This window comes from Burkholderia metallica, assembly GCF_902832845.1.
GTDB classification, from domain to species: Bacteria; Pseudomonadota; Gammaproteobacteria; order Burkholderiales; family Burkholderiaceae; genus Burkholderia; species Burkholderia metallica.
This window is the reverse complement of sequence record NZ_CADFDB010000008.1, coordinates 55,879-113,549: the sequence shown is the minus strand read 5'-3', so window position 1 is coordinate 113,549 and position 57,671 is coordinate 55,879. Positions and strand designations below refer to the sequence as shown.

General features: G+C 65.2%; 47 protein-coding genes and 1 pseudogene (1 of these 48 running past the window's edge). 31 read left to right on the top strand and 17 right to left on the bottom strand.

What is annotated here, in order from left to right; all coding sequences use genetic code 11:
* A protein-coding gene (locus HWX08_RS22115; RefSeq protein WP_069259139.1) for a hypothetical protein crosses the window boundary here: on the bottom strand, positions 1–569 show its 5' portion. It extends 400 nt beyond the left edge of the window; the window shows 569 of its 969 coding nt (coding positions 1–569); the start codon lies at positions 567–569; the stop codon falls past the left edge of the window.
* A gap of 270 nt (positions 570–839) precedes the next feature.
* Positions 840–3,140 (bottom strand): NADP-dependent malic enzyme, encoded by a 2,301-nt coding sequence (locus HWX08_RS22110; RefSeq protein WP_069259138.1) that lies wholly within the window; start codon positions 3,138–3,140, stop codon positions 840–842.
* Between the two features lie 136 nt (positions 3,141–3,276).
* Here HWX08_RS22110 and HWX08_RS22105 point away from each other — a divergent pair, with 136 nt between their 5' ends.
* The 3 genes from HWX08_RS22105 to HWX08_RS22095 all read left to right on the top strand — a co-directional run bounded on the left by HWX08_RS22105 (position 3,277) and on the right by HWX08_RS22095 (position 5,182).
* Positions 3,277–4,248 carry a LysR substrate-binding domain-containing protein gene (locus tag HWX08_RS22105; protein ID WP_107311142.1) on the top strand — a complete coding sequence of 324 codons (972 nt, stop codon included), beginning with the start codon at positions 3,277–3,279 and terminating at the stop codon, positions 4,246–4,248.
* A gap of 272 nt (positions 4,249–4,520) precedes the next feature.
* A complete protein-coding gene (locus HWX08_RS22100; RefSeq protein WP_174921569.1) occupies positions 4,521–4,757 on the top strand; it encodes a hypothetical protein in 237 nt (78 codons plus the stop codon).
* Positions 4,758–4,798: 41 nt separating this feature from the next.
* Positions 4,799–5,182, top strand: a complete 384-nt coding sequence (locus tag HWX08_RS22095) for an ATP-dependent protease (RefSeq protein WP_069259135.1) — start codon at positions 4,799–4,801, stop codon at positions 5,180–5,182.
* 273 nt (positions 5,183–5,455) lie between these two features.
* On the opposite strand, the gene HWX08_RS22090 is transcribed toward HWX08_RS22095, so the two are convergent.
* Complete coding sequence (locus HWX08_RS22090) at positions 5,456–6,583, bottom strand: aminotransferase class V-fold PLP-dependent enzyme (RefSeq protein ID WP_107311138.1); 1,128 nt, start codon at positions 6,581–6,583, stop codon at positions 5,456–5,458.
* A 326-nt stretch (positions 6,584–6,909) separates the two neighbouring features.
* Between HWX08_RS22090 and HWX08_RS22085 the strand changes: the two genes are divergently transcribed.
* Positions 6,910–8,091, top strand: a complete 1,182-nt coding sequence (locus HWX08_RS22085; protein ID WP_069259133.1) for a serine hydrolase domain-containing protein — start codon at positions 6,910–6,912, stop codon at positions 8,089–8,091.
* A gap of 108 nt (positions 8,092–8,199) precedes the next feature.
* Here the strand turns inward: HWX08_RS22085 and HWX08_RS22080 are convergent, their stop codons facing one another.
* The 4 genes from HWX08_RS22080 to HWX08_RS22065 form a co-directional block, all read right to left on the bottom strand.
* Positions 8,200–9,372 (bottom strand): NAD(P)/FAD-dependent oxidoreductase, encoded by a 1,173-nt coding sequence (locus HWX08_RS22080; protein ID WP_174921568.1) that lies wholly within the window; start codon positions 9,370–9,372, stop codon positions 8,200–8,202.
* Positions 9,373–9,566: 194 nt separating this feature from the next.
* Positions 9,567–10,718, bottom strand: a complete 1,152-nt coding sequence (locus HWX08_RS22075; protein WP_174921567.1) for a branched-chain amino acid ABC transporter substrate-binding protein — start codon at positions 10,716–10,718, stop codon at positions 9,567–9,569.
* A gap of 418 nt (positions 10,719–11,136) precedes the next feature.
* Positions 11,137–11,328: a CsbD family protein gene (locus HWX08_RS22070; RefSeq protein WP_107311134.1), complete on the bottom strand. Its 192-nt coding sequence runs from the start codon at positions 11,326–11,328 to the stop codon at positions 11,137–11,139.
* A 143-nt stretch (positions 11,329–11,471) separates the two neighbouring features.
* Complete coding sequence (locus HWX08_RS22065) at positions 11,472–13,004, bottom strand: helix-turn-helix transcriptional regulator (RefSeq protein ID WP_174921566.1); 1,533 nt, start codon at positions 13,002–13,004, stop codon at positions 11,472–11,474.
* A 400-nt stretch (positions 13,005–13,404) separates the two neighbouring features.
* On the opposite strand from HWX08_RS22065, the gene HWX08_RS22060 reads away from it, so the two are divergent.
* The 3 genes from HWX08_RS22060 (at position 13,405) to HWX08_RS22050 (ending at position 14,238) form a co-directional block, all read left to right on the top strand.
* Positions 13,405–13,569, top strand: a complete 165-nt coding sequence (locus tag HWX08_RS22060; RefSeq protein WP_167375392.1) for a hypothetical protein — start codon at positions 13,405–13,407, stop codon at positions 13,567–13,569.
* A gap of 64 nt (positions 13,570–13,633) precedes the next feature.
* Positions 13,634–13,984, top strand: coding sequence for a BON domain-containing protein (locus HWX08_RS22055; protein ID WP_069259128.1), 351 nt, complete (start codon positions 13,634–13,636; stop codon positions 13,982–13,984).
* Positions 13,985–14,040: 56 nt separating this feature from the next.
* On the top strand, positions 14,041–14,238 hold the full coding sequence (locus HWX08_RS22050) for a CsbD family protein (protein ID WP_034205539.1): 198 nt from the start codon (positions 14,041–14,043) through the stop codon (positions 14,236–14,238).
* 394 nt (positions 14,239–14,632) lie between these two features.
* Here HWX08_RS22050 and HWX08_RS22045 read toward each other — a convergent pair whose 3' ends face one another.
* Complete coding sequence (locus HWX08_RS22045) at positions 14,633–15,661, bottom strand: DUF1338 domain-containing protein (RefSeq protein WP_069259127.1); 1,029 nt, start codon at positions 15,659–15,661, stop codon at positions 14,633–14,635.
* Positions 15,662–15,888: 227 nt separating this feature from the next.
* Here HWX08_RS22045 and HWX08_RS22040 point away from each other — a divergent pair, with 227 nt between their 5' ends.
* Entirely contained in the window at positions 15,889–16,836 is a 948-nt protein-coding gene (locus tag HWX08_RS22040) for a LysR family transcriptional regulator (RefSeq protein ID WP_069259126.1), read from the top strand.
* A gap of 290 nt (positions 16,837–17,126) precedes the next feature.
* Here the strand turns inward: HWX08_RS22040 and HWX08_RS22035 are convergent, their stop codons facing one another.
* Positions 17,127–19,256 carry a TonB-dependent receptor gene (locus HWX08_RS22035; protein ID WP_174921565.1) on the bottom strand — a complete coding sequence of 710 codons (2,130 nt, stop codon included), beginning with the start codon at positions 19,254–19,256 and terminating at the stop codon, positions 17,127–17,129.
* A gap of 904 nt (positions 19,257–20,160) precedes the next feature.
* On the opposite strand from HWX08_RS22035, the gene HWX08_RS22030 reads away from it, so the two are divergent.
* The gene (locus HWX08_RS22030) at positions 20,161–21,789 is read left to right on the top strand and encodes an NADP-dependent glyceraldehyde-3-phosphate dehydrogenase (protein WP_174921564.1); all 1,629 of its coding nucleotides are present in this window, start codon (positions 20,161–20,163) and stop codon (positions 21,787–21,789) included.
* A 65-nt stretch (positions 21,790–21,854) separates the two neighbouring features.
* Here HWX08_RS22030 and HWX08_RS22025 read toward each other — a convergent pair whose 3' ends face one another.
* Positions 21,855–23,021: a M24 family metallopeptidase gene (locus tag HWX08_RS22025; RefSeq protein WP_174921563.1), complete on the bottom strand. Its 1,167-nt coding sequence runs from the start codon at positions 23,019–23,021 to the stop codon at positions 21,855–21,857.
* Between the two features lie 129 nt (positions 23,022–23,150).
* A complete protein-coding gene (locus HWX08_RS22020; RefSeq protein WP_174921562.1) occupies positions 23,151–24,479 on the bottom strand; it encodes an MFS transporter in 1,329 nt (442 codons plus the stop codon).
* 171 nt (positions 24,480–24,650) lie between these two features.
* Between HWX08_RS22020 and HWX08_RS22015 the strand changes: the two genes are divergently transcribed.
* The gene (locus HWX08_RS22015) at positions 24,651–25,619 is read left to right on the top strand and encodes a LysR family transcriptional regulator (protein ID WP_069259121.1); all 969 of its coding nucleotides are present in this window, start codon (positions 24,651–24,653) and stop codon (positions 25,617–25,619) included.
* An 18-nt stretch (positions 25,620–25,637) separates the two neighbouring features.
* On the opposite strand, the gene HWX08_RS22010 is transcribed toward HWX08_RS22015, so the two are convergent.
* Entirely contained in the window at positions 25,638–26,270 is a 633-nt protein-coding gene (locus tag HWX08_RS22010) for a LysE family translocator (protein ID WP_107311126.1), read from the bottom strand.
* 591 nt (positions 26,271–26,861) lie between these two features.
* Between HWX08_RS22010 and HWX08_RS22005 the strand changes: the two genes are divergently transcribed.
* From HWX08_RS22005 to HWX08_RS21980, 6 genes are all read left to right on the top strand, one after another.
* Entirely contained in the window at positions 26,862–27,185 is a 324-nt protein-coding gene (locus HWX08_RS22005; RefSeq protein WP_069259119.1) for a DNA-binding protein, read from the top strand.
* Between the two features lie 163 nt (positions 27,186–27,348).
* Positions 27,349–27,834 carry a hypothetical protein gene (locus HWX08_RS22000; protein WP_174921585.1) on the top strand — a complete coding sequence of 162 codons (486 nt, stop codon included), beginning with the start codon at positions 27,349–27,351 and terminating at the stop codon, positions 27,832–27,834.
* A gap of 242 nt (positions 27,835–28,076) precedes the next feature.
* A complete protein-coding gene (locus HWX08_RS21995; RefSeq protein ID WP_174921561.1) occupies positions 28,077–29,552 on the top strand; it encodes a PepSY-associated TM helix domain-containing protein in 1,476 nt (491 codons plus the stop codon).
* On the top strand, positions 29,530–29,949 hold the full coding sequence (locus HWX08_RS21990; RefSeq protein WP_174921560.1) for a DUF2946 family protein: 420 nt from the start codon (positions 29,530–29,532) through the stop codon (positions 29,947–29,949). Before HWX08_RS21995 ends, HWX08_RS21990 begins: the two co-directional genes overlap by 23 nt.
* Before the next feature lie 174 nt (positions 29,950–30,123).
* The gene (locus tag HWX08_RS21985) at positions 30,124–32,238 is read left to right on the top strand and encodes a TonB-dependent receptor family protein (protein WP_174921559.1); all 2,115 of its coding nucleotides are present in this window, start codon (positions 30,124–30,126) and stop codon (positions 32,236–32,238) included.
* Positions 32,239–32,291: 53 nt separating this feature from the next.
* A complete protein-coding gene (locus HWX08_RS21980) occupies positions 32,292–34,409 on the top strand; it encodes a TonB-dependent receptor (protein ID WP_174921558.1) in 2,118 nt (705 codons plus the stop codon).
* 156 nt (positions 34,410–34,565) lie between these two features.
* On the opposite strand, the gene HWX08_RS21975 is transcribed toward HWX08_RS21980, so the two are convergent.
* Positions 34,566–35,810 carry an NADH:flavin oxidoreductase/NADH oxidase family protein gene (locus tag HWX08_RS21975; protein WP_174921557.1) on the bottom strand — a complete coding sequence of 415 codons (1,245 nt, stop codon included), beginning with the start codon at positions 35,808–35,810 and terminating at the stop codon, positions 34,566–34,568.
* A gap of 77 nt (positions 35,811–35,887) precedes the next feature.
* Here HWX08_RS21975 and HWX08_RS21970 point away from each other — a divergent pair, with 77 nt between their 5' ends.
* From HWX08_RS21970 to HWX08_RS21960, 3 genes are all read left to right on the top strand, one after another.
* On the top strand, positions 35,888–36,346 hold the full coding sequence (locus tag HWX08_RS21970) for a MerR family transcriptional regulator (RefSeq protein ID WP_174921556.1): 459 nt from the start codon (positions 35,888–35,890) through the stop codon (positions 36,344–36,346).
* Between the two features lie 106 nt (positions 36,347–36,452).
* Positions 36,453–37,151: a hypothetical protein gene (locus HWX08_RS21965; protein WP_069261073.1), complete on the top strand. Its 699-nt coding sequence runs from the start codon at positions 36,453–36,455 to the stop codon at positions 37,149–37,151.
* Between the two features lie 219 nt (positions 37,152–37,370).
* The gene (locus tag HWX08_RS21960; protein WP_069259112.1) at positions 37,371–37,691 is read left to right on the top strand and encodes a DUF1330 domain-containing protein; all 321 of its coding nucleotides are present in this window, start codon (positions 37,371–37,373) and stop codon (positions 37,689–37,691) included.
* A gap of 28 nt (positions 37,692–37,719) precedes the next feature.
* On the opposite strand, the gene HWX08_RS21955 is transcribed toward HWX08_RS21960, so the two are convergent.
* Positions 37,720–38,556, bottom strand: a complete 837-nt coding sequence (locus HWX08_RS21955; RefSeq protein WP_069259111.1) for an NAD-dependent epimerase/dehydratase family protein — start codon at positions 38,554–38,556, stop codon at positions 37,720–37,722.
* 82 nt (positions 38,557–38,638) lie between these two features.
* Between HWX08_RS21955 and HWX08_RS21950 the strand changes: the two genes are divergently transcribed.
* Positions 38,639–39,742 carry a LacI family DNA-binding transcriptional regulator gene (locus HWX08_RS21950; RefSeq protein ID WP_069259110.1) on the top strand — a complete coding sequence of 368 codons (1,104 nt, stop codon included), beginning with the start codon at positions 38,639–38,641 and terminating at the stop codon, positions 39,740–39,742.
* A gap of 77 nt (positions 39,743–39,819) precedes the next feature.
* Here HWX08_RS21950 and HWX08_RS21945 read toward each other — a convergent pair whose 3' ends face one another.
* Positions 39,820–41,112, bottom strand: coding sequence for an MFS transporter (locus tag HWX08_RS21945; RefSeq protein WP_107311788.1), 1,293 nt, complete (start codon positions 41,110–41,112; stop codon positions 39,820–39,822).
* A gap of 340 nt (positions 41,113–41,452) precedes the next feature.
* Between HWX08_RS21945 and HWX08_RS21940 the strand changes: the two genes are divergently transcribed.
* Both HWX08_RS21940 and HWX08_RS21935 read left to right on the top strand, forming a co-directional pair.
* Positions 41,453–42,913: a DNA-3-methyladenine glycosylase 2 family protein gene (locus HWX08_RS21940; RefSeq protein WP_174921555.1), complete on the top strand. Its 1,461-nt coding sequence runs from the start codon at positions 41,453–41,455 to the stop codon at positions 42,911–42,913.
* Positions 42,910–43,443 carry a methylated-DNA--[protein]-cysteine S-methyltransferase gene (locus HWX08_RS21935; RefSeq protein ID WP_174921554.1) on the top strand — a complete coding sequence of 178 codons (534 nt, stop codon included), beginning with the start codon at positions 42,910–42,912 and terminating at the stop codon, positions 43,441–43,443. The genes HWX08_RS21940 and HWX08_RS21935 overlap by 4 nt, the downstream gene beginning before the upstream one ends.
* A gap of 22 nt (positions 43,444–43,465) precedes the next feature.
* Here HWX08_RS21935 and HWX08_RS21930 read toward each other — a convergent pair whose 3' ends face one another.
* Positions 43,466–44,284 carry an AraC family transcriptional regulator gene (locus tag HWX08_RS21930; RefSeq protein ID WP_174921553.1) on the bottom strand — a complete coding sequence of 273 codons (819 nt, stop codon included), beginning with the start codon at positions 44,282–44,284 and terminating at the stop codon, positions 43,466–43,468.
* A gap of 77 nt (positions 44,285–44,361) precedes the next feature.
* On the opposite strand from HWX08_RS21930, the gene panB reads away from it, so the two are divergent.
* Positions 44,362–45,240, top strand: a complete 879-nt coding sequence (gene panB, locus HWX08_RS21925) for a 3-methyl-2-oxobutanoate hydroxymethyltransferase (RefSeq protein WP_174921552.1) — start codon at positions 44,362–44,364, stop codon at positions 45,238–45,240.
* A gap of 37 nt (positions 45,241–45,277) precedes the next feature.
* Here the strand turns inward: panB and HWX08_RS21920 are convergent, their stop codons facing one another.
* A complete protein-coding gene (locus HWX08_RS21920) occupies positions 45,278–45,769 on the bottom strand; it encodes an Lrp/AsnC family transcriptional regulator (protein WP_021160045.1) in 492 nt (163 codons plus the stop codon).
* Positions 45,770–45,925: 156 nt separating this feature from the next.
* On the opposite strand from HWX08_RS21920, the gene glmS reads away from it, so the two are divergent.
* The 8 genes and pseudogenes from glmS (at position 45,926) to HWX08_RS21880 (ending at position 57,101) form a co-directional block, all read left to right on the top strand.
* Positions 45,926–47,755, top strand: coding sequence for a glutamine--fructose-6-phosphate transaminase (isomerizing) (glmS, locus tag HWX08_RS21915; RefSeq protein ID WP_174921551.1), 1,830 nt, complete (start codon positions 45,926–45,928; stop codon positions 47,753–47,755).
* A 182-nt stretch (positions 47,756–47,937) separates the two neighbouring features.
* Positions 47,938–48,714: pseudogene (locus HWX08_RS21910) on the top strand (IS5 family transposase).
* Entirely contained in the window at positions 48,698–49,735 is a 1,038-nt protein-coding gene (locus tag HWX08_RS21905) for a sce7726 family protein (RefSeq protein ID WP_244122761.1), read from the top strand. Before HWX08_RS21910 ends, HWX08_RS21905 begins: the two are co-directional and overlap by 17 nt.
* Before the next feature lie 24 nt (positions 49,736–49,759).
* Positions 49,760–50,725, top strand: a complete 966-nt coding sequence (locus HWX08_RS21900; RefSeq protein WP_174921550.1) for a sce7725 family protein — start codon at positions 49,760–49,762, stop codon at positions 50,723–50,725.
* Between the two features lie 361 nt (positions 50,726–51,086).
* Entirely contained in the window at positions 51,087–53,072 is a 1,986-nt protein-coding gene (locus tag HWX08_RS21895) for an ATP-dependent nuclease (RefSeq protein ID WP_174921549.1), read from the top strand.
* Positions 53,069–54,958: a UvrD-helicase domain-containing protein gene (locus HWX08_RS21890; protein WP_174921548.1), complete on the top strand. Its 1,890-nt coding sequence runs from the start codon at positions 53,069–53,071 to the stop codon at positions 54,956–54,958. Before HWX08_RS21895 ends, HWX08_RS21890 begins: the two co-directional genes overlap by 4 nt.
* Positions 54,959–55,329: 371 nt before the next feature.
* Positions 55,330–55,569 (top strand): hypothetical protein, encoded by a 240-nt coding sequence (locus tag HWX08_RS21885; RefSeq protein WP_174921547.1) that lies wholly within the window; start codon positions 55,330–55,332, stop codon positions 55,567–55,569.
* Positions 55,570–55,631: 62 nt separating this feature from the next.
* The gene (locus tag HWX08_RS21880) at positions 55,632–57,101 is read left to right on the top strand and encodes a hypothetical protein (protein ID WP_174921546.1); all 1,470 of its coding nucleotides are present in this window, start codon (positions 55,632–55,634) and stop codon (positions 57,099–57,101) included.
* The last annotated feature ends 570 nt before the right edge of the window (positions 57,102–57,671 follow it).

Below are 57,671 nucleotides of genomic sequence, written 5' to 3'. Positions count from 1 at the left end.
CAGTTGTTGCCCTTGCTGTCGTCGTTGTAGTACAGCGTGATGGCCGTCTTGCCGCCGTTCGATTTGACGATCTGGTTGGCCGCCGCAACCATCTGGCCGATCTGCTGCTCTTGCGCGTTGACCACGGCGTTCGTGCCGCTCGGGTTCTTGCGCAGCCATTCGCCGTTGATTTCGTTCGCGATCTCCCAGACGTCGACGGTGTTCTTCAACTGCGACACCAGTTCCTGCGTTCTGGCCTGATACGTCGCGAGATCCGTCGGGAAATAGTAAGAATCGTAGACTTCGCCCATCACGTAGGCGACGGCGTGGAGGCGCAGCAGCGGTGCGTAGTAGTCGGCGGCCGACGTACCCGGATCGAACACGACGCGCACGGTGGGCTTGTACGGCAGGTTCTGCAGCGACGCGACGATCGCGTCCAGCTTCGTCAGATCGTCGAGGGTCACACCGTAGACGGGATTCTTCAGCGGTTCGACCTGGGCTTCGGCGGGCCGGGATAAAGGCAGGAGCCCGGCATAAGCAACGCATGCGGCGATCGCCGTGCGCGAGAGTTTTTTCGTCAGCTTAATCAAAACAAATATCGTCCAAAAGTAAGAAGAAGCGCGATTTTAGACGAAAATAAAAGCTAATTATCTGACGATAGCGAAAGTGGCGAGCCCTAAAAGATGGTTGGGATTGTTGCCGGGTACGACGCGCCGGGCGCCATACATCGGCCATTGTTACGCGATACTGATTAAATGCACGGCAGCATCGGATCGAGCGACCGCGCAGCGGAACCTGCCCTACGGGGATACCACTACGCGGTGCATGACTGGGAGGCGTCACCCCCTCCCGGTGCCTGCTCAGGCAGACGCGTTGCGATTCGCCTCGATCACCGTCAACGCGGTCATGTTCACGATCCGCCGCACCGTCGCGCTCGACGTGAGGATGTTCACCGGCGCATTCACGCCCAGCAGGAACGGCCCCACCGCCACGTTGCTGCCGGCCTCGGTCTTGAGCAGGTTGTACGCGATGTTCCCCGCATCCACGTTCGGGCAAACGAGCAGGTTCGCCGCGCCCTTGAGCGGCGACATCGGCAGAAGCCGCAACCGCAGGCCCTCGTCGAGCGCGCAGTCGCCGTGCATTTCGCCGTCCGCCTCGATATCCGGCGCCTGCTCCCGGATGATCTCCAGCGCCCGGCGCATCTTCACGCCCGACGCCGCACTCCCCGAGCCGAAGTTCGACCGCGACAGCAGGGCCGCCTTCGGCGTCAGGTTCAGCCATTCCATCTGGCGCGCGGCGGCAATCGTGAATTCCGCGATCTGCTCCGCATCGGGATTGTCGTTGACGTGCGTATCGACCAGCGCGACCGTGCGCTGATCGAGCAGCAGGATGTTCATCGCCGCATAGGTCGACGCACCCGGCTTCTTGCCGATCACCTCGTCGACGAACCGCAGGTGGTTGTGGTACTCGCCCACCGTCCCGCAAATCATCCCGTCCGCGTCGCCGAGCCGCACCATCATCGCGCCGATCAGCGTCAGCCGGCGCCGCATCTCGACCCGCGCCATCTCCTTCGAGATGCCGTCGCGGCAACGCAGCTCCCAGTACGTCGCCCAGTATTGCGGGAACCGCTCGTCATATTCGGGATTGGTCACTTCGACATCCTGACCGAGCCGGATCCGCAGGCCGAACCGCTCGATGCGCGCGAGCAGCACCTCCGGGCGCCCGACCAGGATCGGGCGCGCCAGCTTCTCGTCGACGATCACCTGCACCGCGCGAAGCACGCGCTCGTCCTCGCCTTCGGTAAAGACGATCCGCGCCCTGCCGCCGTCGCGCACGAGCCGGCGCGCCGTCGCGAACAGCGGCTTCATGAACGCGCCGGAATGGTAGACGAATTGCTGCAGTTGCTCGACGTACGCGTCGAGATCGGTCAGCGGGCGCGTCGCGACGCCGCCTTCCATCGCCGCCCTGGCGACGGCCGGCGCGATACGGACGATCAGGCGCGGGTCGAACGGCTTCGGAATCAGGTATTGCGCGCCGAACGCCACGCCGTACTCGCCGTAGGCGGCCGCGACGACTTCGTTCTGCTCTTCCTCGGCGAGCCCCGCGATCGCGTGAACCGCGGCGATCTCCATTTCACGGGTGATCGTCGTCGCGCCCACGTCCAGCGCGCCGCGGAAGATGTACGGGAAACAGAGGACGTTGTTGACCTGGTTCGGGTAGTCGGAGCGGCCGGTCGCGATCACGACGTCGTCGCGCGTCGCATGCGCCAGTTCCGGGAAGATTTCCGGCGTGGGATTGGCCAGCGCGAGAATCAGCGGGCGCGGCGCCATCGCCTTCAGCATGTCGGCGCTCAGGATGCCGCCGACCGACAGCCCCAGGAACACGTCCGCGCCGCCGATCACTTCGGACAGCTTGCGCGCATCGGTTTCCTGCGCGAAGCGCGCCTTCGCCGGGTCCATCAGCACGGTGCGGCCGCGGTAGACGACGCCTTCGATATCGGTCACCCACACGTTTTCGACCGGCAGCCCGAGATCGACCAGCAGGTCCAGACAGGCCAGCGCGGCCGCGCCGGCCCCCGAGGTCACGACCTTCACTTCGGAAATCGACTTGCCGACGACCTTCAGCCCGTTGATGAACGCGGCGGCCACGGTGATCGCGGTGCCGTGCTGATCGTCATGGAAGACGGGAATCTTCATGCGCTCGCGCAGCTTCTGCTCGACCGTGAAGCATTCGGGCGCCTTGATGTCCTCGAGGTTAATGCCGCCGAAGGTCGGCTCAAGGCCCGCGATGATGTCGACCAGCTTGTCCGGATCGGTTTCGTTGATCTCGATGTCGAAGACGTCGATCCCCGCGAACTTCTTGAACAGCACGGCCTTGCCTTCCATCACCGGCTTGGATGCGAGCGGGCCGATGTTGCCCAGGCCCAGCACCGCCGTGCCGTTCGTGATCACGCCCACCAGATTGCCGCGGCTCGTGAAACGGTGCGCCTGCAGCGGATCGGCGGCGATGGCCTCGCACACGCCCGCCACGCCCGGCGTATAGGCCAGCGCGAGATCGCGCTGGGTCACGAGCGGCTTGCTCGCGACGACCGAGATCTTTCCCGGGGTCGGAAATTCGTGATAGTCGAACGCTGCCTGCTGCTGTGTCTCAGTCTGTTTCATGTTTTTCGATCCGGGCACGGGCGCCAGGCCAGTCCCGGCGCGATCCATGAAGGGGATTCTAGGGATCTGCCATAAGGTGATGATTCTGTTTTAATATCGGCCCATCACTTTTTCCTGATGCATACGTGACCAGTCAATGAATTTCGATGCGAACGACGTGGTCAGGCGGCTGGGCGCCCGCTTGAAGATGCGGCACCTGGTGCTGTTGCTGCAGATCCAGCAGCACGGGTCGCTGACGCGCGTCGCGGAGCACATGGCCAGCAGCCAGCCGGCGGTGACGAACGCGTTGTCCGAGCTGGAGAGCATGTTCGGCACGCCGCTTTTCGAGCGCTCGTCGCGCGGGATGCGGCCCACCGCGCTCGGCGCGGTCGTGCTCGAACGGGCGAAGGCGATGATCAAGGATCTCGACCACCTCGCCCGCGAGATGGAGGCCGTCGCCGCCGGGCATGCGGCCCACCTGCACATCGGCGTGATTCCGTTCATTTCCGGGCAGATGCTGTCGGCGGCGCTCAAGCGGCTGCAGGCGCGCATGGAACGCCGCCTGACCGCGACGATTCACGAAGGCACCAGCGACCAGCTGCTGTTGCAGCTCCGGGATCACAGCGTCGACATCGTGATCGGGCGGGCGTCGTCGGCGATCGATCTGGGCCAGGTCTCGTTCGAAGTGCTGTACCAGCAGCAGCCGCGCATGATCGCGAGCCGGCGCCTCGCCGCGAAACTGGCCCGCACCGCGCTCGACTGGCACAAGCTGCACGCGCTCGACTGGATTCTCGGCGCGCCGCATACGCCGATGCGCGAACAGGTGACCGACCTGTTCCTGTCGGCCGGCATCGCGCCGCCCGTTCCGGTCGTCGAGAGTTACTCGTCGAAGCTGATCGGCGAAATGATCGCGTCGAGCGACGAAGCCGTATCGATCGTGCCCGCCGATATCGCGGAAGAACTGGTGCGGATCGCGGGCGTCGCGATCGTCCCTTATTCGCTGGTGTGGACGCTGCCGCCCATCGCGCTGTTTACCCGCACCGCCGATTCGCGCGCGCCGGCGCGGGATCTGCTCGTCGACGCGCTGCGCGAGGTGTGCAGGGAGACTTATGGGGATGCGCAGCGGTAGCGGGTGGTGAGGCGGGCTTGGGTCGAACTGCGCTTCGGCCGCCCGCGGCGCCCGCGCGAAAAATTGGCCCGCACCGGAAAGCGCGGGCCAAGCGGAGAACACACAACACCTTGGGGGGGTATCAAGGCGAGACCAGTCTAGCCCCAGTCGACGGATAGAAGATTTCAGGCCAAATTACAGCTATTACTTCATATAACGAAGGGTCGTTTGCGGTTGTGTGCGGCCAACGGGCGGCACATCGTCCATGAGCGCATGTAGCGGCTCGGCTCCGCGTGTCGTTCAGCGACACCGCCTGGGTCGACACCCGGATGATGGCCGCTGCCATCATGCGTGAACGGCATCCCCCGCAGGTTGCGCCCTTCGTCAGCGATGCCGGGATCGGGTTCCGATATCATGTCGCCGAAATCACCGCCGTCCACGAGACCTTTTCCCATGCGCCGTTGCGCAAGGATTTCGTGGGAACGCAGCAGCGCATCGCTTCCGGAAAACGTATCGCCGGAGCCGCCTGACCCGCTGGCGATGAGATGCAACGACCCACACGAGAGATGGAATGACGACGACCTTCGACGAGGCGACAACGGCGGCGATCGCCGCGTTTGCGCAACTGGATTTCGAGACGGCCGTGCAGGCAATGCGCGCTGAGGCCGATTACGACCACGAACTGGACAAGTGGATCTCGCGCTATATCGACGAGCACGGCGGCGGCGCGGACGATGCCGAATACGACGCGTTGCACGCGCGGGCCCAGGCAACTCCGGAATACGCGCAGTTCGTCGACGAGGTTCGCCGGGAAATCCGGGAATACTTCGACGTGACCGACGAACAACTGGACTGGATGATCGTGCTGCGCAACGACGACAGCGATGCGCTCTGGGCGGAAGTCAACCGGCAGCGAAGCGCGCTGGGAACCGGTGAAGTGCGCGGGGATCTCTGACCGTTGCTTGCCGAGGGCGTCTGGAGTCACGCCGGGGGCGGGGCTGGAGCAAGGTCGGTCACGTGGTGCGCCCGCGCCGCGCAACAAGCACCCCGCCCGACACGCGGATCACACCGAACGCCTTCGGCGTACTATCTCGCTGCGCATGGGTACATCGAATCCGCTTCGTGAACTCATGCCCGCACATCGAACGAGACAACCACGCCGGCGAGGCGGCCGGCCGCGAACGTACCCCGTCCACCACCCACGACCTCGCCAGATCCGAAAGCCGGCTTAAACGATCCGCTCCAGCGCATCCGCGAACCGCGCCACCGCCCCGTCGACGTCATGCAGCTTGTCGAGCCCGAACAGCCCGAGACGGAAGGTCTTGAAATCCTCCGGCTCGTCGCATTGCAGCGGCACCCCGGCCGCGATCTGCAAGCCGACGTCCGCGAATTTCTTCCCGGTGCGAATCCCGTCGTCGTCCGTATAACTGACCACGACACCCGGCGCCTCGAACCCCTCCGCCGCCACACTCCGAAACCCCTTGTCCGCCAGCAACGCACGAATGCGCTTGCCGAGTTCGAGCTGCTCCGCCTTCACCTTGTCGAAGCCGTAAGCCTCGGTTTCCTTCATCACGTCACGCAGCGTGGTGAGGCTGTCGGTCGGCATCGTCGCGTGATAGGCGAACCCGCCGCCCTCGTAAGCTTCCATGATCTGCAGCCACTTGCGCAGATCGCACGCGAAGCTCGTGCTCGTCGTCGCATCGATGCGTTCGCGGGCCAACGCGCTCAGCATGACCATCGCGCAGCACGGCGACGCGCTCCAGCCCTTCTGCGGCGCGCTGATCAGGATGTCGACGCCACTCGCCTGCATGTCGACCCACACCGTGCCGGACGCGATGCAGTCCAGCACGAACATGCCGCCGACGGCATGCACGGCATCGGCTACCGCGCGCAGATACGCATCGGGCAGCATCATCCCGGACGCGGTTTCGACGTGCGGCGCAAACACCAGATCCGGCTTGTGTTCGTTGATCGCGGCGACCACTTCGTCGATCGGGGCCGGCGCATACGCGGCCTGCCGTCCCGCTTCGACCGGGCGCGCCTTCAGCACCGTCGTTTCGGACGGAATGCTGCCCATGTCGAAGATCTGCGACCAGCGGAAGCTGAACCAGCCGTTGCGGATGACCAGGCACTTCCTGTTCGTCGCGAACTGCCGCGCGACGGCTTCCATGCCGAACGTCCCGCTGCCGGGGACGATCACGACCGACTTCGCGTTGTAGACTTTTTTCAGCGTGGCGGAGATGTCGCGCATGACGCCCTGAAAGCGCTGCGACATATGGTTGACCGAGCGATCGGTGTACACCACCGAATATTCGAGGAGCCCCTCGCGGTCAACATCGGGAAGTAAACCTGGCATGCTCGCCTCCGGTGAAAGATGAACGATGGGTCCGGGCGAGCGGCGTCCGTCATGCGATACCGCCCTGCACCCATGCAATTGCGTTATTTTCTCGACGAAAGCAGATTCTAACGAAGGCCGCCCGCCGCTAGGCGCATATTTTGTCGGCCGGCCGGTGGATGCCCGGCCACGCGCGGCCCCCGGCTGAATCGCCCGCCGCGTGGCCGTCCACGCCGCCCGTTGCCGCGCACGAAGCCGTCGAAGCCCTGTTCCATGTATGGACAAGATGGCACTTCCGCCGCGTGCCGCCTACCATGTCGGCTCCCCCCTTCACGACAGAGTCTCCGATGATCCCCAACCGAGCATCATCCCGGCAGCCGTCGACCGATCCCGCGCTCGCCGAACGCGTCGATGCGGTACTGTCCCGCCAACTCGAAACGCAACGCCTCGTCGGTGCGGTCGTCCTGATCGCACGCGACGGCGAACTCGTCTATCGCCGCGCAGCCGGGTTCGCCGACCGCGAAACGCGCACGCCGATGCAGGAGGACACGCTGTTCAGGCTCGCGTCGGTGACGAAGCCGATCGTCTCGGCAGCCGCCATGGTGCTCATTGCACAGCACAAGCTGTCGCTCGACGACGACGTCACGCGCTGGCTGCCCGAGTTCCGTCCGGCACTGCATGACGGCAGCGTGCCGGTGATCACGGTGCGGCATCTGCTCACGCATACCGCCGGCCTCGGCTATCGCTTTACGGAAGCCGACGCAACGTGCGCGTATGCCCGTGCGGGTGTCTCCGACGGGCTGGATAGCGCATCGATCACCCTCGCCGAAAACGTGCGCAGGATCGCGAGCGTGCCGTTGCAGTTCACGCCCGGAACCGGCTGGGACTACTCGCTCTCGATCGACGTCGTCGGCGCGGTCATCGAGGCCGTCAGCGGGCTGCCGCTCGCCGACGCAATCGATGCGCTGGTGCTGCGCCCGCTCGGTACTCGCGACACGGGATTCGTCGCACGCGACGCCGCGCGGCTCGCGACGCCCTACGTCAATGACACGCCGCAGCCGCACCGGCTCGCCGAGGGCGAAACCGTACCCATCTACGAAGGCACCGTCGGCGTGACGTTCTCGCCGTCGCGCGCGCTGAACCCGGAAGCGTTCGCGTCGGGCGGCGCCGGGATGGTCGGCACCGCCGGCGACGTGCTGAACGTGCTCGACACGCTACGGGCGGGCGGCGGCACGCTGCTGCCGGCCGACCTGGTCGACGAGATGGCGCGCATCCACACGGGCAACCTCGAGTTGCCCGACCTGCCCGGCGCGGGTTTCGGGATCGGGTTTTCCGTGTTGCGCGACCCGCAAGCGGCCGCGTCGCCGGAGTCCGTCGGCACCTGGCGCTGGGGCGGCGTCTATGGCCATTCGTGGTTCGTCGACCGCGCCCGCGGGCTCACCGTCGTGTCGCTGTCGAACACGCTCTACGAAGGAATGAACGGCCAGTACACGCTCGATCTGCGCGACGCGATCTACGGCGCAGGCTGACACGCGCAACGGCACGCACAGCAAAAAAAGGCCCGACACATGTCGGGCCAACGGGTTTGAGACACAAGGAGAATCCCGCCCACCCCACTATCGGGCGGTCACGCCGCGCTACACGACGTTCTTTTCGACGATCGGCCGGTTTTCCAGCACCCGCGCCCAGCCGAGCGTCGACAGGTCGAGCGTGTCGTAACGCCCGCCCAGAATGAGTTCGCTGACGCCGCGCCCGGTCGCCGGCCCTTGCTGCAGCCCGTGGCCGCTGTAGCCATTGGCGAACACGACGTTGTCGAGTTCCGGGTGATACCCGATGATCGCGTTGTGGTCGAACACGTTGTACTCGTAGTACCCGGACCAGCAGTTCTCCACGCGCAGCGCCTCGAACTCGGGCACGCGATTCGCGAGCGTCGGCCAGATCACCTCGTCGAACAGGTCGTGGTCGACTTCGTCGAGCGGCAGGTCGTCCGGGTCGCGGTCCGGGCTCGGCGACGTCCCGCAGATATACGTGCGCCCTTCGGGCCGGAAATACACGCCGGTCGGGTCGATCAGCAGCGGGCAATCGGTGAGCTTCGCCGGCGACGACACGTTGAAGATGCTGCGGCGCCGCGCATAGACGGGAATGTCGATGCCCATCATCGACGACAGCGTGCGCGTCCACGCACCGGCCGCGTTGACCAGCGTGTCGCACGCATAGCGCTCGCCGTCGCCCGTGACGACATGCGCGATCTTCCGTCCGTCGCGCGCAACCGACTTCACATCGGCCGCCACATAACGCGCCCCGAGCGCCTGCGCCTTCTTGCGCAGCGCCTGCACGAGCCCGTAGCCGTCGAACCAGCCTTCGCCGCTCACGCCATACGCGCCCGATACGAGATCGTCGACGTTCAGCCACGGGAACTTCGCGCGCAACGCATCGCGATCCATCAGCCGGATATCGGCGCCGAGGCGCGTCTGCAGCGCGTGGTTCTCGCGCAGCGTCGCGTCGCCGGCCGGCGTCGCGAGGAACAGGTAGCCGCCTTCGTGCAGGTCGATCGACGGCTGGTGGCCGTCCACTTCGAGCCGTTCGCCGATGGTGCGCAGGAAGTCGATGCCGAACAGCGACATCTCGATCGACAGCGGCGTCGAGAACTGCTGGCGAATCGACGCGGCCGACAACGCCGACGACGAGCGCGCATAGGTGGGGTCGCGCTCGATCACGGTCACGGATACCGTAGGATCGGTGGCGCGCAGGAAATAGGCGATCGAGCTGCCGATCACACCACCGCCGACGATGACGACTTGAGAACTCACGACTGACTCCAGTTGCACAGGTCGGGCGCGGCCGGCCGGCCGCGCCCTTGGGTTGTTCGTGCCGCGTCGCGCGCGGCGTCGCGCGGGCGGCTTCGTGCGGCTGCCACACCGGCGTGCGCCGCGATCGGAACCGATCGCCCATGGCATTTCAGCACGTCCAGCAACACCGCGAAAGTCCGCGCGCGGGTTGTGTTTCAGTCCGCCGATTGCGTCGTGACGGGCTGCCACGCGGCGTTCTTCACTTCATACAGCGTCGAGCTCGGGTTCTTCAGGTCGCCCGTGTTCGTGAACGCGATCGTGCCCGTGATGCCGTCGTAGCGCGTGCCCTTCAGCGCGCCGTTGAAATCGGCCGGCTTCGTCGAGTTCGCCTTCTGCATCGCCTGGATCGCGATCCACGTCGCGTCGTACGCGAACGGCGCGTACGCGAGCATGTCGACGCCGTACTTCTGCCGGAATTTCGTTTCGAACTGCTTGCCCTTCGCGAGCCGCGACAGCGGCTGCCCGTATTCCCACACGGACGCCCCTTCCGCCGCATTGCCGGCGAGCCTGATGAAGTTCGCGTTCATCACGCCGCCGCCCGCGAGGAACTGCGCGCGGATGCCGAGCTGGCGCATGCGCTTCACGAGCATCGCGGCCTGCGCGTCGAGGCCGCCGAAGAACACGAGATCGGCATTCGTGCTCTTGATCTTCGTGAGCTGCGCGCTGAAGTCCACTGCCTTGTCGTTCGTGAACTCGCGCGCGACGATCGTGCCGCCGTTCGCCTTCACGGCCTTCTCGAATTCGTCGGCTTCGCCCTGGCCGAACGCGGTGCGGTCGTCGATGATCGCGATGCGCTTCGCCTTCGTCACGCTCGCCGCATAGGCGCCTGCGTTGCCCGCGTTCTGCGTGTCGGTCGCGATCACGCGGTACACGGTGCCGAGCCCGGCGCGCGTGATGTCGGGGTTCGTCGCCGACGGCGTGATCATCGGAATGCCGGCCTTCGCGTAGATCTTCGACGCGGGCAGCGTCGTGCCCGAATTGAAATGACCGATCACGACGGCCACCTGCGCATCCGCGAGCTGCTGCGCGGCCTGCACGCCGGTGCGCGGATCGCTCTGGTCGTCCTGCGATGCGACGACGAACTTCACGGGCTTGCCGCCCACCGTCGTATGCGCGGCATTCGCTTCGTCGACGGCCATCCGCACGCCGTTCTCGATGTCCTTGCCGTAGGCGGCGCCGCCGCCCGTCAGCGGGCCGGCCACGCCGACCTTGACCACCGTTTCCTGCGCATGAGCGGCGCCCGTGTGGAGCGCGAGGATCGCGGCGGTCAGGGCGACGCCGGAAAGCGAACGAATGCGGAACGTCATGACAATCCTTGTTCTGGGGGCCGGGATGCAACGCGCGACTGCCGCGCGTCGGCGACCTCCCGCGTGCCGGTCTGCTCGTCCGCCGCCGGTGCGTGATGCGCATTACGGCCGGCCGGTCGATCGCCGCGGCTCCGTCTCCGGAGAGCCTTTCATCGCGAAAGAGGTGAACGGATTGTGGGTAGCCAATACCCGTGCAGCAAACGAAATATCGGAACTATGTTGTGAGGATTTATCATCAAGTTCCGCATTCGCGACCGCCGCGCGGCCCACGCGACGGTGAGCCGCGGGTGGGCGGCCTCCAACGGAAGCCGCGCCGACGGCCGGCCATCAAGGCCGGCCGCGGTCATGCCGGCGGCGCATCATCGTGGCGACGACGGCCCGGCCGGCCATCGCGACGCGCGCGGCGCCGTGTCATCGGTCAGTGCCGATCGGTGCCCTTGTGCTCGCGCACCGCGTCGGCCGCTTCGCCGGCCTTCTCCTGCAGCTTGCCGGCCTGCTGTTCGGCGACGCCGTCCGCTTCCGTCCGGCGGTCGCCCGTCACCTTGCCGAGCGCTTCCTTGACCGAACCCTTGACCTGCTTGAGCCTGCCTTCGATGCGATTCCTGTCCATGGTCGTCTCCTGCGATGGTTGGGGAGAGCCGGCGGCGCAACGTTCTTCCGCGTCGCACCGCCGAGTGGACAGGTTCGCAAGCATGCGCCGCGCGCGGTAGATGCGAATGCACCAGCGCACATGGTGCATTCGTACCGGCGGCGTCAGTCCTTGCCTTTCTCTGCGCCCTTCTCGCCGCGCGCGCCGTTCGCATCGGCCGCGCCGACGATCCCGCGTTCGCGCGCCCAGACGATCGCCTCGCCGCGGCTGTGCACGTCGAGCTTCGCGTAGATCGTCGCGACGTGATTGCGCACGGTGTTCGGCGCGAGCCCGAGGCGCCCGGCGATCTCCTTGTCCGCGAGACCGTGGCACAGCAGGTCGAACACGTCGCGCTCGCGCGCGGTCAGATCCGACAGTTGCGCGCCTGCGTCCGGCGCATTCGCGCGTCGCACGTTCGCGAGCTTCTCGATCAGCGTGCGGCTGAACCACGATGCATCCTGCATCGCCGTCTCGATCGCGTAGACGAGTTCCATCTCCGTGCGCTTGCGATCGCTGATGTCGAGCAGCGCGACGAGCAGGCAGTCGCGCCCGTGAAGTGCGACCGGGTCGGCCGACACGACGCAATCGCGCACGTCGCCTTCGCGCGTGCGGATCTGCACGTCGGCGTTGCGCACGTTGCCGTCGCGCGCGAGCCGGCCTTCGATGCGCTGCCACGCGCCGCGTTCGGCCCACAGCCCGATCTCGTCCGCGGATTTGCCGAGCAGCTCGGCCTGCGCATGGCCCGTCATCGCGGCGAACGCGTCGTTCACGTCGAGCAGTTCGAAGCGCTCGGCCGTGACGATCGCGGTGGCGACCGGCGCCATCCGGAACGCCGTCGCGAAGCGCTCCTCGCTCTGTTGCAGCGCGCGCTCGGCCTGCTTGCGCGGCTCGAGATCCATGAACGTGAACAGCATGCACGCCTCGCCGTTCATGTCGATCGGCTGCCCGGCGACGACCACCGCCTTCGTGCTGCCGTCCGCGCGTTTCAGCACGGCCTCCATCTGCGGAATCGTCGCGCCTTCGGCGAGCCGCTCGATCGCGAGCTCGCGCCGCTCGGCCTGTTCGAGCACGTCGACTTCGTATACCGAGCGGCCGAGCACGTCGTCGCGCTCGTAGCCGGTCATGTCCAGAAAGCCCTGGTTGACCTTCACGTAGCGCAGGTCGTCGAGCCGGCAGATCACGGCCGGCGCCGGGTTCGCGTTGAAGGTGCGCTCGAAGCGCTCCTCGGCGCTCGCCCATTCGGTCGCGTCGTGCAGCACGAGCGCGAGGCAGTCGGGCTCGCCGGCCGCGTTCGTCAGCACGAGGCTGCGGATGCGGTGAACCCAGCTCACGGTTTCATCCGCCGCCGATTCGACTTCGACCGTCACGTCGCTGAACTCCTCGCCCGCGATCACGCGATCCATCGGATAGTGGCCGTCGCGCACCGGATGGTTGTTCCGGTAGCGCAGCCGGAAGCGCTCGCGGTAATCGGTGACGGTCGCGCCGAGCGCGCTCAGCTCGGTCACGCCGTGCATCGCGAGCGCGGCCTCGTTCGCCCAGACGATCCGCTGGTCGGGCTCGATCAGGATCACGCCCTCGGTGAGCCCCGCGATGATCTGATGCAACTGGCGCCGGTCGGTATGCGACTTCAGCACCTGTTCGTTTACCTGTTCGTTCATCGAATGGTTGTCCCTATGGTCAGCAGGAGGCCGGCCCGGTTGTCCCTTTTTTACATTGCTTTTTCGCACCGATACACGCCGGCGGGCGCGTGCGGCGATGATCCCGTCGCCCGCCGCGGCGCAACAGGCGCGAATGCACTAGCCGCCATAGTACATTCGCACGCCCCACCTGAATCGTGCGTTTCCTCGCCGAATGGCACGGCACGGGCTGTGCGCCGGCCGTCCCGCATTGCCCGGGTCGTGATGCATTTCCCGTTCCCGTGCCTGCGCGCCTTTCCCCGTGCAAACGCACTAGCCGATCCGGTGAATTTGCGCGATGTCCGCTCGCGTTCGCCCCGGTACGCTGGTACTGCATCGGCGCTCATGCGCTGCCCTTTCATCCCGCAGAGGAGGACTCCGGATGAAGCTGCATCAGACACCCGATCCGACGCGACCCGAACCGGCCCCGGACAACCCGCCCGAACCGGCGCCCGGCACCGATCCGCCGGTGCCCGTGCCGCCCGACGTGCCGCGCCCGGACATGCCGCCGCGCGAGCCCGGCTACGACACGCCGATCGCCCGGTAGCACGCGGCACGTTTCGTGCTCCACGACTCGACCCATTCACCAAGCCAATCGAAGGAGAACATCAATGAACAAGACCTCGCACCTTTCGACACTGCTGGCCGTCAGCGCGGCCTTCCTGCTTTCCGCCGCACCGCTGACGAACGCGCAGGCCCAGGCCTCGTCGACCGACAGCGGCATGACGAACGAATCGAACCAGCCCGTCACCGACACGTGGATCACGACCAAGGTGAAGGGTGAACTCGCCACCACCGAGGGCGTGAAGAGCACCGACATCAGCGTGAAGACGGTCGACGGCGTCGTCACGCTCACGGGCGTGCTGCCGACCAAGACCGCCGTGAAGAAGGCCATCGCGGTCACGCGCTCGATCAAGGGCGTGAAGCACGTCGACGCATCCGGCCTGAAGGCGAAGGCCTGACGTTCCGGCGCGGCATGCCGCCGCGCCTTTTATCCCTGCATGACAAGGAAGACACGATGAACGAAGACAAGATCAAGGGCCAGTGGAAGCAACTCACCGGCAAGCTGAAGGCCAAGTGGGGCAAGCTGACCGACGACGATCTCGCGGTCGCGGAAGGCAATCGCGACTATCTGGCCGGCAAGATCCAGGAGCGGTACGGGATCGCCCGCGATGAAGCGGAAAAGCAGTTGAAGGAATTCGACCGCGAGCTGTAACGCGATCGCAATTGACGCAACCCGCCGCGGCGCCTCCGGCGTCGCGGCCACCAGGACAACGACATGGGCAAATACCTGATCGCCTGGCTGCTCGGCGTGCCGGTCGGGCTGCTGGTGCTGTTCTACCTGATCACGCACATCTTCTGACGGCGCGGCGGCCGGCGGCTGGCGCCCGGCGCGCCGCCCGCATTCCTCCGCATGCCATGGCGACTGCCTCGACGCATGCACGCCATCGGCCACACCCACGCCACTCCTGCAGGACATCCACTCTTCCGACTACGCGACTGCCGGCGACGGCCAAACGCAATCGGGCAGCACGCTGTCGCGCGCTGCCCGATCGGTCGTTTCCATCGGCAGCAGCCGGCGAATGCCGGCGACGGCGCTGCGCCCGGCGTTACTTCGCCGCGTTCGCCGTCATCTTGAAGATACCCTGCGCGTTGCCCGCATCGAAACGCAGGTCGGTCACCCAGCGGCGCGCCGCCTGGTCGAACGTGCGCTTGCGCGTGATGAACTCGTAGAACGAACCCGGCACGTTGCGCTTCACCGTGCCGCCGTCGCGCGTGCGGAATTCGCGCTCGACGGTATCCGCGCGATACGCGGTCTGGAACACGCGGCCCGAGCGCGAGCGTTCGACCTCCGGCTTCATCGGCCGGCCCTTCGCCTTCTCGTCGTCGGACAGCTTGAACACGTCGGCGACGCGGTCGGTCGCATGGTTGAACGCGTTGCCTTCGGTCGCGATCCACGCCATTTCCGCCGATTCCATCAGCAGCGTTTCGTAGTCGAGTTCGTGCGGCAGATCGTGCTGGCGCGCGAACGCGCCGACGATCTCCGGCAGCAGCGCGTGCGCGGCTTCCAGCGACAGCCAGCCTTCGCGCTCGACTTCCCACAGCAGCGCGACGGCCGCCGGCGACAGCGGATCGCGCGACGTGCTCACGACGTTCGTCACGGCCTGCTGGAATTCCTTCGAGAAGCGCTCCGGATGCAGCTCGCTGACGAAGAACTGCGCGATTTCGTCGGGGGCGTCTTCGTGCGCATACGCGCGGCCCGTCATGCCGAGCTTGTCGAGCGGATAGCGGCCGTTCAGCCGAAAGCCGAGCGGACGCAGGATGCGCGTGAACGCCGCCTCGCCCGGCGGCAGCGCGCCCGTGTGCGGCCAGCGCACCGTGCGCAGCGCGCCGTGATCGAAATACACCGAGCCGCCGCTTTCGATCGTCTCCGCCGTGTACGCGCGGCCGTTCGCCGAACGTTCGAGCAGCCCTTCGAACAGCGCCATGTTCATCGCCTGCGCGATTTCCGCACGCGTCACGACACCGTCTTCCCATTCTTCGAGGATGGCCGGCATGTTCAGGGTCGAGAACAGGGCGTCGGTCTTCGCCTGTCCCAGCAGCTTCGTCAGCAAGCTCTCGATATTCGGATTGCGCATCAGGATTCTCGTCTCGGGGGACCGCCGGCAATCGTGCCGGCAACTCGTCGGCCGGCCGCCCCGCGGGCGCCTGACCTTGCGTGGGGAGCATTATTCAAAGGGTTGCAGCCGGGCGTAAAGCGAGATTAAATTGATATGTGATGAGTTTTTGGAATTATCAGCCGCTCCCCGGCCCCCGCCCGCCGCCTTGCGCCGCGCGGATCTGATCGTCATACGAATCGAACATCATGCGCAAATTCAAGATCCCCAACATGGGCGCGCTCGTGGCTTTCGAGGCCGCCGCCCGCCACGAGAGCTTCACGCATGCGGCCAAGGAGCTGTTCCTGACCGAAAGCGCGGTATCGCGCCAGATCGCGACGCTCGAAGCGAGCCTCGGCGTGCGGCTGTTCGCCCGCGTGAAGCAGCGCGTCGTGCTGACGCGCGCCGGCAAGCTGTACGGCACGCAGGTGCGGCGCGCGCTGGAGGCGCTCGACCGCGACACGCTGTCGATCATCGCGCACGGCAGCGGCGGCGGCTACCTGGAGCTGGCGGTGCTGCCGACCTTCGCGTCGCACTGGCTGATCCCGCGCATCAAGAGCTTCTACGACCGCACGCCCGACGTGCGCGTGAACATGGGCAGCCGCACCGACCTGTTCTCGTTCGAGGACACCCACTTCGAAGCCGCGATCCACTACGGCAAGCCGACCTGGCCCGGTACGTCGTCCGACTACCTGTTCGGCGAGGAAGTCGTGCCGATCTGCTCGCCGGCGCTGCTCGACGGGCCGGTGGAGCGCGTCGAGGATCTGCTCGCGTATCCGCTGCTGCACTCGACGACGCGCCCCGGCGCATGGGCGCAATGGTTCGAGACGCACGGCGTCGAGGACATCCGCACGATGCAGGGCGTGCGCTACGAACTGCACACGATGCTGATCAGCGCGGCCGCGGCCGGGCTCGGCATCGCGCTCGTGCCGAAGTTCTTCGTCGAGGAACAGTTGCAGCAGCTCGGGCTGGTGGTGCCGTGCGATGCGGCCACCGTCGGTGATTCCGCGTACTACCTCGTGTATCCGACGGAACTCAGCCACAGCAAGCCGCTGGAATCGTTTCGCGGCTGGCTGCTCGAACAGGCGAGCGCGTATGCGGCGCCGGCGCCCGGCGCGGATGGCGGGGAATGGGCGGACGACGAGGACGTCGAGTAACGGCGCGCGCGCGCCATCCTTGTCGCACGGTGGCCTCGCAGGCATGTCGCGTCGGCGGACCGGCCTTCACCACCTTCACCAGCCGCGCGCGATCCGGGTTCGGCGTCGGCCGGGATCGTCAGCGCACGCGCCGCGACCGGGCCACGAGCGAGCCACAATACGGCGCACGGCACGCGTGCACGGCCGGTCATGCGCGACACCTCGATCGATTGGCGGATCATGGGCAGTAACGTGCGGGCCATCGTCGCGAAGGCCCGCATTGTCGCCTGACGCATGCATCACGTGGTGCATCACATGTGCCACTTCACCGTGGCGGTCAGCGTGCGCGGATCGCCGGGCATGTTGTACAGGTCCGCATTGCCGTGCGCGGCGATGAAGTAGCGGCGATCGAACAGGTTGTCGAGCGTGAGCGTCACGTCGACCTTCTTGCTGCGATAGCCGGCGCCCAGGTTGAACACGGTGAACGACGGCAGCGTGACGAGATCGCTCGCCGATGCATAGCGCGCCGACTGGAACTGCATGCCGGCCGCCGCATAGAAACCGTACGGCAGCTCGCGCTTCACCCACAGGTTCGCGCTGTGGCGCGGCATCAGCCCCGGTGTGTTGCTCGACACCGCGAGGCCGGCCGCCGTCGATTGCGCGGAACCGTCGACCGTGCCGTTCATGTACGCATACCCCCCGTACACCGACCACTTCGGCGCGATCTCGCCGGTGAAACCCAGCTCCATCCCGCGCACGTGCTGCGTGCCGATCGGCAGCGCATAGCCGGGATTCGCCGGATCGCCGATCTGCTGGTTGGTCTGGCGCATGTCGAACAGCGCGACGCTCGCCGTCGCGTTGCCGCCGAGGTCGAAGCGCGAGCCCACTTCATACGCGGTGGTCTTCTGCGGCGCGAGCGCGGCGCCGTTCGCGAACGCGCCGGAACTGATCAGCGTGTCGGCCAGCGGCGAGAACGACTGGCTGAACGAACCGTACAGCGTCAGCCAGTCGAGCGGTTCGTAGATCAGCCCGACGCGCGGGCTCCACGCGTGATCGGTACGGTCGAGGTTGACGTTCGACGACGTGTAGTCGTGGCGGATCTGGTTCAGGTAATCGAAGCGCAGGCCGGCCAGCACTTTCCAGTGCTCGGTCAGCGAGATCAGGTCCTGCGCGTAGACGCCCGCGAGCCCGACGACCGTCGACGCGTTCGTCTTCGCGCGCGCGCCGGCCGGCACGCCGGGCAACACCACCGCCTGCGGATTGAAGAGATCGTAGGTCGCGACCTTCGACACGCTGTAGATCGTGTCGAACTTCTGCTGCTGCGACAGTTCGAGCCCGTACAGCAGCTCGTGGCGCATGCCGAACAGCGACGTCTTCTGCGTGAGTTCGAACAGACCGTCGATGCCGTGGTCGGTGCGCTGGCGCGTCGACTGGTCGAGCGTCACGACCGGATGCGCGGCGGTCTTGATCGGCTCGTACGTCACGTAGTTCTTGCGTTCGAGCGAGAAGTCGTACGCGCGGATCGCGCCGTGGAACGACAGCGAATCGCTGAAGCGGTGATCGAGCGACACCGTCGCGCTCTTCGCGGAGATGTCGTTGTACGAACTGTTCACCCCGTCGGCCGAGCCGTAGTACGTGTTGATCGGCACGCCGACCGGACGGCCGAGATACGCGGGCAGCCCCTGGTCGGACGTGCGGCGATCATGCAGGTAGTCGAATTCGACGTTCAGCACCGTGTCGCGATCGAGCTTGAACTGCGCGGACGGCGCGATCGCCTGCCGGTTGAGCTGGAACTGGTCGCGAAAGCTGTTCGAGTTCTCGGCCGCGCCGGTGATCCGGAAACGCGCCGCATCGTTCGCATTCCAGCCGAGGTCGAATTCGCCGCGCCGCTCGCCGCGCGTGCCGAGCGTCACGCCGACGTCGTTCACCGGCGTCGCCTGCGGCCGCTTCAACACGCGGTTCACGATGCCGCCCGCCGAGCCGCGCCCGTACAGCACGGCCGCCGGACCCTTCAGCACTTCGACGCGATCGACGTTCGACAGGTCGCGATAGTAGAGCGCGTCGTCGCGGATGCCGTCGACGTACTGGTCCGTGATGCTGTTGAAGCCGCGGATCGTGATCTGGTCGCGCTGGCCGTCGCCGACCGAGAAACCGACGCCCGGCACGTTGCGCAGCGCATCCTGCATCGACGTCGCGTTCTGGTCCTCGATCAGCGCATGCGGCACGACGTTCACCGTCTGCGGCACGTCCATCAGCGACATGTCGGTCTTGGTCGCCGCGCGCGAATGGCCGCCGTCGTACGACGCATGCTCGGCGGTCGCGTTGACGGAGATCGCGGGCAGGGTCGCGGCGGGCTCGCTCGCCTGCGCAAAGGAAGTGCGTGCGCCGGCCAGCGACGTGGCGATCAGAAGCGCATGGCAGGCGCTCTTGTTGAGTTTCATCGTTGAGGTAGAGGCTGAAGGAAAACGGCAAACGGAAACAAACGCATCCGCCCCATGCACGCACCGCGCGGCGAATCGGCTGGAGACATCCTTTCCGTAAACACGAAGCAGCGCGCGGGAGAGCACCCCGTCGCGTCGGCCGGCCCGTTAACGGCCGGCGAAAAAGCCGTGACGTTCTGTCACGGCTCGTAACGGAGCGAAATATTAAACGAGAATGATTCGTGTTTTTAGTTAATTTTCAACGTGTCGCCTGCCCGCAACGGGCACGCGCATTACGCTCTGCATTCCTGACGAATGCCTTTCTGTTTTGCGCCTGGACGCGATTTGAACGTAATAAAAACGAAAGAATTTTCTCGCCACTCATCGGGCGATCGAGGATCTGGCAAAAGGCGGGAATCGGAATACGCGGACGACGAGACGGGAGAGAATCGCGACGCATTCGTCGAAGGAACCGCATGGCGTTCGAAGTCCGGTGCGCGCCGGACCGGGCAACCCCGACCCGGCGCTCCGGGCAGCCGACCTCGCATCGGCAGTGCGGCGGGCCTGCTTCTTTTTTTCCCTACGTGTGCTCTCAGGTTCACTTCATTTTTTTCTTCACCGCGCCGGGCCATTATCCGCGCAATCCCGCCACAGGGAAACGTTTGCGAGCGCACATGGCGGCGCATACCGGGTATTTGGAAACAGTCTTCCAATACGCTTTCGATGTGCGCGCGACGAACCGGCAAATCTTGCATTCACGCCGGCGTTCCTTTTTAATGGAACTGGTTCCATTCGTTGATTCGGCCACGTTCGCGCGTGACGCGCCGCCGTCCGCGCGTCATGATGCCGATTCAGGATCGAGGATCATCCCGCTCAGGATTCGCATCGCCCGTCCTTCCCGGACACCCCGTCAAACGAGACCGTCATGCCCGATTCCGCCTCCCTGCAGCACCTGTTTCCCGCCTTTCAGGACATCCCCGCCGAGTACCGGCTCGCTTCGCCGATTCACCAGCGTGTGTCGCTCGTCGACGGCGAACTGCGGCCGTGGGACGGCGCCACCAAGACCGTGCTGTCGCCGGTCTGCGTGCGACAGGCCGACGGCAGCGTCGAGCAGGTCGAGATCGGCAGCTATCCGGTGATGGGCGAAACCGAAAGCGACGCGGCCCTCGACGCCGCGGTGCGCGCCTACGATGCGGGCCGCGGCGAGTGGCCGACGATGAAGGTCGAGCAGCGCATCGCGTGCATGCAGGACTTCATCAGGCGGATGGTCGCGCAGCGCGAGCTGGTGGTGAACCTGATCATGTGGGAGATCGGCAAGAGCCTCGCCGATTCGCAGAAGGAGTTCGACCGCACCGTCACCTACATGACGCAGACGATCGACGCGCTGAAGGAACTCGACAACGCGAATTCGCGCTTCGTGATCGCGGAAGGCACGATCGGCCAGATCCGCCGCACGCCGCTCGGCGTCGTGCTGTGCATGGGCCCGTACAACTATCCGCTGAACGAGACGTTCGCGACGCTGATCCCCGCGCTGCTGATGGGCAACACCGTGGTGTTCAAGCCGCCGCAGTACGGCACGCTGCTGTTCGAGCCGCTGCTCGAAGCGTTCCGCGACGCGTTCCCGAAGGGCGTGATCAACACGATCTACGCACCGGGCGCGGTGGTCGTGCCGCACATGCTCGCGTCGGGCAAGATCAACGTGCTCGCGCTGATCGGGTCGAGCAAGGTGGCCGATCACCTGAAGAAGCAGCACCCGAAGTCGCACCGGCTGCGCGCGATTCTCGGCCTGGATGCGAAGAACGCGGCGATCGTGCTGCCCGACGCCGATCTCGATCTCACGGTAAAGGAATGCCTGCTCGGCGCGCTGTCGTTCAACGGCCAGCGCTGCACCGCGCTGAAGATGCTGCTCGTGCACCGCTCGATCGTCGACGAGTTCCTGAAGCGCTTCACCGCGGCGCTCGAACAGTTGAAGATCGGCATGCCGTGGGAGAAAGGCGTCAGCATCACGCCGCTGCCGGGCATGCATCGCACCGCGTACATGACGGACGCGATCGACGACGCGAAGGCGAAGGGCGCGCAGGTCGTCAACGCGTCGGGCGGCGAGTTCAGCAAGACGCTGTTCTATCCGGCCGTCGTGTACCCGGTGTCGGAAGGGATGAAGCTGTATCGCGAGGAGCAGTTCGGGCCGATCATTCCGGTCGCGCCGTTCGACGACGTGGACACCGCGCTCGACTACGTGACGACGTCGGATCACGGCCAGCAGGTCAGCATCTTCGGTTCCGATCCGGCGCAGATCGGCGCGCTCGTCGATCCGCTCGTGAACCAGGTGTGCCGCGTGAACCTCAACTGCCAGTGCCAGCGCGGGCCCGACGTGTTCCCGTTCGCGGGGCGCAAGGATTCGGCGGAAGGCACGCTGTCGGTGAGCGATGCGCTGCGCGCGTTCTCGATCCGCTCGATGGTCGCCGCGAAGCAGACCGAAGGCAGCAAGCAACTGCTCGATTCGATCGTGTCGGATCACTACTCGAAGTTCATCAATACGGGCTTCATTTTCTGAAGCAGGCGGTTTGCGAACAAGCCGCTGCACACCCGTGCAGCGGCTTTTTTTGCGCCCGTGCGGGACTACGCCCGAACCGGGAACGTCAACGCGTCGAGATCGAGCGGGCCGCCGGTCAGTTGAACCGGGCCTTCGTCACCGATCAGCACCGTATCGGAATGACGGAAGCCGCCGACACCCTCGATGTAGATGCCCGGCTCGATCGTCAGGCACATTCCCTTCTCGATCGGTCGGTCGTAGCCTTCTGCAAAAAACGGCGCCTCGTGCGCGGTGACGCCCATCCCGTGCCCGGTCCGGTGCAGCATCCGGTCGCCCATCCCCGCGCGGCGGAAATAGTCGTTGACCTTGCGATCGACGTCGCTCAGCAGCGCGCCGGGCATCGCCGCGTCGAACGCGAGCCGGCGCCCTTCCGACATCACGTCGAACGCGCGTCGCGCCGCGTCGGGCACGTGACCGAGGAAGAAGGTCCGCTCGACTTCGGCGCCGTAGCCGTTCATCACCGCATTGACGATCGATACGTGCGGGCCGCCCTCCTCCATCCGCATGTCGATGTTGCTGAAGTTGTGCGGGTCGTGCGACACGCTGCCCGGCTGGAACACCGCGACGATCCGTGTCGCCAACGGGTTCAGCGACGGATCGTCGGCCAGCAGCCGCTGCATGATGAAGCCGCGAATGCGCGACGACATTTCCGCCATCCCGAGGCCCGGGCGCGCTTCGTTCAGAAGCAGGTTGTGGGCGTCGGTGGCGATTTTGCATGCATACACGTGGCGGCCGATCTCGAAATCGGACTTGATCATCCGTACGTCGTCGATGATGTCGATGCATATGCGCTCGCCCGGCGTCTGTGCATAGACCTGCAGCGGACACACCGACTCGACGCCGACACGCTCGCCCGGCCCGAACAGCGCCTTGAAACGGTCGCTCCATTCGCGCCCGGCCGGCGCCGGGAACTCGAAATACGGAATCAGCTCGAGTTCGCCGATCGAGCGCGTCCGCACATGCGGCTGTTCGAGCTGCGGCACGACGAACTGCGGCGGGCCGCTGCGCGAAATGACCAGCACGAACGGCCGCTCGTGGACGATGTTCGCGAAGTTCGTCAGGTAGTAGATGTTGTCCGGCGAGAACGCCACATAGCGATCGAGGCCGGCTTCCGCCATGCGTGCGCGCACGCGGTCGAGGCGTCCTTTGAGTTCCGCGTCGCTGGGCGCCGCAAACGTAGGGGTGAGTTTCATGCGTGACTTCTCCTGTTGAGGATGACGGGGCGGCCGGCTCGGCCGATCATTTTCGATGTCGCGATACGAGGACATTTCATTCGTTATCCTGCATTTCATCGATACGCGCGGAAACCGAATCCGGCTCGCTTACTCGCCCGGCGTGCGCCGGAACCCGAGCAGCGCGACCAGGCTCACGACCGACATCGCGACGATGTACAGCGCAGGCGACGCCTTGTTGTGCGTGGTCGCGATCAGCCACGTGACGATCAGCGGGGAAAATCCGCCGAACACCGTCGTCGGGATGTTGTACGACACCGCGAGCCCGGTGCTGCGCACCGCGGCCGGGAACGCGCGCGCGGACAGCGCGGGCACCAGCCCGACGAGCACGCCCATCGGCGCGGCGGCGGCGGCCTGCATGATCAGCAGGTTGCGCAGCGAAGGGCTCGCGATGACCCACATATAGAGCGGCAGCGTGATCGCGGACAGCACGACGATCGCGGCGGCGACCATCGCGACCGGCCGGCGCCAGACGTCGCCGAGCAGGCCCGCGAGCGGCGCGATCGCGACCATCACGATGCCGGCGACCGTCGTGCTCATGAACGGCGCGGACATCGGCAACCCGAGCTGCTTCACCGCGAACGTCGGCATGTAGATCAGGTACATGTAGAACGCGGCGGTACTGACGATCGTCACGCCGATCGCCGCGAGGAACGACGCGAGGTGCTCGCCGAACAGGCGCCTGAACACCTGCGAAGCCGGCAGCGCTTCGCCGTGCACGAACGCATCGGTTTCCGACACGCTCCTGCGGATATAGAAGCCGACCGGGCCGATCAGCAGCCCGACCACGAACGGCACGCGCCAGCCCCAGCTTTCGATCTGATGCGGGCTGAGCGACGTCGTCAGAATCGTGCCGATCGTGCCGCCCAGCACGATGGCCAGCATCGTGCTCGACATCTGCAGGCCCACGAAGAAATTGCGTCGATGCGGCGGCGCCTTTTCCGCGAGGAAGGCGACGGTACTGCCGAATTCGCCCGACGCCGCGAAGCCCTGCACGAGCCGCGCCAGCACGAGGATCGTCGCACCCAGCCAGCCGGCCTGCGCGTACGGCGGCGCCACCGCGATCGCGGCCGTGCCGGCCAGCATCAGCCAGATCGTCAAGGACATCGCCGCCTTGCGGCCGTACCGGTCGCCGTACAGCCCGAGCACGATACTGCCGAGCGGCCGCACGACGAACCCCACGCCGAAGGTCGCCGTCGCGAGCAGCAGCGACCCGATCTGCCCGGCCACCGGGAAAAACAGCTTCGCGATCACGCTGGCGAAATAGCCGTAGATCACGAAGTCGAACCATTCGAGCGCGTTGCCCGCGGCGGCGGCCGCGACGTCGCGCAGCGTGCCCGATCGCGCGGACGGCTGCGCCTCCGCCGAAAGTCGATCGAGCGCCAGGGCGCCGGCAGGATTTGCTGCATCGTCTTTCATCGTCCGTCTCCTCCATCTGCTGGCTGCGGTAGTTTCGTGCTCATGTTCGATGCGCACCGTTACCGCGTCCAACGGATTTCCGGAATATGATCATCACCAACGTAAATAACGGTGCGAGCCGGCGCGCGGCTTCGTCGCGTCGCCGGCTCGCACCCGACCGGGAGACAGGCGATGAAGGATGTGTTTCGTCAGCTCGACCTCAACCTGCTGCGGGTGTTCGCGGCATTGATGGCCGAAGGCAACGTCACGCGCGCCGCCGAGCGGCTGGCGCTTTCACAGTCGGCGGTCAGCAATGCGCTGCGCAGACTGCGCGAATCGCTCGGCGACGTGCTGTTCGAAAAGACCGCGTCGGGTGTACGCCCGACCGCGCGGGCGCGCGAGCTGTGGTCGGCGGTCCAGCCGCCCTTCGACGCATTGAAGCAGGCGATCTCGCCCGACCAGTTCGATCCGCAAGAACATCGGGGCACCTTCACGATCGCGATGTCGGACTACTCGGTCGAGCGCATCATGCCGCGCCTCGCGCAGTACATGGGCACGCACGCACCGTCGATGCGGATCGAGCTCACGCAGTTCAGCGTCGCCGACCTGCCGCGCATGTTCGACCGTGGCGGCGTCGATCTCGCGATCGGCGGCTACCTGAACGACTCCAGCCCAAGCAGCGGCGTGCGCACGCACGAGATGTGGCCGATCCACTGGAGCTGCCTGATGCGCAAGGATCACCCGCTCGCGAAGGGGCCGCTCACGCTGAAGCGCTTTCTCGCGGCGCGGCATCTCGACGTCGGGTTTTCCGGCATGCGGGTGCCGGTGTACGACAGCCTGCTCTCCGCACACGGCCTGCAGCGCAATCTCGTCCTCACGCTGAATGCGTACTCGCCCGCGCTGGCGATCATCCGGGAGTCGGATTTCATCGGCGTACTGCCGACCACGCTGCTCGATCTGTCGATCCATGAAAAGGAACTGGTGTCGCGGCAGCCGCCGGTCCGCATGCCCGCGCGGCCCTACTGCGTGATCTGGCATCAGCGCTGGGACAGCCATCCCGCGCACCGCTGGCTGCGGCAGACGATCGTGTCGCTGTTCACGCCTCCGGCGGAACAGCCGGGCAGCGCCACGCGCGCGGCAACCCGGCGCGCTGCCCGCTAGATGCGCGGGTGCGCCGCGTCAGACGTTCGACACCAGCAGCCTGATCCCCGCCACGCCGAACACGACGGCAAGACACGCTTCCATCGCACGCCGGCCGCGCACGTACAGCCGGCGCGCACCGTCCATCGAGAACACGAGCGCATAGCCGCCGAACACCAGGCAGCCGATCACGATGCAGCCCGGCACGACGGCGCCGTGCGACGCGCCCGCGCCGTTCGACGACAACGCGACGATCGACACCCACACGAGGATCGCCTTCGGATTGGTCAGGTGCAGCATCGCGCCGCGTACGTAGAAACGCGACAGCCGTTGCTCGCCCGCCGCGTTCACCGAAGCCGCCGCGTGGCCCGACAACGCGGTGCGCCCCGACTTGAACGCGAGCCACAGCAGGTACAGCCCGCCGAAGAGCTTGATCGCGACCAGCAGCTTCGACCACGCCAGCAGCGCGGCCGACACGCCGAGCGCCGCCACCGTCGCCCAGCACATCGACCCTGAAATCACACCGAGCGCGAACGCGAGCGCCGCCTTGCGGCCCTGGTTCGCGGCGACCGACATGATCGCGAGATTGCTCGGCCCGGGGCTGGCCGTGCCGATGAAATAAGCCGTGTACGCCAGCAGCAGATTGGCCGAGAAGAAGGCGTGGACGTTCATGTCGATCTCCGCAACGGATGATTCGGAGATTGTTCGCGAACGCGCGCCGTCTGCCCATGAACACTTGGCCGGTATTTCGCTGGGCCAGTTGGGCGGTCGCGCAACCGGATCGTCGCGCGCATTCGTCTCGGTTTTGAAACACCCGTCACCTTCGCCGGCGGTCGTTGCCGTCGCTGCGATCCGGGCGGCGCCGCCGCGTGCGGCCGGCCGCACGGGCGACACGCGCAGGCGGCGCACGCGGGCCGGCCCGTGCGCGCCGCTGCGCCGGGGAACGCGCCACGCAATCTGTCACGGCGTTACGTTACATCCGTGAAGCATTTCGCGTCGTCGCGCCGTGCCGCGTCCCGCACAGGCATCGCGCCGCGCCGCTAGACGGCCTGCTCGATCACCGTCGCGATCCAGTCCCGGCGGGACTCGCCGCCCCGCGTCGCACCGCGGCTCAACATTACTCAACAATCGTGTCGCGGGGCTGGTACGAAACCTGCGTTCCGTTCGGGAGACAGCCGCGCCATCGACCGCGCGGACACGAAACCCCGCTCGGGCGCGCCCATCGAACCGCCCGAACGATCCAAGCATGCAACGAGGCTCTTCATGGATGCGCTGCCCAATTCGTCCGACACGTCGTTCCAGCTCTTTCTCGCGAAGGTGCTCGAACAGCCGTTGCCCGACTGGACCGAAAAACAGCAGATGGAACTCGAGATGGCGCGCTCGCTGTCCACCGAAATGGTCCACCTCGCCGAAGACATGCGCGGCCGCACGCCCGATCTCGCACGCTGCCTCGTGCTGCTGCGCTACGCGAAAGTGCTCGACTTCATGCTGACGTCGCTCGCCGCGCACCGCGACATTCATCCGCAGACGCTGCGCACGCTGTTCCGGCTCGCGAACCTGAAAGTCGACGATGCGTATCCGGCCTGAGCCGGCATAACGCATCGGCTGCCGTGCGCGGCAGCCTCGGCCACGACAGGACGCTCCGAACCGCGTCGCGCGCACGGCGATGGCCTCGCCGCACGCCGCACTGATACCGCGAATCATCGTGACAGCCGGCTTCTCCGCGCAAACGGAGTTACAATCGCGCGCCATGAACGCACTTCGCCACTTCCTGCTCCGGCAAGGCGTCGCGCGACAGCTTCTGTGGGGGCTCCTCCTCGTGATGCTGCTGTCCCGCGCGCTGATGTCGGGCGCCGTGATGCTCGATCCGGACGGTCCGGATGCGGGCTCGGTGGTGCTGTGTTCGGGCCGCGGCCCGCTGATCGTCGACGCGGCCGCGCTGGCCGCCCGTTTCGATGCCGGCGCGCCGATCACGCCGGCCAACGACGCGCGGGCGCTCGCCGATACGCTCAAGCATGACACGCATGCCGACAACACGGCGTCGCCCGGAAACGGCGACAGCCTGTGCGCATTCGGCGCCGCGCTGTTCACCGCGCTGGCGCCGTTCGTGCTGCTGGTGCTGCTGTTTCCCGCCGCCGCGCCACGGCGCTTCCGGGTCCACTTCGACAGTCTTCCCTTCGTGCGATCGATCGTCGACGATCGCCCACCTTCCCGCGCACCTCCGCTGTTCTGCTGACGGTTCCGCCCCGCGGCTCGTGCACGTCGATGTGCATGAACCCGCCTGCCGTTCGTCTCACACGACCTGATTCAAGCGTTCACCCGCGTGCCCGCATCGAGCGGGCGACGCCGCCATGCGCACCGTCCGCGCGTGGCGCCGCGCCGCCCGTTGCGTCGATGCAGGCAGGCGGGCGCAACGCGCGTTGACGTCCGCCGGTTCGCGCCGGCGCGGCCGCTCAACGAACACGAGGAACTGACACCATGTCGACCACCGTCGAGCGGGCCATCGCGCCCGCGCAATCCACCCACGCCGGTTACCGGACGCTCTGGCGCTGGCACTTCTATGCCGGCCTGTTCGTGATGCCGTTTCTCGTGATTCTCGCGATCACCGGCACGCTCTACTGCTTCCAGCCGCAGATCGAACCGCTGCTGTATCCGCACCGGCTCGTCGTCGAGCCGCGCGCGACGCCGCGTCTCGATGCCGACACGCTGCTCGCTCGCGCACGCACTGGAGTGCCGGCCGGCGCAGCGCCGGTGTCCGTGCAGGTCTCCACCGCGCCCGATCGCAGCGCCGAGTACGTATTCCGGCTGCGCGACGGCAGCCGCGAGAGCGTGTACGTGAACCCGTACGACGGCAGCGTGCTCGGCACGCTGAGCGTCGAGAACCGCTTCATGCAGATCGACCGGATGCTGCATCGCAAGCTGCTGCTCGGCAAGACGGGCGAATTGCTGATGGAACTCGCCGCGTGCTGGACCTTCGTGATGATCGGCACCGGCATCGCGCTGTGGTGGCCGCGCGGCGCGGCACGTGTCGGGCAGGCGCTGCGCCCTGACCTGTCGCTGCGCGGCCGGCCGCTGTGGAAGAGCATTCACGCGACGGCCGGCATCTGGCTCGCGGCCGGCACGGTGGCGTTCATCCTGACCGGGCTGCCGTGGTCGGGCTCGTGGGGCAAGAACTTCAAGGCGCTCGCCGCGACCGTGAACCTCGGCGCGCCGGAAGGTGCGTGGGGCGGCTCGGCGGTGCGCTCGACGCGCCCGGGCGCCGCACCGACGCCCGAGCCTGCGTCTGCATCCGCGCGGGCCGCCGCACGCGCCGGTCATCACCACGATTCCGACGAATCGATGCCCGGGATGGTGATGGACGATCTGCCGTTGCCGCAAACGCCGTGGGCGGTCGGCAATGTGCCGGTGCCGCATTCGCCGTCGGCGCCGACATCGGCACCGCTGCCGCTGGCCCGCGCGATCGCGATCGTCGCCGGCCTCGGCGTGACGAGCGGCTACACGCTCGCGCTGCCGTCCGGCCCGGACGGCGTGTTCACCGCGTCGTACTTTCCGGCCGACCCGAAGGCGGAACGCACGATCTATATCGACCAATACAGCGGCGCGGTATTGAAGGACATCCGCTATGACGACTACGGCGCGGTATCGCAAGCCGTGTCGTACGGCACGTCGCTGCACATGGGCCGCTACTTCGGGCTTACGAACCAGATCATCTGCACGGTGCTGTCGCTCGGGCTTGCCGCGATGGCCGTCACCGGCACCGTGATGTGGTGGAAGCGCCGCCCGGCCGGCAAGGTCGGTGCGCCGTCGCGCGAACGCGGCAAGCCGCCGATGCGCGGCTGGATCGCGGGGCTCGTGCTGCTCGGCATCGTCTTCCCGCTGATGGGCGCGACGATCGTCGCGGTCTGGTTGATCGACCGTCTGCTGTTCGGCCGTGCGGCACGCGCGGCAGCCTGATTCGTCGTGCGCCGGCGCACGCGGCGCGCCGACGCGGCAAGCCCGGGCCACCGCGTGGCTCGGGCTGGTCGCGCTCGTGCTCGCGCTCGTCGCGCCGCTGATCTCGCAACTGCGCGCGGCCGTACCCGATAACGGCCTGCCGGCCGCGCCGATCTGCTCGGCAACCGGCAACACGCTCGTCGCGCACGCGCAGCCGCATGCGCCGTCCGATGCGCATTTCGAGCGCTGCGGCTATTGCGGCCTGCTCGCCGGCCATCCGCCGCTGCAGTACGCGGTGTTCCTGTCCGCCGCTCCGGCCGTGCGGCATGCGCCGCCCGAGCCGACCATCCTCACCGCCCACCCTCCGTCGAAGCGCTACGCGCTCGCCGCGCGCGGGCCGCCTTCCGCCCGCACCTGACGCTCCTCGCGAGCGCGCCGCCGCCCACCGCGCGGCGCGGTCCACCTTGCCTGCCCGCCCTGCCGGCGCCCGATACCGAGCCCGCGCGCGTGACCACGCGCGGCGGCCGGCGCCGCGCATGGCGTGCACGCGTGCCCGTTTCATCATTGTCACCCTTACTCTTCGTATAACGACATGTTTCCCGTGACTCGTATTGCCGTCGCGCTGTCCGGCGCGATTTCCGTGCTCTTCGCGTCGGCCGCCGGCGCACAAGGCGCCGCCGCGCCGACCGACGCATCGGATACGTCGACACTGCCCGCGATCAACGTCAACGCGACCCGCGCGCCGGACTCGCTCACGTCGAAATCGACCGATGCGCTGAAGCGCACGCTCGAACAGACGGTCGGCTCGGTGGGCTTCGTCGATGCGGACAGCTACCGGAACACCTACGCGTTCACGCTGCGCGACGTGCTGAAGGACGTGCCGGGCGTGTTCGTCGAGAACCGCTACGGCCAGGAGCTGCGGCTGTCGATCCGCGGCTCGGGAATTGCCCGCGCGTATCACACGCGCGGCCTCGAAATCCTGCAGGACGGCATCCCGACCAACCTCGCGGACGGCAGCGGCGACTACTACCAGATCGATCCGCTCGCGCTGCAGGCGGTGCAGGTCTACAAGGGCGGCAACGGCCTCGCGTACGGCGCGTCGACACTCGGCGGCGCGATCGACTTCGTCACACCGACCGCCCGCACGGCGGACGCGCCGAACATCGTGCGCGTGGAAGGCGGCAGCTACGGCACGGTGCGCACCAGCGCGCAGGTCTCGCGCGTGCTCGGCCCGCTCGACTTCCTCGCCAACTTCAGCGTGAATCACGCGGACGGCTATCGCGATCACGCGAAGGGGCAATACGAGCAGTTCAACGCGAACGTCGGCTACCGGTTCAGCCCGACGGTCGAAACGCGCTTCTACGTCGGCGTGTACGTCGTCGACCAGTTGCTGCCGGGCACGCTGTCGCTGTCCGACGCGCTGAACAATCCGACCAAGGCCGCGCCGAGCGCGGTGTCGGGCGACCAGGCACGCAACACGCGCACCGAGCGGATCGCGAACCGCACGACGGTGAAGCTCGATTCGGGCGAACTGCAGTTCGACACGTGGGCGATCCACAAGAGCCTCTATCACCCGATCTTCCAGGCGCTCGACCAGGACGGCTGGACCTACGGCTTCGCGCCGCGCTACACGGGCCGCCTGACGCTCGGCGGGATGCGCGACGACCTGATCGTCGGCGCGCGCTTCTTCGGCGGCCGCACGCAGGCGAACCAGTACGTGAACGTCAACGGCGACAAGGGCGCGCAGACGCTCGACTCGACGCAGACGGCGTTCAACTACGAGGCGTACGTCGAGAACCGGCTGTTCTTCGTGCCGACCGTCGCGCTGATGACGGGCGTGAAGGTCCTGCATTCGGTGCGCGAATACATCGACAACGGCGGGTTGCCGCGCGACCCGAACTACCGGTCGACGAACGCGAGCTACAGCGGCGTCAATCCGAAGCTCGGGCTGCTGTGGCAGCCGGATGCGAACACCCAGGCCTATGTCGACATCACGCGCAGCCAGGACGTCCCCGACTTCACCGACCTCACGCAGACCTTCTCGAACACGACGCGCTTCACGCCGCTCGCGGCGCAGCACGCGTGGACGATCGAGTTCGGCACGCGCGGCTCGCGCGAGCGCGTGAGCTGGGACGTGACCGCCTATCGCTCGCTCGTGCGCGACCAGTTGCTGCAATACACGACGAACCCGGATGTGCCGGCGTCGACGTTCAACGCGAACAGGACGGTGCTGCAGGGGATCGAGGCCGGCGCGACGGTCGAGCTGCTGCGCAACGTCACCGGGCGCGGCGCGGGCGACACGATCACGCTGTCGGGCATCTGGAACCTGAACGACTTCCGCTTCAAGAACGATCCGCAGTACGGCAACAACCGGATCGCGGGCGTGCCGCTGAACGTGCTGCGCGCGACGCTCGGCTATGCACGCCCGAGCGGCTTCCACCTCGCGGCGACGCTCGACTGGGTGCCGTCGGGCGCGTGGGCGGACGATGCGAACACGTTGCGCGTGCCGAGCTACACGCTGCTCGGGCTGCAGGCCGGCTACGACTTCCGCAACGGGCTGTCGCTGTTCGTCGACGCGCGCAACCTGACCAACAAGCGCTACGTGAGCGACATCAGCACGGTCGCGAACGCGCGCACCGCGAACACCGCGATCTTCTATCCGGGCGAAGGACGCAGCGTGTTCGCCGGCATGCGGTACGCATTCTGATGCGCCGCCGCCCGCAGCCGTGCTCATTGCAAAGATTCGAAGGAAACCGAAACATGAAGTTCAGATTGATGCTGCCCGCCGCCTTGCTCGCCGCCTTCTCACCCGCCGGGCAGGCACAGGAAAGCGACATCAAGCACACCGGCGCCACGCTTGCCCCGATTCTCGTCAACGCACAGAAGGCGACGCCGCTCACGCAGCCGCTCGACACCGGTAGCCGCCTCGGCTTGAGTTCGCTCGAAACGCCCGCGAGTGTCGAGCAGATCGATCGCAAGACGCTCGACACCCGCGGCGACGCGTCGATCGTCGACGCGGTGAGCCGCGCCGCCGGCATCAGTGCATCGCCGCATCCCGGCAACGGCGATTCGGAACTGGGTGCGCGCGGCTTCGTCGGCGCGGCGTCGGTCACGCAGCTGTATGACGGCGTGCGCCCGTATGGCGCGATCGGCGTCACCTTCCCGTTCGACACGTGGTCGGTCGACCATATCGACGTGCTGCGCGGCCCCGCGTCGGTGATCTACGGCGAAGGCGCGATCGGCGGCGTCGTCAACATCGTGCCGAAGAAGCCGACACGCGGCGCGATCCAGAACGAGTTCCAGGTCGGCGGCGGCACCGAAGGCACCGCGCGAGTCGCGTTCGGCAGCGGCGGCGCGATCAACGATAAGCTGTCGTACCGCTTCGACATCAGCGGCAACCGCGCATCGAACTGGGTCGACCGCGGCAATTCGCGCAACCTGTCGTTCTCAGGCGCGCTGCGCTACGACGTGACGTCCGACCTGTACGTGAGTGCATCGTACGCGCAGGGCTTCCAGCATCCGATGCAGTATTTCGGCGTACCGCTCGTGAACGGCGCGCTCGATCGCGCGCTCGACAAGAAGAACTACAACGTCGGCGACAGTGACATCGCGTTCCGCGACAGCTGGGCAACCGTGTCGGCGAACTGGCAGCCGAGCGACAGCCTGAACGTGACGAGCACGCTGTACCGGATGAAGAGCAACCGTCACTGGAAGGATGCGGAGTACTACACGTACCTGCCGTCGACCGCGCAAATCCGGCGCAGCAGCTACACCGAAATCTTCCACGACCAGGAACAGTACGGCAACGTGACGGCGGCCACCGTGACCACCGCGCTGCTCGGTATGCGCAACACGTTCTCGGCCGGCTTCGAGTTCAATCACACGACGTTCCAGCACGACAACAATTCGCCGTATTCGGGCACGTCGACGGTCGATCCGTTCGACTTCGATCCGGGCCGCTTCATCAACACGGCCGGCACTTATCCGAAGTACCGCAGCCAGGCGAACCAGTACGCGCTGTTCGCCGAGAACCGGCTGGAAATCACACCGCGCTGGTCGGTGATCGGCGGGCTGCGCTACGACCACGCGAGCGTGAATCGCGACGATCTCGTGAACGGCGGCGCGTTCACGAAGGTGTTCGCGAACACGGGCTGGCGCGTCGGCACCGTGTACGACGTGCGGCCCGGCCTCGCCGTGTACGGCCAGTATTCGGTCGCGGCCGATCCGGTCAGCTCGCTGCTGTCGCTGAATGCATCGAAGGCGAACTTCACGCTCGCGACCGGCCGGCAGATCGAAATCGGCGTGAAGCAGTCGTTTCTCGACGGCAGGGCGGAATGGACGCTGGCCGCGTACCGGATCGTCAAGCGCAACCTCCTGACGGCCGATCCGCTGAACCCGAACCAGTCCATCCAGGTCGGCCAGCAGTCGTCGCGCGGGCTGGAGGCGACGGTCGGCGCGGAGATGGCGAAGGACTGGCGCGTCGACGCGAACGTGTCGATCCTGCGCGCGAAATACGACGACTTCCAGCAGGCGTCCGGCGGCACGACGGTCTCGCGTGCGGGCAACGTGCCGGTGTCGGCGCCGCAGCGGCTCGCGAACCTGTGGGTGAGCTGGCGCTTCGCGCCGGACTGGACGGGCATCGCGGGCGTCAAGTACGTCGGCAAGCGCTTCGCCGATACCGCGAACCAGCTCATGATGCCGTCGTACACGACCGTCGACCTCGGCCTCGCGTGGAAGCCGCGCAAGGACACGACGATCACCGCGCGCGCGTACAACGTGTTCAACCGGCGCTTCGTGCAGTCCGCGTACTACAACGAGACGCAGTACCTGCTCGGCAACGACCGGCGGATCGAAGTGCTGGCGAACTACCGGTTCTGATCCGGCGCGAAGCGATGGCACGCGCCTGCGCGGCGGCGGTTGCGTTCATCGGGACGCCGCCGTGCAACCGGCTTCCCGTTTCCCGCATGATTACCGTTGGGTACGCGTGCCCGCCATCACGCACTCCTGACCGCCGTCGCGCACGCCTAACCGCCGTTACGCTCGCGTACCCGCCCCGCGCCCCGCCATCCACTTCCGGTAGCGCCGCGTCTGGCACTGCGTGGCCAGTTGCTGCCCGACCAGCGCGCGCAGCGGCGACACCTGCGGGTGGGTGCGCCGGCCTTCGCTGAGCCGCGTGAGCTGGAACTTGACGACGGCCATGTTGGCGAGCGCGCCCAGCACCTTGTTCTTCCACCGGATCGGCTCCAGCACCGGCGCGCTGTCCTTGCCGGCCCGCCAGTCGCGCGGCAGGTTCGGCTCGATCGACAAGGCGGTCGCGATGCCGACCATCGCCACGCCGCTGTCGACCACCTGCTCGGCCACCACGCGGCGCCGGATGCCGCCCGTGACCATCAGCGGCATGCGCGCGACGGCCGTGATGTCGCGTGCGAATTCGAGGAAATACGCTTCGCGGGCCAGCGTGCGCCCGTCGCGCGCCTCGCCCTGCATCGCCGGCACTTCATAGCTGCCGCCCGACAGTTCGACGAGATCGACGCCGAGCGGATTCAGCAGTTCGACCACGCGCTTCGCATCGTCCGCGCTGAAGCCGCCGCGCTGGAAATCGGCCGAGTTCAGCTTGACCGCGACCGCAAATTCCGGCGACACCGTCGCACGCACTTCCCGCACGATATCGAGCAGCAGGCGGGCGCGCCCCTCGATGCTGCCGCCCCACCGATCCTGCCGGCGGTTGGTCAGCGGCGACAGGAACTGGCTCAGCAGATAGCCGTGCGCCGCATGGATCTCCACGCCGGTGAAGCCGCTCTGCTCCGCGAGCTGCGCGGCGCGCACGAAGCGGCGCTGCACGTCGGCGATATCGGCCCGCGTCATCTCCTTCGGCACCGGGAACCGCTTCGACAGCGAACCGAGCGCGAGCGGCACGGCCGACGGCGCGAGCGTCGTCTGGCCGAGCGCCGCCTGCATCTGGCGCCCCGGGTGATTGATCTGCATCCAAACGTGCGCGCCGCCCGAGCGCGCCACCTGCGCCCAGCGGCGGAAGCGGTCGAGATGCGCGTCGTTCTCGAGCACGACGCCGTTCGGCCCCGTCATCGCGCGGCCGTCCACCATCACGTTGCCGGTCAGGATCAGGCCGACCTGGCCGTCGGCCCACGCCTGGTACAAGCGCAGCAATGCGTCGGACGGCGCGTGCTCCGCATCGGCCATGTTCTCTTCCATCGCGGCCTTGGCCAGACGGTTCGGAATCACCGCCCCGTTGGGCAGTGTCAGCGGTGTAAACAGGTTCATGGAGGACACCCTCGATTGACGATGACCCACGATAACTTTAAAGTCAACTTCAAGGTCAAGCGCTTTTGGAGCACATCATGAAAATCGGCGAACTGGCGAAAGCGAGCGGTCTCGCGGCGTCGCGCATCCGCTTCTACGAAGCGAGCGGGCTGCTCGAACCGGCCCGCCGGCAGGCAAACGGCTATCGGGAATACGGGTCGGAAGCGCTGACGCGGCTCTCGATCATCGACCGCGCGCAGCGCGCGGGCTTCGCGCTCGACGAAATCCGCGCGATACTGCCGCCCGATCTCGGCGTGTGGCAGCGCGACGAGTTGCTGGTCGCGCTGCGGCACAAGGTCGACGAAATCAAGCTGCTCGAACGGCGTCTCGCGCACAACCGGCAGAATCTGCAGACGCTGATCCACGAAATCGAACACAAGCCGGCGGGCGGCGACTGCGCGGCCGCCGCGCAACGGATGCTCGACCGGCTGGACGAGCAGGCCAGCCAGCCGCTGGAGCCCGCGCCCGTCGTGCGGCCGGTGCGCAAGCGTGCGTGACGGCCGGCTCCGCGCCGTGCATCGATCCCTCCACCCGCGCGCGATGGCGAGCCGGACCGACGCATGCGCGCCGGCGCCCGCGGCGCAACCTCATGACCCGATCCGCATGACGATCCCCCGCATCACACGATGCGTCGTTGCCGCGCTGCTGACGTTCGCCATCGGCAGCGCCTGCGCCGCGACGTGCGGCGAACCGGCTCCTTCGATCCGCTGCCCGGACACATCCGGCCTTCCGCACGACATCGTCGCGCAGCTTCCGGCCGGCTACGAAGCGCTGGATGCCACGTCGGGGCGCCTGACCGACGGCACCCGCATCGGCTATGTCGTCGTCGCGCATCGGCCCGACGATTCGATGCGCAACCCTTCGCCGCGCCCGCTGATGATTTTCCTGCCGGACAAGGACGGACACTACCGGCTCGCCGCGCGCAACGACGCCGTGATCATGCAGGCCGACGAAGACGGGATGGGCGATCCGTATCTCGACGGCGTGGCCGAGAACGCGCTCACGGTCGAGCCGCGCACCTTCACCGTCGAACAGGGCGTATTCATGGGGCCGAGCCACTGGCGCGACCGCGTGACGTTTCGCTACGACGCCGCGCATCGCACGTGGGTGTTCCATCGCGAAGTGACACGGAGCTGGCGGCTCAACGACGACCCGAACGGCGATGCGCTGAAGGCCGACCCGGTACGCGTCACGCGCGCGAATGCGGCGAAAGCCGTCACGTTCGAAGCGTGGCGGCCGGACTCCTGGTGCGATTCGGCCGAGCGGCGCGGCGCCGATCCGGCTTGCGGCAAGCCGCATTGACGGCGACGGGCAGCGCGGCTGCCCTGCTGCCCGGATGACGATGCGTGCGGGCAGGCGGGGGGCGGGGATGCCGCCGCGCGGCACGCGCGAAGTGCCCGACGGCTCGCTCAGCGCCCCTTCCGCCGCCGCGCGACTTTGCTTACGCCACAGGTAATCGACGCGCGGCACCCGCGCCGCGATCATCGCTCCATCGACCCGCATCACATCAAGGAGCCTGCCATGACCGCGTACGCCATCGCCCACCTGCACGACGTCGAGATGTGCGACGACATCGTCGAATACCTCGAACGCATCGACGGGACGCTCGCGCCGTACGACGGCCGCTTCGCGATACACGGCGCGCGGCCGGAGGTACGCGAAGGCGCGTGGCGCGGCGACCTGATCGCGATCGCGTTTCCCGATCTCGACACCGCGCGCGCGTGGTACGAATCGGATGCGTACCGGCAGATTCAGCCGCTGCGCGCACGGCACGCGAGCGGCCCGCTGATCCTGATCGACGGCGTCGACGAACGGCACCGCGCGACCGACATCCTGCGCTGAGCCGCGATGCGGGTGACGCCGGCGACGCTTACGACGCCTTGCGCTCCATCGGCTCGCCGACGACGAACCCGCCGCCCTGGAACCGCTGCGCGGGATCGTCGTAGTCGGCGGTCGGCGCGGTCACCGGGAACAAGCCGGCGAACTGCTCGGAGCTGTCGCGCGGGCGGAAGCCGAGGAAGCCGGCCTTCGTGTTGTCCCACCACTTCACCGGGTTGTCCGACGCGCCGTACACGATCGCGTGCCCGACTCGATTCGTCAGCAGCGAACAGCGCACGAGCTCGATGAAGTCGCGATAGCTGAGGAACGTGACGAGCATGCGTGGATTCTTCGGTACTTCGAACGATGAACCGATCCGCAGGCACACCGTCTCGATGCCGAAGCGGTCGAAGTAGTAGCGCGACAGCGATTCGCCGAAGCATTTCGTCACGCCGTACAGGCTGTCGGGGCGCAGCGGCGAATCGGCGTCGAGCACTTCGGTGACCGGATGGAAGCCGATCGCATGGTTCGAGCTCGCGAACACGACGCGCTTCACGCCATGTTTGCGCGCAGCTTCGTACAGGTTGTACGTGCCGGTGATGTTCGCGCCGACGAGATCGTCGAACGGCGCGTCGACCGAAATGCCGCCGAGGTGGACGATCGCGTCGACGCCGTCGACGAGCTGCATCACCGCGGCCCGGTCGGCCAGATCGACGACGCGGGTTTCTTCATGCGGGGCCGCGTCGCCGAGCGTCGCGATGTCGCTGACGCGCACGACGTCGGCCCAGTCGGCGAGCGCGCCGCGCAACTGGCGGCCGAGGTTGCCGGCCGCGCCCGTCAGCAGCAGGCGCCCGAACGGTTTGCGCGCGCCGGTGGATGAGGCGTTCATCGAATCTCCTTGAATCTGACCTGAAATCTGACTGGGATGGAAAACGTTTTCCAACTATACGCGGGAGCGCCGCCGAACGTCAATGGTCGAACCCGTTCGCAACCCTCCGCACTTTCCCGATATCGGCGCGTGGCCGCGCGCCTCCTTTTTCTGCCACAATCCGGCGTTATCGAACGAAAACGTTACCCTCCGGATGAAAAAAGTTTCCCCGACGATCCGCGACGTGGCGGCGGAAGCCGGCGTGTCGGTCGCGACGGTATCGAAATACGTGAACGGTACGCAGCGCTTCTCGCCGACCGTCGAAGCACGGCTCAAGGAAGCCATCGACCGGCTCGGCTACCGCTCGAACCCGCTCGCGCGCTCGATGATCACGGGCCGCACGCGCACGATCGGCCTCGTGATCCTCGACATCAGCAACCCGCACTTCACGAACGTGGTGAAAGGTGCGAACCGCGTCGCGCTGCAGCACGACTACACGCTGCTGCTCGTCGATACCGAGGAGAGCCAGGCGCGCGAGCGCTCGCTGATCGAGGCGCTCGCGCAGCGCGTCGACGGGCTGATCGTCAGCACGCGGATGCCGGACGATGAAGCCGGCTGGATGCTCGATCTCAACAAGCCGCTCGTGCTGCTGCGCCGCAGCCCCGGCCTGCCGATTCCGAGCGTCGGCATCGACAACCGGCTGTCGACCTACATGCTCGCGCGGCATCTGCTCAACCTCGGCCACACGCGCATCGCGTATCTCGGCTTCGGCAGCGCGCGCGTGAACGACGAGCGGATCCAGGGCGCGCGCGACTGTCTCGCGGAAGCCGGGCTCACGCTCGACGTGCACGATGCGCATGCGCCGACCGCCGAAGCCGGCGAACGCGCGTGTTCGCGCGTGATGCTCGGGCCGCAGCGTCCGCAGGCCGTGATCTGCTACAACGACCTGATCGCGCTCGGCTTCATGAAGGAAGCCGCGTCGCTCGGTTTCCGGCTGCCGCAGGACGTGTCGGTCGCCGGCATCGACAACGTGCCGTACGGCGAATACGCGGCACCCGCGCTGACGACCGTCGACATCCAGAGCGAGAACATGGGCGAACTCGCGATGCAGAAGCTGATCGACGCGCTCGCGGGCCGCACCGACGCGAGCTATTCGACGTTCGAGCCGCGGCTGATCATGCGTGCGTCGACGGCGGCGGCCGGCTGAGTTTCCCGCTTCGCGCCTTCAATGAAAACGCGCCGCCCGAGGGCGGCGCGTTCGTTCGTCGACACTCGATCACGCGCTCATGCGTCGAGCTGCGCCGGCTTCATCTTCGGCGTGAGCACGTGCATCACGGCCAGCGCGATCAGGTACGCCGATGCGCCGATCGCGAACAGCACCCAGTAGTGGCCCGTGCGCTGCAGCACCTGGCCGATCACTTCCGAGAACAGCACGCCGCCGATCGATCCGGCCATCCCGCCGATGCCGACGACCGACGCCACCGCGCGACGCGGGAACAGGTCGGACGCGGTCGTGAACAGGTTCGCCGACCAGCCCTGGTGCGCGGCGGCGGCGAGGCCGACGATCAGCACCGCGACCCACAGGCTCTGCACCTGCGACACGAACGCGATCGGCAGCACGCAGCATGCGCAGATCAGCATCGCCGTCTTGCGCGCCCGGTTCACGCTCCAGCCCGCGCGCAGCAGCTTCGACGACAGCCAGCCGCCGCCGATACTGCCGACCGTCGTCAGCGCATAGATGCAGACGAGCGGCAGCCCGATGTGCTGCATGTCCATCCCGCGCGATTCGTTGAGCCACTTCGGCAGCCAGAACAGGTAGAACCACCACACCGGGTCGGTCAGGAACTTGCCGATCAGGAATGCCCACGTCTCGCGCTTGCGGATCAGCTCGCCCCAGCGCGGCGCGCCGGCGTTCGCGTTCGCCGCATCGAGCGCCTCGGCTTCGTCGCGCGGCTCGTCGTACTCCGCGGCGAGCGCGCGCGTATCGGCCTGACGATAGAGCACGAGCCACACCGCGAGCCACACGATGCCGATCGCGCCGATGATCACGAACGCCGCGCGCCAGCCGTAGGCCACCGCGATCGCCGGGATGATCGCCGGCGCGAACACCGCGCCGATGTTCGCGCCCGAGTTGAAGATGCCGGTGGCGAGTGCGCGCTCGCGGCGCGGGAACCATTCGGCCGTCGTCTTGATCGCGGCCGGGAAGTTGCCGCCTTCACCGATCCCGAGCAGCGCGCGCACGAACGCGAACCCCATCACCGAGCCGACCGCCGCATGCAGCATCGCGGCGATGCTCCACACCAGCATCGCCAGCGCGTACGAGATGCGCGTGCCGAGCCAGTCGACGATGCGCCCGAAACCGAGCAGGCCGATCGCATAGAACGCCGAAAACGCCATCACGATGCGGCCGTACTGCACCTGGCTCCAGCCGATGTCGTGCTGGAGCATCGGCGCGAGCAGGCCGAGGATCTGCCGATCCATGTAGTTGATCACGGTCGCGAAAAACAGCAGCGCACAGACGGTCCAGCGGTAGCGGCTGGCGGCGGCGCGCACGGCGCCGACGACGGCAGATTGCATGAATGTCTCCGATGCGCGGTCGCGCCCGTCGCGCCGCACGAAGTTCGTTGACCGGCGACCGGCGCCGGGGCGGACGGCGACGCGCTGCTGCGCACGACCGATTCCGCCGATAGTCTGGAAAACGTTTTTCAAAGGATAGGACGTGTGCCGGCGCCCTGTCAGTCGGGGATTTCGATGAGTCATCTCACATTGACCACCGCAAAAGAGACGACTGTTTCGCAACGTGGCATTAACCGTTTTTCCCGGATTTTCCGGCAGGCGCGCGCGAGGGAGATGGCGGTCGATACACAGGTCCGATTCCAGCCAGAAACGGGGGCGGGGATGGTTTACAGTCGGTCTCATGCGACTCGATCCCGACACCTGCTACGACGCGCTGCTTTCGCGAAACCGCCGCTTCGACGGCTGGTTCTTCGTCGGCGTCGCGACGACGGGCGTGTATTGCCGCCCCGTCTGCCCGGTGAAGCCGCCGAAAGCGCGGAACTGCAGCTACTACCCGACCGCCGCGGCCGCCGAGAAAGCCGGCTTTCGACCCTGCATGCGCTGCCGCCCCGAGCTCGCACCCGGCCACGGGCTGCTCGACCTGTCCGGCAATCTCGCCGACGCGGCCGCCACGCTGATCGAGGATGGTTTCCTGAACGCGCATTCCGTCGATGCGCTGGCGCAGCGCGTCGGCGTGACCGAGCGCCATTTGCGCCGGATCTTCGGTGCGCAGTTCGGCGTGTCGCCGGTCGAGTTCGCGCAGACGCACCGGTTGCTGATGGCCAAGCGGCTGCTGACCGACACCGCGCTGCCGGTGGCCGTCGTCGCATCGACGGCCGGGTTCGGCAGCGTGCGGCGCTTCAACGACCTGTTCCTGCAGCGTTACGGCCTCAATCCGCTGCGGCTGCGCAAAGGGGCACGCGCGCCGGCCGACGGCGACATGACGTTTCCGCTGCCGTACCGGCCGCCGTTCGCATGGGCCGATCTGATGCGCTTTCTCGCGCAGCGGCAGATCGACGGCGTCGAGCGGATCGATGCGCAAGGTTATGCGCGCGTCGTCGAATTGCCGGACCGGCACGGCAAGCCGGGCCACGGCCGCGTGACCGGCTGGGTGTCGGTGACGCACGTGCCGCAGCGCTTCGCGCTGGCCGTCACCGTATCGCCCGCGCTGACGCCGGTCGTGCCGGCCGTGCTCGCCCGCGTGCGGCGGCTGTTCGACCTCGACAGCCGCCCCGACGTGATCGATGCGCATCTCGGCGAACTCGCGAGCGGCTCGCCGGGCCTGCGCGTGCCCGGCGCATTCGACGGTGTCGAGATCGCGATCCGCGCGATCGCGGGCGAACGGCTCGCCGCGGCGCACGCGGGCACGCCTTGGCTCGCCCGCATCGCCGAACGTTTCGGCACCGCGGCGCAAGGCGCGCCGCCGGGCCTCACGCATGCGCTGCCGTGCGCCGCGACGCTGGCCGCGCTGCCGCCCGCCGCCCTCGAAACGCTCGGCATCGCGCGCGTCGCCGCGGCGGCGATCGTGTCGCTCGCCCGCGCGGTCGACGACGGCACGCTCGCGCTCGAACCGATGGCGCCGCTCGACGCGACGCTCGCTGCGCTGCGCGCGATGCCCGGTTTCGACGAGCGCGCGGTGCAGTACGTCGCGATGCGCGCGATGGCCTGGCCAAATGCGTTCCCGGTCGACGATGCGTGGCTGCCCGCCCGCGCCGAACGCGCCCGTGTGCCATCATCCGTGCCGCATGCGGCGCGCTGGGCGCCGTGGCGCGCATATGCCGCACTGCACGTGTGGCGTCTTCATGGAGATGTCGTGCGATGACCCCCGCTCACCTGATTCCGAGCCCGCTGGGCGACATCGCCGTGCGCATCGAGGACGACGCGCTGACCGGCCTCTACTTCGTCGGCCAGAAATACTTCCCGTCGGTGGCGATCGTGAGCGAAGCGGATGCGCTCGCAATGTCGCCGCTCGCCCGCCGGGTCGCGGACGAAGTCGCCGAATACTTCACCGGAACGCGCGAGACCTTCTCGGTGCCGATTCGCCTGAACGGCACCGCGTTTCAGCGACGGGTGTGGAAGGAGTTGCTCGCGATTCCGTTCGGCGAGCTCGTCACGTACGGCGACATCACCGAGCGCGTCGGGTTGCCGATGAGCGGCGCGCGTGCGGTGGGCGGCGCGGTGGGCCGCAATCCGGTGTCGATCATGGTGCCGTGCCATCGCGTGGTCGGCGCATCGGGCAGCCTGACCGGCTATGCGGGCGGCATCGACCGCAAGCGTGCGCTGCTGTCGCTCGAAGGCGCCGGGTTCGCGCGCGGCGCCCGCCAGCCGGTACAGCAGGCGCTCGCGTTCTGAGCGGCGGCGCGCCGCCGCGACGTTACGCGTTCAATACCGGCCGGCGCGCTTCACGCTTCGCATACGCGCCGGGCGTCACGCGGAATTTCGCGTGGAACAGCGCGATGAACGACGACGTCGAGTCGTAGCCCAGTTGCGCGGCCACCGTGCCGATCGGCTCGCCCGCGTCGAGCAGCGGCAGCGAAGCAAGCAGCCGCAGTGCCTGCCGCCATTCGGTGAACGACAAGCCCGTGTCCTGCCGGAACAGCCGTGAAAGCGTGCGCCGCGTCGCGCCGACCTGATGGCCCCATTCGTCGAGGCTGCGCGCATCGCCCGGATACGCATGCAATGCACGCGCGATTTTCAGCAGGCGCGCGTCGCGCGGCAGCGGCACCGTCAGCGGCGCCGCCCGCATCCGGGCGATCCGGTCGGCGATCAGGCACACGAGTGCACCGTCCGGCCCCGTCTCGTCGTAGTTCACCGGCAATTCCGCCGTGGCGATCACCAACTCGCGCAGCAGCGGCGTCATGCAGAGGATCGCGCAATCGTCGTGCACGTCGTCGCGCGCGATCGCGGCGTCGAGATACAGGCTGTGGAACGCGACGCAGTCGCGCGTCGACACCGCATGCGGCACGTGCGGCGGAATCCACATCGCATAGTGCGGCGGCAGCAGGTGCCGGCCCGACGGCGTCTCGACCTCGAGCACGCCGCTCGTCGCATACATCAGCTGCGCCCAAGGATGACTGTGCGCGTCGACGCTCGCGTTGCCGGGAATCTCGAACGCGCGCACGTACAGCGGCCTCGGCAGGCGCGCCATCGGCGGCACCGCATAAGCGTCACCCGATTGTCCCGCCAGCAACATAAGACGTCCTCCGAAGGTCATTTCACGAACGAGCGCGATGCTACCGTGGCGGCTCTTCCTTCACACGGCTTCCGCCCATGAGCGCTCATACCCGCACTACCCGCAAGACCGTCACCGCGATCCGTTCGACCAAGGGCATCGGCAGCCTCGTGTCGCTGACCGCGTATTCCGCGCCGATGGCGAAGCTCGTCGACGAGGTGGCCGACGTGATCATCGTCGGCGACTCCGTCGGCATGGTGCTGTACGGGATGCCCGATACGCTGCGCGTCACGCTCGACATGATGATTGCACACGGGGCGGCCGTCGTGCGCGGCGCCGCGCAGGCGTGTGTGGTCGTCGACCTGCCGTTCTCGACCTACCAGGAATCGCCTGCACAGGCGTATCGCTCCGCTGCGCGCCTGCTCGCCGAAACCGGCGCGCAGGCCGTGAAGCTCGAAGGCGGCAGCGAGATGGCCGATACGATCCGCTTCCTGACCGCGCGCGGCATCCCGGTGATGGCGCACGTCGGTCTCATGCCGCAGCAGGCCAACGCGACGGGCGGCTTCCGCGCGCAAGGGATGGACCCGCGCTCGGCCGCGCAGGTGTTCGACGCCGCCTGCTCGGCCGAACGGGCCGGCGCGTTCAGCGTCGTCATCGAAGGCACGGCCGAAGCGCTCGCGCGCCATCTGACCGAAACGCTGACGATCCCGACGATCGGCATCGGCGCATCGCCCGCGTGCGACGGGCAGGTGCTCGTGACCGAGGACCTGATCGGCGCATTCGACGCGTACACGCCGCGCTTCGTGAAGCGTTACGCCGATGCGAATGCGGTGACGCGCGACGCGATCTGCCGGTACGCGCACGACGTGCGGCAGCGCGTGTTTCCGGAGCCCGCGCATTGCTTCGGGTACGGCAAGCCGCTGCAACTGGCAGGGGTGACAGGCGTGGCCGATGCCGCTGGTGCGGCTGCGCCGTGACGGACGCCGCGAACGCACGGCGAACGGCGCGATCGCTTCATGCGCGCTTGCGCATCGCGTGCGTGACGCGCGCGTTCGCCTCGAACTTCGCGCGATGCGTCGAGAAGAACGTCCGTACGTTGCGCACGTTCGACGCGCCGGTAAACAGCCTTCGCGCGAATTCGTCGTATTCGGCGACGTCGGCCAGATCGGCCACCACGACGAAATCGGGCCCCGGCGACACGCGATAGCACTGCGTGACGGCCGGCTCCGCGCACACGTACGCTTCGAACGCGTCGTAGTCCTCGGCCGTCTGCCGGTCGAGGCTGATCTCGATCAACGCGGTGACGGCCGTGCCGATCGCGACCGGATCGAGCACCGCGACCTGCCGGCGGATCACGCCGGCCTCCGTCAGCCGACGCACGCGACGCATGCAGGTAGGCGGCGACGACAGCGCGCGCTCGGCCAGTTGCAGGTTCGACACCGACGCGTCGTCCTGCAGGATCGCGAGAATGCGCAGGTCGAGATCGTCGAGGGTGATGCCGGCCATCGGCGGCTCCTTCCAGTCAGGGCGTGAAATTTAATTTCAACATGATAGACCATCTGCCACTCATTTCATTTATGCGAATATTTTGAAATTTAATTCCATTTGGCTCGCCATACCATCGCTGTCACTGATCCAGACGGGACATTTACGGAGCGTGATATGTGTGGAATTGTCGGGGCGGTCGCCCAGCGGGACATCCTGCCGAACCTGGTCGACGGCCTGAAGCGGCTCGAGTACCGCGGCTACGATTCGTGCGGCGTCGTCGTGTATCGCGACCGGGCGCTGGCGCGCGCCCGCAGTGTCGACCGGGTGGCCAACCTGCAGCGCGAGATCGCCGCGCAGGCGCTGTCCGGCTACACCGGCATCGCGCATACGCGCTGGGCCACACACGGCGCGCCCGTCACGCTCAATGCGCATCCTCACTTCTCGCCGAGCGACGCCAATGCGCGCATCGCGCTGTCGCACAACGGGATCATCGAGAACTGCGATCAATTGCGTGCGGAATTGCAGGCGCACGGCTACGTTTTCGCGAGCCAGACCGACAGCGAGGCGATCGCGCACCTGATCGACCACCTGTACGACGGCGATCTGTTCGATGCGGTACGGCGCGCGGTCGCGCAACTGCGCGGCAGCTATGCGATCGCGGTGATGTGCCGCGACGAGCCGCACCGGATCGTCGGCGCACGCGACGGGATGCCGCTCGTGGTCGGCGTCGGTGAAGGCGAGAATTTTCTGGCTTCCGATGCGATTGCGCTGTCGGGCATCACCGATCGCATCGCCTATCTGGAGAACGGCGACGTCGCCGATATCCAGCTGCATCGCTACTGGATCGTCGATGCGAACGGCCAGCGCGTCGAGCGCGCGGTGCAACGCGTCGCCGCGCATAGCGGCGCGGCGGATCTCGGCTCGTATCGCTACTACATGCAGAAGGAGATCTTCGAGCAGCCGCAGGCGGTGGCCGATACGTTGCTCGATGTCTCGTCGATCATGCCCGAGCTGTTCGGTGACGGTGCGTGGCGCGTGTTCAACGACGTCGATTCGGCGCTGTTGCTCGCGTGCGGCGGCAGCTACCACGCGGCGCTCACCGCGAAATACTGGATCGAGAGCATCGCGAAGCTGCCGGCCAGCGTCGAAATTGCGAGCGAGTTCCGGTATCGCGACAGTGTGCCGAATCCGCGTACGCTCGTCGTCGCGGTGTCGCAAAGCGGCGAGACGGCGGATGTGCTGGGCGCGGTGCATGTCGCGAAGCGCATCGGGATGATGAATACGCTCGCGATCTGCAACGTCGCGACGAGTGCGTTGATGCGCGAATGCGCGCTGCAGTTCGTCACGCGCGCGGGGATCGAGATCGGGGTGGCTTCGACGAAGGCTTTTACGACGCAGCTCGTTGCGTTGTTTCTGCTGGCGCTATCGCTTGCGCAGGTGCGCGGGCGGTTGAGCGACGACGACGAGAAGGAGCATTTGCGGGCGCTGCGGCATCTGCCCGATGCGATGTCGAAAGTGCTCGCGCTGGAGCCGCAGATCATGGCGTGGTCGGAACTGCTCGCACGACGCGACAACATGCTGTTTCTCGGGCGCGGGATGCATTATCCGATAGCGCTGGAAGGTGCGTTGAAGATGAAGGAGATTTCTTATATTCACGCCGAAGCGTATCCGGCCGGCGAGTTGAAGCATGGGCCGCTGGCGCTGGTGAGCAACGAGATGCCGGTGATTGCCGTGGCGCCGAACGACATGCTGCTCGAGAAGCTCCGGTCGAACATGCATGAGGTCAGTGCGCGGAATGGACGGCTTTTTGTCTTTGCGGATGTGGACTGTGGATTGGTGCCGAGTGAAGGGATCGAGGTGATTCGGCTCAATGAATACTACGGGCCGCTTTCGCCGATTCTGCATACGGTGCCGATGCAGCTGTTGGCGTATCACGCTGCGCTGGCAAGAGGGACGGATATTGATAAGCCCAGGAATCTGGCGAAGTCGGTGACGGTGGAGTGAGGGCGGGCGGTTTTTACGCCCTTGTTGAAAACTTCGAATAGTTTCGCTTAGAACCCTTAACAAAATGAACAAGAGGGCTGTCTACTCTCGACGAGTCCTATCAACCTTTGCGTTGTTTCGACAACGAAAAGGTCACAGCTAAATCCAAACTCGACAACGAAATTTAGGCACTCGTCAAGCCGTTGCCGCCCTCTCCCAAACCAAGGCGAAAACGTTATCCAGGGAGCAAGCCGCTCGATGATCGCGCCCCGGTCAGGGGTATTCTTTCTCATCCTGCAGACTGGCCTGCGCTGGGACTTGGTGCCGCGCGAGATGGGCTGCGGTAGCGGCATGAGTTGCTAGTGGCAGCTACGGGACTGGCAGGCGACTGGTGCCTGGGACCGACTGCGTTAAGTCCTGCTCGGAAAGCTGCACGCGGTTGACCAGATTGAATAGCCTGTGTCGTGCTTGATTCCTCTTCGATCCGGGCAATGGGTGCAGGTCAAAAGCGGGACCGAATCCTACGGACCGCGCAACCCGGGTCAAAACACCACCTCATCACCAAAGCGCAGGGCATCCCGCTCGCCGGTAATCCTCACGCGCGCCAACCGTCATGATGTTACCCAGCCTCGCCCCTAGTCGACGCAATCCCCCCATTGCTGGCAAGCGCGGCCGGCCACTTTCGAAGCCCCGCATTGTTCAGGGTGACCGGGGTTACGAACACGATAAATACCGCCGGCTGCTACACAGCCGGCATCGTGACCGAAAGCGCCCGACGCGGCGAGCCACACGGCAGCGGGATGAGCAAGCCACGCCGGGTTGCCGAGCGCATCATTTTATAGCTCCATAACTTTCGACGACTGCGCATCCGCTTCGAACGTCTTGCGTTCATCCATGAAGCCTTTATGAATTGCGCCCAAAGCGACTATGCATTTTGCGCTCGACGCCGGCCGCGCAACCTAGATGGTAGCTGGCACTAATTTCTGCGATCTGGCAATGAAAACGGCGCCGGGATTACAATGGCGGCCGACCTATACGGCCGGTACGCCCGCTGACGATAACCCCAACCACATGTCTGTTTTGCAATCCACCGCCCCACTTACGAAATCATGCGCACCGCGCCGAACCTTGAGTTCAGCCGAGCGGCTGCGGCTGCTCGCGCGCATGTTCACGCGGCCGGTTTTTGCAGATATTGCGCGGTCTGGAAACTGGGAGACGGCGCTCAGATTCCTCGCGGAGCATGGATTATTGACCGCGGCCAAGGGCCAACCGTTGGCATCGTTATTTGAGTCTGCGTGGCTCGAGATTCGCCGCTCATATCGCAACGAGTTCGTATACAAGACTGAAATTGCCAGCCGGATAGTGTTCGGGAGGCACAGTCCGAATACTGCGTCGCTGCACGTAGAGCTTCCCGTCGGACGTTCAATCGTCGACGTCGCAGTCTTCAACGGCACGTCGACGGCCTACGAAATCAAAACTGAATTCGACACACCCCGACGCCTCACCACACAGACATCAGACTACTTGACTGCGTTTGACCGCGTTTGTTTGGTGACCCATCCCCGCCACGCGGAAAACTATGCTGAGCTCGTTGACCCGCGCGTTGGTGTCCTCGTGCTGACCCAGCGCGGCTCCTTGCGACAGATTCGCGAGCCTTTGACCAACCGCAATAACGTATCATCCCGAACCATATTTTGCTGCCTTCAGAAAGCTGAATATATTGATGCTGTTTCGATAAAAACCGGTGTGCCAGTAGCGAAACCATCCGGAATTATCCAGGCCTATTGCAGCGACGTTTTCAGGGAGTTTACGCCCCTGGAGGCGCATGCTATCTTTGTCGACGCATTAAGAAAAAGGAAAACTGACGGGGAAACCGTGCGCTTTGTGACCGCGCTGCCGGAGAGCTTGCGCGTGCTTGGCTACGCCACTCCGTTGTCAGGGCGCCAGAGAGAAACCGCACTCTCTGCATTGAGAGAGAACGTCAGCTTCCAGCTCACCTAACGCTCTCTCCGCCTGCATGGCGGAATGCGAGAGGGCCAAACTTTGTATTTTCCTTATCTTTACGCTCGGCAGTCGGAGATACGGGCATTACGTTCATTGCGTGGCAACCAACCGCTTCGAAACGTCGTTATTCCAGTACTAGAGCCTGTCAATCATGCACATGCGGAGCTGCAGCGACTGTTGAACGATTTCGGGGTAGCAAATGACAACCTGATTGTCGTTACGAACCCCTATCAGCACGAATTCCATGGCCGAGGCCTCGATGGTTGGATTGAGCCTATCGAGGAAACTATCGACGCGCACCGTTCTCTGATTCCTGGCCTGCTGTGCTCGCAAGCGACGACCGCGGAGCAAATCAGAGATTTCCTCACGCAACATCGCGAGCGTGACATTGCCCTGCTGTACTTGAATGCTCGGCTGTCAGACGCTCAGGTACAACGGCTAGCAGAACGGGCGAACATTCGATTCCATATCAACCTGCACGAGCGAATGAGCGCGGCGCATCGAGCGATGCTTCCTCGTGAAAAGGTTGTAGATGTGCGCGACGACTTCCAACGCAAGGCGCGCAATGCCGACTACGTCGGCATCGAATTCTTCACCGACCGACACCTGAACTATCAGCAAGTCGCGGTCGGATTCGGTGATTACACAGTCCTTGGGGCCACGTTTGAAGCGGGTGGCGGCCCTGCCGCCGCAGTGGCGATACATGGCACGTTCAAGGAACGAGGGGGAGACGTGTGGGTTGAGCACTTCGTTTCCGACGACGTTGAACTCAACGTTGGCACAGTCGGCGAAAAATTCCTCCAGGCCACGGGGAAACTTGTCGCGCGCGCTCGGCAGTTTCCGCGAAAGTTTGGCAACGACCAAGCATTGCAGGATTACGCTGACGACGTCGCGGCACAACACTACCCTGGGTTGGGGAAAAGCAAAGAGCGGCAGATTTACCATCATGTCGCTCTTATGCACCAACTGCTGACCGGTCAGCTCTAAGCGACGCGTGCCACCATGCCGCTGATGGTCGCGCTGCGGAACCGTGAGCGGCGCAGCTACCGTGGTCATGCCGCGTCCGCGCGTTGCATCCCGACCTATGTGCGCATGATGAGACGCTCACGCTCGCCGCATAGCGGCAAGGGAACGACATGCGTCACCCACCATAACTCAATCAGCCTCATGCTGGGTCTGCATCGGGCCTTCACCACTGCGGCCGCGGCTTCTCGAACAATGTCTAGTGCCGGCCGCAACGCGCGTGACATATCGGAACGGAAGACTCTCGCGCAGATGCGGAATCGTAAGACGCGCTGCGTTAGAAGAAGCGGCCTGAGAATAACATATCTACGCGAAGAGAAAAAACGTGTACCTACATCGAATAAGTGGTGAAAACTTCCGCGTGTTTGGCTCCAAGGAAAGCGGCACGGATTTGCAACTCGAGTTCGCTTCGGGTCTGAATGTGCTCGTCGGGGAGAACGACGCCGGCAAAACGTCGGTCATCGATGCAATTCGGCATGTGCTACTGACCACGAGCTATGAATTCTTGAGAATTCAGGAGCACGACTTTCATATCGAAGGGGACACTCGTGCGAAAACACTCTGGCTCGAAGCCGAGTTCCACGACTTGTCGAAAGAACAACGAGCGACAGTCGTTGAATGGCTGACGTACCCGAGTTCAGGCGACCCCTATCTTGTAGTCCACGTAACCGCAAAATTCGGCAAACCGATTGGTCGGAACCGCGGGAACGTCGTCACCGTCGTGATGTCCGGGCATGACGGCTCGGGTATCGAAATTGGCAGCTCAGTTCGGGACCTCATTCGCGCTACTTATCTGAGACCGCTACGTGACGCGGAGGCTGAATTGCGCGCGGGTCGCCAGTCACGACTTTCGCAAATCTTGCAGGCTCACAAGAACATCATAGGCCAGGAGCATGACGATTTCGACCGTGACGATGCGTCCAAGCAACCGACGACACTTGTGGGATTTATGCAGCAGGCTCAGCATCGAATCTCTTCGAGCGAGGTTATTAAGGCTGTACAGCAAGAGGTTAACGACAAGCACCTTGCTCGGGTCTCGTTTTCCGGCGACCAGCTATCGTCGCGCATTGGCATCTCATCAAGGATGTCACTTCTCCAAATCCTGGAGAAGCTAGAACTTTCTCTGTTGCCACCAATCGGAGTCTCGGAATTCGAACAATGTGCACGCGGTCTCGGCTATAACAATGTCCTCTTCATGTCGGCGGAGCTCGTTCTCCTAAGCGAAGGCGAGGAGCTGGCTCTTCTGCTTATTGAAGAGCCCGAAGCGCACATTCATCCCCAGCTACAAGGCCGCGTTCTTGAGTTATTCCGTGAACACGCGGAGCGCAACGAGCAGCCCGTGCAGGTGCTGATAAGCACCCACAGCCCCACGCTCGCATCGGCAGCACCGGTTGAAAGCACGATTTTGATGGTTAAGGGTAAGCCTTACCCTTTAAGGAAAGGCTTCACCAAACTCGAAGATGGAGACTACGCATTCCTTCAGCGCTTCCTCGACAGCACAAAGGCGAACCTATTCTTTGCTCGCTCGGTCGTCATCGTTGAAGGCGCAGCCGAAGCCATTCTGCTCCCGACGCTAGCCACCCAGTGCGGGTTGTCGTTCTCGGAACACGGCGTGTCCATCGTCAACGTAGGCACGGTCGGCCTGTTCAGGTACGCGCGCATCCTTCAGCGTCAGAACGATGAGCTCCTACCTATCCCCGTAGCATGCATTACTGACCGCGACATCGTTCCAACTCACATCGACTACGTGGAGCGCCAGAAAGAAGGAAAACGCTTCTTCGACCAGTACACGGCCCTCGAGATTGCTGACCATGTGCAACGGAAAGAGAAGCGCGCCGAAGGCGGTTCTACCAAGGTTTTCGTTTCTGACGACTGGACGTTGGAATACGATATGGCCGCGTCGGGTTGCGCAAAGCTGCTACACGATGCGGTCGCGTTGGCCAGGAGGGCTGGCGAGGACGGCTATTTGGCCCAAGCCGAGATTGAAGCCGAGCTCAAGCTGAGTCAGATGGTCTGGGATGGTTACATTAAAGACGGGAAGGCGGCGCACGAAATCGCCGCAAACGTCTACAAGCCTCTCAAGAAGAAACAAGCGTCAAAAGCCATCACCGCTCAATTCTGTGCTCATCTGCTCAAGACTGGAAATTACGGCTCGGGTCCGAGTCTTTTGGCGAAGCTTCCGACCTATCTCCAGAATGCGCTTCGCTACGTGACCACAGACAGCGTGAAGACTCCCGCCACACCCTCCGCAACCGGCGCCGCGTCCGCCGTGGGTACGGGCGTTGTAGCTTCGCCGGGAGTAACGTCGTGAGCATCCCCGCGATTACTCAGGCAGACATCGATGAACTGCAGGTTGAGTACCCCTCGCTGGACTTTACGCATCCAGAGCGTCAAGTCGTTCTGTTGGCGGACGGCAGCGTAGACGTCCAAGCTGCGCCCGGAAGCGGAAAGACGACACTCTTGGCTGCGAAGTTATCCATTCTGGCGAAGAAATGGCAGCACGCGAACCGAGGCATTTGTGTCGTCTCGCATACGAACGTTGCTCGCGAGGAAATCGAAGCTAGGCTCCGTGAAAGCCGCTACGGGGCGCTCCTTTTCTCCCACCCTCACTTTATCGGGACAATCCAGACGTTCATTCACAAATTCGTGTCGTTACCGCTGCTTCGTAGCTGCGGCGTAGAGGTGCGGGTGATTGACGACAATGAGTGTCGACGGATTTCCGAGCTACGAATCCATGCAGACTACAAGCTGAGGGCTTTGGCCAAAAATTCGCCGTTCAAGTTCGCTCCGGCGTTACGGTCGCTGCGCTATATCGGTCCGGAACTGGAGCTATCGTGCGCAGACGGAACGCTACCGAGCGACACTGCACCCACCTATGTCCTTATTGAGGACCTCAAGAAGTCGCTGACCGCGGACGGAATCTTTCGTTACGACGACATGTTCGCCTTTGCTCAGCACGCTTTGGCGAACTATCCCGCGCTCTCCGAAGCCTTGGGGCACAGATTTCCGCTCGTATTTGTTGACGAAATGCAGGACACGAGCGACGCTCAAGACGCGCTTCTCAAAAGCGCCATGGGTACACAAAGTGTTTTTCAACGCTTCGGCGACGTGAATCAGCGCATCTTGCGGATTGGAGACACTGCTGCCGCAGCTTTCCCCTTGCCTGATTCTCTCCCGGTATCGACGAGTAAGCGCTTCGGCGCCAGCATCGCGGGCGTTGCGAACAGCTTGCGCGCGTTTGGCCAAGACATCGTCGGAGACAATCTCGAGAGCAATCTCCCAGTCACGCTTTTCACGTTCAGTAACGAAAGCGTGAAGTCCGTAATACCGGCCTTTGCAGCGAGAGCCGCCCAACTGGTACCGCAGGCCGAAATCGACCGGTACGGTATCAAGGCCGTGGGACAACGGAAGGACGAGACGACGACGAAGGGCTGTGGGCGATTCCTTGGGGACTACGCTGCTGTCGATGCTCCCGCGGCAGGAAAAGCCTCATACGTAGTGAACTTGCATAGGTCGCTGGAGATGGCGGCGGCCGCGCGTGCGGAGGCCCGCAATCTCGCGGAGGCGGCGTCGCGTACGCGAGTTGCCCTTCTTCACCTTTTGCGCGACCTGAACTGGCCACCAGCGAAGGAAGCAAAGACCTGGCGCCAGTTGGAAACCTACGCTGAAGAGACAGCTTTTCGCGCGTCCAACGCGATGGTCGAGAGCCTGCTACATGTGCCTACGCCGTCCGCCGTTGCGAGCGACTGGGACGTCGTTCTGACCGGCTTGGCAGTGCGTTTGTCGTCGATTACTGGACAAGTCATTACGCTTGATGACCTGCGAGAGCGTGAAATCAGCCGTTTCAGTGAGTCGCAGCCAGCGCCCCTAAGCCTCACTCAATCGGAGACTGTCGCCCACGGTCTGTCTGTGCAGACTATCGCAGCGGTGAAAGGCGAGACCCATGCGGCAACATTGGTCCTCGAATGCGTCTACAACCGTAAGTACGACGTCAACGCATCACTGCCATTTCTATGCGGAGAAAAATCGAGCCTTACCGAAAAGGATGTCAACACGATAAGCCGGCTCAACAATCTTTTCGTGGCGGCGACTCGTCCGCGACACTTCCTGGCGTTCGCTATCCATGAAACAAGGTTGACCGACGCGCATCGGAGTCGTCTGGAAGCACTGGGATGGGTCGTGGTAAACGTGACGTGATTCGTAAACGGCTCGTTGAATCCTACCCCCTGGCGCGGCAACCTCTACGAAGTCGGCATGCCGGGTCAGTGGCTACGTGCAATGACTCGGACGTCGGGGAGCAAAGCCGTTTCGGCTTGATGTCTTCCTCTTTTGTCTCCTTATAGGCTGGACGGTGTTTACCCCGTTCCGCGGTGAAACCGTGTGACTCGTCGGGCACCAACGTCAGCGGCTGGCCGAAACCTCGGGTCAAATCGCCAGTTCCCGCGTCATAGCGAAGGGGGGGTGGGATTTCCAATCCGTGATTTTTTCGACGTCATCTGCTGAAATCGAACCGGTAACACTTGGAACCAGCTCTCCCCGAAGTCGCGGAGGCACCAGAGGACACGACGATGAAATACGACAAAAATCACCGCCCGATTGCTTGCGATACTTGCCCGCAGGATGACCCAACGATGCTCGAGGCACATGTGACCGACGAAACACTGGCCGCATACGAATGCGACCACATCGACGACATGCTCGACGTCGATGTCCGTAACAGCGGCAATGTCGATGGCCATTGCCTGGAGTGCAACGGGCCCAACGATGGCGATTGCGGCGACGGCGAGGACTTCCACGACCCGGCGTAACTGGCAGAAAGCTGGGCTGCGAATCGCGGCCCAGCCTTAAAGAATGAAATTAGGAAAGCACGATGACAACGGCGGAACAACGAGATGGCGACTGGCGTACGGTAAAACCCAAGACGGCAGCAATTCTGTCTATTTCGCAACCGCAGGCTGCCGATATCCTGCGTGCGGCGCCCTGCGATGACATTCCCGTTCTCGCACGGGCATTCAAGGCCCCGGCGAACCGCGTACACAACAAATGGATGTTGTGGCTTTTGGCTGAACTGCCGACCGAACGGTGGGGTACTAGCCCGGAGGGGGAACGCTATATCGTTCCGCAGGGCGACGAGTCCATGCGTTTTCTAACACAAATCGCCTCAGATGCCGACGTCGGGTCGGAGGGGCATACGTTCCTGGACGCCAGACGGCAACTTGTAGATTGCCTTGACGACGAATCCGGCCCGTACCACAGGATGACGAGATGGCTGGCGCCGTCTTCGTTTTCCACGAATACGCAGTTACCGCTGAACGGAGATTGCGAATTCGGTGCTGCCCTCGCGTGGCTAGAAACGTGGCAGGACAGGCGAACACTCGATTCCAGCTATGCGAAACATGTCTCAGCCGGATTGTCTCTCCATATGACCACCCCTATCGAGATTACTCGAGCATGTTCGTTTGAAGTGCTGTCGCAAATGAAACGGCAGGTCAGTGAATGGTGTGCGGATTCATCTTTGGTGGGCACGCTGCCCCCGAGTCTTCCTGCACGAATTTCTGCCAACCTAGCGGTCAATCGTGCGCTGTTAGAGTGGTGCCGTAAGGACAAGCTTGGCCGTGAGGCCGCGGTGGTGAGCTTTGAATTTCTGAGCCAATTTAACGCACACGGTTTCGATTTCGTCCCGGCTGTCATAGAGGACTGGCCTGACAACAGGGAGGGACAAAAGGCCGGGCTTGTTGATTTGCTGTCCCGCTTCTTCGGGTCCAACGGGCGGTTTATTGATGCCAACTTGTTCGACCTGCCTATGACGCGAGAAAACATTGAGTTAGCAGCCGAGTGGAGCTTCGCATTGCGTGACCACTACATGCCAGGCCGAGGAGGTGGTGAGAAGCGCAACGCACAACAGGTGCATGGAAATGCGGAACACCTGACCATCTTTGCTTTCGCGGTTGTCAGCACATTCTACGTTACGGGGAACTGGGAAGGTGAGTCAGAGCACCGGCGCGTCCGGACCGCAAGGGAGCTTCCGGGAAGTCGCAGCAATCGGACGTATGCCGTATTTCCGTGGGCAGGAAGTGGAACTGATGTTGACACGTCAGTTCGCGCACACTCAGGTGAGCTTATCGGACAAATCTACAGTCAGATGTATTTCGGTAACTTGCGTGCAGGTGAAGCACGGGCATACGCATCGCTCCAGAGCATACGCAAAGCGCATCAGCAGCAGTTGCTTGAGTTCGCGGTGAAAAATCGCAGCTCGCAGGAGTTGATGAACCTGTTTTCACACGTGATGAAAGGAGCGCGAGAGGAGAATCCTGGACCCGAAAGCGCCATTCACGCCTGACTGGAAAAATCTAACGCAACTGCCTCGACCCTGTTTCTAGTGTGCTGCAGTCATCACGGCCCCCGCCCATAAACGTGCGAGCTCGTGCGCCTGAGTTCGACCAACCGAACCCGGGCGCACGCCGGTCGCCGAGCACATCAACGACCTCATCATCTTTGCGCCCAATCGAAGCCAGGCATTCAAGAAGCTGAAGGAGCGCCGCTTACAAACGTCGGTCTCTTCTCCATATCTGCATCTTTTCGCTGAAGCACTTTACGGAGCGACGCGTGCCATGCACTGGGTCACGAATATCCGCGACGTTACAAGATGCCACCAAAGCATTCCATTTCGATGAGCGGTAGCGACAAGTATTCCTTGAGATTTGCCCCTCCGTGCCGGGGCAGTCTTCGTCGGTACAGTCGGAGGTCTTCCTTATCGTTTCCGGCGAAGTCTTGATGCCGGCCCACGACGAAGACGCTCACGCCGACGACGTTGGCGCGCGCTTGCGCGCTACGGCGCAATCGTCCGATGCGAACGGCCATCGGTGGCCATGGTGTCACCTTAAATAGAACTATTCGAAGCGTGCAGACG

Coding starts and splice junctions, on each gene's coding strand:
- HWX08_RS22040 (WP_069259126.1), top strand. CDS start 15,889: ATGCGCAAATTCAAGATCCCCAACATGGGCGCGCTCGTGGCTTTCGAG.
- panB (WP_174921552.1), top strand. CDS start 44,362: ATGAGCGCTCATACCCGCACTACCCGCAAGACCGTCACCGCGATCCGT.
- HWX08_RS21930 (WP_174921553.1), bottom strand. CDS start 44,284: ATGTTGCTGGCGGGACAATCGGGTGACGCTTATGCGGTGCCGCCGATG.
- HWX08_RS21965 (WP_069261073.1), top strand. CDS start 36,453: ATGACGATCCCCCGCATCACACGATGCGTCGTTGCCGCGCTGCTGACG.
- HWX08_RS21880 (WP_174921546.1), top strand. CDS start 55,632: ATGACAACGGCGGAACAACGAGATGGCGACTGGCGTACGGTAAAACCC.
- HWX08_RS22095 (WP_069259135.1), top strand. CDS start 4,799: ATGACGACGACCTTCGACGAGGCGACAACGGCGGCGATCGCCGCGTTT.
- HWX08_RS21905 (WP_244122761.1), top strand. CDS start 48,698: ATGGTAGCTGGCACTAATTTCTGCGATCTGGCAATGAAAACGGCGCCG.
- HWX08_RS22065 (WP_174921566.1), bottom strand. CDS start 13,004: ATGAACGAACAGGTAAACGAACAGGTGCTGAAGTCGCATACCGACCGG.
- HWX08_RS22075 (WP_174921567.1), bottom strand. CDS start 10,718: ATGACGTTCCGCATTCGTTCGCTTTCCGGCGTCGCCCTGACCGCCGCG.
- HWX08_RS22070 (WP_107311134.1), bottom strand. CDS start 11,328: ATGGACAGGAATCGCATCGAAGGCAGGCTCAAGCAGGTCAAGGGTTCG.
- HWX08_RS22045 (WP_069259127.1), bottom strand. CDS start 15,661: ATGCGCAATCCGAATATCGAGAGCTTGCTGACGAAGCTGCTGGGACAG.
- HWX08_RS22015 (WP_069259121.1), top strand. CDS start 24,651: ATGAAGGATGTGTTTCGTCAGCTCGACCTCAACCTGCTGCGGGTGTTC.
- HWX08_RS21995 (WP_174921561.1), top strand. CDS start 28,077: ATGTCGACCACCGTCGAGCGGGCCATCGCGCCCGCGCAATCCACCCAC.
- HWX08_RS22035 (WP_174921565.1), bottom strand. CDS start 19,256: ATGAAACTCAACAAGAGCGCCTGCCATGCGCTTCTGATCGCCACGTCG.
- glmS (WP_174921551.1), top strand. CDS start 45,926: ATGTGTGGAATTGTCGGGGCGGTCGCCCAGCGGGACATCCTGCCGAAC.
- HWX08_RS21975 (WP_174921557.1), bottom strand. CDS start 35,810: ATGAACCTGTTTACACCGCTGACACTGCCCAACGGGGCGGTGATTCCG.
- HWX08_RS21950 (WP_069259110.1), top strand. CDS start 38,639: ATGGTCGAACCCGTTCGCAACCCTCCGCACTTTCCCGATATCGGCGCG.
- HWX08_RS22055 (WP_069259128.1), top strand. CDS start 13,634: ATGAACAAGACCTCGCACCTTTCGACACTGCTGGCCGTCAGCGCGGCC.
- HWX08_RS21920 (WP_021160045.1), bottom strand. CDS start 45,769: ATGGCCGGCATCACCCTCGACGATCTCGACCTGCGCATTCTCGCGATC.
- HWX08_RS22050 (WP_034205539.1), top strand. CDS start 14,041: ATGAACGAAGACAAGATCAAGGGCCAGTGGAAGCAACTCACCGGCAAG.
- HWX08_RS21970 (WP_174921556.1), top strand. CDS start 35,888: ATGAAAATCGGCGAACTGGCGAAAGCGAGCGGTCTCGCGGCGTCGCGC.
- HWX08_RS21885 (WP_174921547.1), top strand. CDS start 55,330: ATGAAATACGACAAAAATCACCGCCCGATTGCTTGCGATACTTGCCCG.
- HWX08_RS21935 (WP_174921554.1), top strand. CDS start 42,910: ATGACCCCCGCTCACCTGATTCCGAGCCCGCTGGGCGACATCGCCGTG.
- HWX08_RS22020 (WP_174921562.1), bottom strand. CDS start 24,479: ATGAAAGACGATGCAGCAAATCCTGCCGGCGCCCTGGCGCTCGATCGA.
- HWX08_RS22030 (WP_174921564.1), top strand. CDS start 20,161: ATGCCCGATTCCGCCTCCCTGCAGCACCTGTTTCCCGCCTTTCAGGAC.
- HWX08_RS22000 (WP_174921585.1), top strand. CDS start 27,349: ATGAACGCACTTCGCCACTTCCTGCTCCGGCAAGGCGTCGCGCGACAG.
- HWX08_RS21940 (WP_174921555.1), top strand. CDS start 41,453: ATGCGACTCGATCCCGACACCTGCTACGACGCGCTGCTTTCGCGAAAC.
- HWX08_RS22010 (WP_107311126.1), bottom strand. CDS start 26,270: ATGAACGTCCACGCCTTCTTCTCGGCCAATCTGCTGCTGGCGTACACG.
- HWX08_RS21945 (WP_107311788.1), bottom strand. CDS start 41,112: ATGCAATCTGCCGTCGTCGGCGCCGTGCGCGCCGCCGCCAGCCGCTAC.
- HWX08_RS22090 (WP_107311138.1), bottom strand. CDS start 6,583: ATGCCAGGTTTACTTCCCGATGTTGACCGCGAGGGGCTCCTCGAATAT.
- HWX08_RS22110 (WP_069259138.1), bottom strand. CDS start 3,140: ATGAAACAGACTGAGACACAGCAGCAGGCAGCGTTCGACTATCACGAA.
- HWX08_RS22085 (WP_069259133.1), top strand. CDS start 6,910: ATGATCCCCAACCGAGCATCATCCCGGCAGCCGTCGACCGATCCCGCG.
- HWX08_RS22060 (WP_167375392.1), top strand. CDS start 13,405: ATGAAGCTGCATCAGACACCCGATCCGACGCGACCCGAACCGGCCCCG.
- HWX08_RS21900 (WP_174921550.1), top strand. CDS start 49,760: ATGCGAGAGGGCCAAACTTTGTATTTTCCTTATCTTTACGCTCGGCAG.
- HWX08_RS21960 (WP_069259112.1), top strand. CDS start 37,371: ATGACCGCGTACGCCATCGCCCACCTGCACGACGTCGAGATGTGCGAC.
- HWX08_RS22105 (WP_107311142.1), top strand. CDS start 3,277: ATGAATTTCGATGCGAACGACGTGGTCAGGCGGCTGGGCGCCCGCTTG.
- HWX08_RS22005 (WP_069259119.1), top strand. CDS start 26,862: ATGGATGCGCTGCCCAATTCGTCCGACACGTCGTTCCAGCTCTTTCTC.
- HWX08_RS21980 (WP_174921558.1), top strand. CDS start 32,292: ATGAAGTTCAGATTGATGCTGCCCGCCGCCTTGCTCGCCGCCTTCTCA.
- HWX08_RS21955 (WP_069259111.1), bottom strand. CDS start 38,556: ATGAACGCCTCATCCACCGGCGCGCGCAAACCGTTCGGGCGCCTGCTG.
- HWX08_RS22025 (WP_174921563.1), bottom strand. CDS start 23,021: ATGAAACTCACCCCTACGTTTGCGGCGCCCAGCGACGCGGAACTCAAA.
- HWX08_RS21985 (WP_174921559.1), top strand. CDS start 30,124: ATGTTTCCCGTGACTCGTATTGCCGTCGCGCTGTCCGGCGCGATTTCC.